This is a genomic window from Tersicoccus sp. Bi-70 (genome assembly GCF_001968825.1).
Taxonomy (GTDB): Bacteria; Actinomycetota; Actinomycetes; order Actinomycetales; family Micrococcaceae; genus Tersicoccus.
The window spans coordinates 1-55,397 of sequence record NZ_MIEU01000013.1 but is presented as its reverse complement, the minus strand read 5'-3'; the positions used below and the strand labels follow the sequence as shown (position 1 = coordinate 55,397).

General features: G+C 68.3%; 59 protein-coding genes (1 of these 59 running past the window's edge). 23 read left to right on the top strand and 36 right to left on the bottom strand.

The features are described 5' to 3' along the window. Positions 1–305, top strand: partial view of a hypothetical protein gene (locus tag BGP79_RS11085; protein WP_076695507.1) — the 3' portion only. The gene continues 139 nt to the left of window position 1, outside the view; the window shows 305 of its 444 coding nt (coding positions 140–444); the start codon falls outside the window, past its left edge; it ends in the stop codon at positions 303–305. 148 nt (positions 306–453) lie between these two features. Then, a complete protein-coding gene (locus tag BGP79_RS11080; RefSeq protein ID WP_076695505.1) occupies positions 454–987 on the top strand; it encodes an AAA family ATPase in 534 nt (177 codons plus the stop codon). Positions 988–1,036: 49 nt separating this feature from the next. Here BGP79_RS11080 and BGP79_RS11075 read toward each other — a convergent pair whose 3' ends face one another. The 7 genes from BGP79_RS11075 to BGP79_RS11050 all read right to left on the bottom strand — a co-directional run bounded on the left by BGP79_RS11075 (position 1,037) and on the right by BGP79_RS11050 (position 6,332). Continuing rightward, a complete protein-coding gene (locus tag BGP79_RS11075; protein WP_076695503.1) occupies positions 1,037–1,522 on the bottom strand; it encodes a hypothetical protein in 486 nt (161 codons plus the stop codon). Further along, positions 1,519–2,058, bottom strand: a complete 540-nt coding sequence (locus BGP79_RS11070) for a thermonuclease family protein (RefSeq protein ID WP_158067180.1) — start codon at positions 2,056–2,058, stop codon at positions 1,519–1,521. Before BGP79_RS11070 ends, BGP79_RS11075 begins: the two co-directional genes overlap by 4 nt. 124 nt (positions 2,059–2,182) lie before the next feature. Next, positions 2,183–2,326, bottom strand: coding sequence for a hypothetical protein (locus BGP79_RS16630; protein ID WP_158067178.1), 144 nt, complete (start codon positions 2,324–2,326; stop codon positions 2,183–2,185). Positions 2,327–2,347: 21 nt separating this feature from the next. Continuing rightward, entirely contained in the window at positions 2,348–2,644 is a 297-nt protein-coding gene (locus tag BGP79_RS11065; protein WP_076695499.1) for a hypothetical protein, read from the bottom strand. A gap of 65 nt (positions 2,645–2,709) precedes the next feature. After that, positions 2,710–3,078 (bottom strand): DUF6573 family protein, encoded by a 369-nt coding sequence (locus BGP79_RS11060; RefSeq protein ID WP_076695497.1) that lies wholly within the window; start codon positions 3,076–3,078, stop codon positions 2,710–2,712. Positions 3,079–3,536: 458 nt separating this feature from the next. Next, positions 3,537–4,559 (bottom strand): DUF4192 family protein, encoded by a 1,023-nt coding sequence (locus tag BGP79_RS11055; RefSeq protein WP_076695495.1) that lies wholly within the window; start codon positions 4,557–4,559, stop codon positions 3,537–3,539. A 450-nt stretch (positions 4,560–5,009) separates the two neighbouring features. Then, entirely contained in the window at positions 5,010–6,332 is a 1,323-nt protein-coding gene (locus BGP79_RS11050) for a ParB/RepB/Spo0J family partition protein (protein WP_076695493.1), read from the bottom strand. A 544-nt stretch (positions 6,333–6,876) separates the two neighbouring features. Between BGP79_RS11050 and BGP79_RS11045 the strand changes: the two genes are divergently transcribed. Beyond that, the gene (locus BGP79_RS11045; protein ID WP_076695491.1) at positions 6,877–7,422 is read left to right on the top strand and encodes a hypothetical protein; all 546 of its coding nucleotides are present in this window, start codon (positions 6,877–6,879) and stop codon (positions 7,420–7,422) included. Between the two features lie 48 nt (positions 7,423–7,470). Here BGP79_RS11045 and BGP79_RS11040 read toward each other — a convergent pair whose 3' ends face one another. Continuing rightward, positions 7,471–8,817 carry a Y-family DNA polymerase gene (locus tag BGP79_RS11040; RefSeq protein ID WP_083701832.1) on the bottom strand — a complete coding sequence of 449 codons (1,347 nt, stop codon included), beginning with the start codon at positions 8,815–8,817 and terminating at the stop codon, positions 7,471–7,473. Next, positions 8,796–9,215, bottom strand: a complete 420-nt coding sequence (locus BGP79_RS11035; protein ID WP_369800195.1) for a LexA family protein — start codon at positions 9,213–9,215, stop codon at positions 8,796–8,798. Before BGP79_RS11035 ends, BGP79_RS11040 begins: the two co-directional genes overlap by 22 nt. Before the next feature lie 108 nt (positions 9,216–9,323). Here BGP79_RS11035 and BGP79_RS11030 point away from each other — a divergent pair, with 108 nt between their 5' ends. Further along, on the top strand, positions 9,324–9,659 hold the full coding sequence (locus BGP79_RS11030) for a hypothetical protein (RefSeq protein ID WP_076695489.1): 336 nt from the start codon (positions 9,324–9,326) through the stop codon (positions 9,657–9,659). A 463-nt stretch (positions 9,660–10,122) separates the two neighbouring features. Here the strand turns inward: BGP79_RS11030 and BGP79_RS11025 are convergent, their stop codons facing one another. The 6 genes from BGP79_RS11025 to BGP79_RS11000 all read right to left on the bottom strand — a co-directional run bounded on the left by BGP79_RS11025 (position 10,123) and on the right by BGP79_RS11000 (position 16,862). Beyond that, positions 10,123–11,514, bottom strand: coding sequence for an MFS transporter (locus BGP79_RS11025; RefSeq protein WP_076695487.1), 1,392 nt, complete (start codon positions 11,512–11,514; stop codon positions 10,123–10,125). A 67-nt stretch (positions 11,515–11,581) separates the two neighbouring features. Next, positions 11,582–11,962 (bottom strand): RidA family protein, encoded by a 381-nt coding sequence (locus tag BGP79_RS11020; RefSeq protein ID WP_076695485.1) that lies wholly within the window; start codon positions 11,960–11,962, stop codon positions 11,582–11,584. Further along, on the bottom strand, positions 11,959–12,678 hold the full coding sequence (locus BGP79_RS11015) for a hypothetical protein (RefSeq protein ID WP_143588397.1): 720 nt from the start codon (positions 12,676–12,678) through the stop codon (positions 11,959–11,961). The genes BGP79_RS11020 and BGP79_RS11015 overlap by 4 nt, the downstream gene beginning before the upstream one ends. Then, on the bottom strand, positions 12,671–13,663 hold the full coding sequence (locus BGP79_RS11010) for a membrane dipeptidase (protein ID WP_076695480.1): 993 nt from the start codon (positions 13,661–13,663) through the stop codon (positions 12,671–12,673). Before BGP79_RS11010 ends, BGP79_RS11015 begins: the two co-directional genes overlap by 8 nt. Next, positions 13,663–15,309 (bottom strand): hypothetical protein, encoded by a 1,647-nt coding sequence (locus BGP79_RS11005; protein WP_083701831.1) that lies wholly within the window; start codon positions 15,307–15,309, stop codon positions 13,663–13,665. The genes BGP79_RS11010 and BGP79_RS11005 overlap by 1 nt, the downstream gene beginning before the upstream one ends. A gap of 92 nt (positions 15,310–15,401) precedes the next feature. Further along, entirely contained in the window at positions 15,402–16,862 is a 1,461-nt protein-coding gene (locus tag BGP79_RS11000; protein WP_076695475.1) for an aldehyde dehydrogenase, read from the bottom strand. 116 nt (positions 16,863–16,978) lie between these two features. Between BGP79_RS11000 and BGP79_RS10995 the strand changes: the two genes are divergently transcribed. Together BGP79_RS10995 and BGP79_RS10990 are read left to right on the top strand one after the other, a co-directional pair. Continuing rightward, a complete protein-coding gene (locus BGP79_RS10995; RefSeq protein ID WP_076695473.1) occupies positions 16,979–17,884 on the top strand; it encodes a LysR family transcriptional regulator in 906 nt (301 codons plus the stop codon). A gap of 17 nt (positions 17,885–17,901) precedes the next feature. Beyond that, positions 17,902–18,126: a DUF2188 domain-containing protein gene (locus tag BGP79_RS10990; protein ID WP_076695471.1), complete on the top strand. Its 225-nt coding sequence runs from the start codon at positions 17,902–17,904 to the stop codon at positions 18,124–18,126. A gap of 16 nt (positions 18,127–18,142) precedes the next feature. On the opposite strand, the gene BGP79_RS10985 is transcribed toward BGP79_RS10990, so the two are convergent. The 4 genes from BGP79_RS10985 to BGP79_RS10970 all read right to left on the bottom strand — a co-directional run bounded on the left by BGP79_RS10985 (position 18,143) and on the right by BGP79_RS10970 (position 21,575). Continuing rightward, a complete protein-coding gene (locus BGP79_RS10985) occupies positions 18,143–18,820 on the bottom strand; it encodes a hypothetical protein (protein WP_076695469.1) in 678 nt (225 codons plus the stop codon). A gap of 3 nt (positions 18,821–18,823) precedes the next feature. Further along, positions 18,824–19,441: a recombinase family protein gene (locus BGP79_RS10980; protein WP_233121435.1), complete on the bottom strand. Its 618-nt coding sequence runs from the start codon at positions 19,439–19,441 to the stop codon at positions 18,824–18,826. Positions 19,442–19,610: 169 nt separating this feature from the next. Then, complete coding sequence (locus tag BGP79_RS10975) at positions 19,611–20,321, bottom strand: metal-dependent transcriptional regulator (RefSeq protein WP_076695467.1); 711 nt, start codon at positions 20,319–20,321, stop codon at positions 19,611–19,613. Positions 20,322–20,327: 6 nt separating this feature from the next. Continuing rightward, the gene (locus BGP79_RS10970) at positions 20,328–21,575 is read right to left on the bottom strand and encodes a sodium:proton exchanger (RefSeq protein WP_076695465.1); all 1,248 of its coding nucleotides are present in this window, start codon (positions 21,573–21,575) and stop codon (positions 20,328–20,330) included. A 358-nt stretch (positions 21,576–21,933) separates the two neighbouring features. Here BGP79_RS10970 and BGP79_RS10965 point away from each other — a divergent pair, with 358 nt between their 5' ends. The 3 genes from BGP79_RS10965 to BGP79_RS10955 all read left to right on the top strand — a co-directional run bounded on the left by BGP79_RS10965 (position 21,934) and on the right by BGP79_RS10955 (position 25,104). Then, entirely contained in the window at positions 21,934–22,305 is a 372-nt protein-coding gene (locus BGP79_RS10965) for a helix-turn-helix transcriptional regulator (RefSeq protein WP_076695463.1), read from the top strand. A 404-nt stretch (positions 22,306–22,709) separates the two neighbouring features. Further along, positions 22,710–24,413 carry a heavy metal translocating P-type ATPase gene (locus BGP79_RS10960; protein WP_369800193.1) on the top strand — a complete coding sequence of 568 codons (1,704 nt, stop codon included), beginning with the start codon at positions 22,710–22,712 and terminating at the stop codon, positions 24,411–24,413. A 31-nt stretch (positions 24,414–24,444) separates the two neighbouring features. After that, positions 24,445–25,104, top strand: coding sequence for a thioredoxin domain-containing protein (locus BGP79_RS10955; RefSeq protein WP_083701829.1), 660 nt, complete (start codon positions 24,445–24,447; stop codon positions 25,102–25,104). 213 nt (positions 25,105–25,317) lie between these two features. Here BGP79_RS10955 and BGP79_RS16470 read toward each other — a convergent pair whose 3' ends face one another. The 3 genes from BGP79_RS16470 to BGP79_RS10945 form a co-directional block, all read right to left on the bottom strand. Beyond that, a complete protein-coding gene (locus BGP79_RS16470; protein WP_143588396.1) occupies positions 25,318–25,557 on the bottom strand; it encodes a hypothetical protein in 240 nt (79 codons plus the stop codon). 557 nt (positions 25,558–26,114) lie between these two features. Next, positions 26,115–27,014 (bottom strand): cytochrome c oxidase assembly protein, encoded by a 900-nt coding sequence (locus BGP79_RS10950; protein ID WP_233121430.1) that lies wholly within the window; start codon positions 27,012–27,014, stop codon positions 26,115–26,117. A 44-nt stretch (positions 27,015–27,058) separates the two neighbouring features. After that, on the bottom strand, positions 27,059–27,394 hold the full coding sequence (locus tag BGP79_RS10945) for a DUF6804 family protein (RefSeq protein ID WP_076695459.1): 336 nt from the start codon (positions 27,392–27,394) through the stop codon (positions 27,059–27,061). 258 nt (positions 27,395–27,652) lie between these two features. On the opposite strand from BGP79_RS10945, the gene BGP79_RS10940 reads away from it, so the two are divergent. The 4 genes from BGP79_RS10940 to BGP79_RS10925 all read left to right on the top strand — a co-directional run bounded on the left by BGP79_RS10940 (position 27,653) and on the right by BGP79_RS10925 (position 31,192). Then, on the top strand, positions 27,653–28,561 hold the full coding sequence (locus BGP79_RS10940) for a cation diffusion facilitator family transporter (RefSeq protein ID WP_076695457.1): 909 nt from the start codon (positions 27,653–27,655) through the stop codon (positions 28,559–28,561). A 15-nt stretch (positions 28,562–28,576) separates the two neighbouring features. Then, the gene (locus BGP79_RS10935) at positions 28,577–28,951 is read left to right on the top strand and encodes a helix-turn-helix transcriptional regulator (RefSeq protein ID WP_076695455.1); all 375 of its coding nucleotides are present in this window, start codon (positions 28,577–28,579) and stop codon (positions 28,949–28,951) included. Positions 28,952–29,164: 213 nt separating this feature from the next. Next, entirely contained in the window at positions 29,165–29,779 is a 615-nt protein-coding gene (locus BGP79_RS10930) for a recombinase family protein (RefSeq protein WP_076695453.1), read from the top strand. Positions 29,780–30,544: 765 nt separating this feature from the next. Beyond that, positions 30,545–31,192, top strand: a complete 648-nt coding sequence (locus BGP79_RS10925) for a hypothetical protein (protein WP_076695451.1) — start codon at positions 30,545–30,547, stop codon at positions 31,190–31,192. Positions 31,193–31,421: 229 nt separating this feature from the next. Here BGP79_RS10925 and BGP79_RS10920 read toward each other — a convergent pair whose 3' ends face one another. The 12 genes from BGP79_RS10920 to BGP79_RS10870 form a co-directional block, all read right to left on the bottom strand. After that, entirely contained in the window at positions 31,422–34,316 is a 2,895-nt protein-coding gene (locus BGP79_RS10920; protein ID WP_233121428.1) for a DNA methyltransferase, read from the bottom strand. 277 nt (positions 34,317–34,593) lie between these two features. Further along, positions 34,594–35,004, bottom strand: coding sequence for a hypothetical protein (locus BGP79_RS10915; protein WP_076695447.1), 411 nt, complete (start codon positions 35,002–35,004; stop codon positions 34,594–34,596). Continuing rightward, complete coding sequence (locus BGP79_RS10910) at positions 35,001–35,801, bottom strand: ParA family protein (protein ID WP_076695445.1); 801 nt, start codon at positions 35,799–35,801, stop codon at positions 35,001–35,003. The genes BGP79_RS10915 and BGP79_RS10910 overlap by 4 nt, the downstream gene beginning before the upstream one ends. A gap of 412 nt (positions 35,802–36,213) precedes the next feature. Then, a complete protein-coding gene (locus BGP79_RS16465; protein ID WP_076695443.1) occupies positions 36,214–36,537 on the bottom strand; it encodes a hypothetical protein in 324 nt (107 codons plus the stop codon). A gap of 35 nt (positions 36,538–36,572) precedes the next feature. Beyond that, positions 36,573–36,698 carry a hypothetical protein gene (locus tag BGP79_RS17045; RefSeq protein ID WP_255363080.1) on the bottom strand — a complete coding sequence of 42 codons (126 nt, stop codon included), beginning with the start codon at positions 36,696–36,698 and terminating at the stop codon, positions 36,573–36,575. Positions 36,699–36,754: 56 nt separating this feature from the next. Further along, positions 36,755–36,988 (bottom strand): glutaredoxin-like protein NrdH, encoded by a 234-nt coding sequence (nrdH, locus tag BGP79_RS10900; protein WP_369800192.1) that lies wholly within the window; start codon positions 36,986–36,988, stop codon positions 36,755–36,757. 239 nt (positions 36,989–37,227) lie between these two features. Next, on the bottom strand, positions 37,228–39,084 hold the full coding sequence (locus BGP79_RS10895; RefSeq protein WP_076695441.1) for a hypothetical protein: 1,857 nt from the start codon (positions 39,082–39,084) through the stop codon (positions 37,228–37,230). A 249-nt stretch (positions 39,085–39,333) separates the two neighbouring features. After that, the gene (locus BGP79_RS10890) at positions 39,334–39,561 is read right to left on the bottom strand and encodes a hypothetical protein (RefSeq protein ID WP_076695515.1); all 228 of its coding nucleotides are present in this window, start codon (positions 39,559–39,561) and stop codon (positions 39,334–39,336) included. A 60-nt stretch (positions 39,562–39,621) separates the two neighbouring features. Then, the gene (locus tag BGP79_RS10885) at positions 39,622–40,353 is read right to left on the bottom strand and encodes a hypothetical protein (protein WP_076695439.1); all 732 of its coding nucleotides are present in this window, start codon (positions 40,351–40,353) and stop codon (positions 39,622–39,624) included. Between the two features lie 9 nt (positions 40,354–40,362). Next, positions 40,363–41,091, bottom strand: coding sequence for a hypothetical protein (locus tag BGP79_RS10880; RefSeq protein WP_076695437.1), 729 nt, complete (start codon positions 41,089–41,091; stop codon positions 40,363–40,365). A 179-nt stretch (positions 41,092–41,270) separates the two neighbouring features. After that, positions 41,271–41,537, bottom strand: coding sequence for a hypothetical protein (locus BGP79_RS10875; RefSeq protein ID WP_076695435.1), 267 nt, complete (start codon positions 41,535–41,537; stop codon positions 41,271–41,273). A gap of 237 nt (positions 41,538–41,774) precedes the next feature. Continuing rightward, a complete protein-coding gene (locus BGP79_RS10870) occupies positions 41,775–42,104 on the bottom strand; it encodes a helix-turn-helix transcriptional regulator (protein WP_143588395.1) in 330 nt (109 codons plus the stop codon). 181 nt (positions 42,105–42,285) lie between these two features. On the opposite strand from BGP79_RS10870, the gene BGP79_RS10865 reads away from it, so the two are divergent. The 10 genes from BGP79_RS10865 to BGP79_RS10820 all read left to right on the top strand — a co-directional run bounded on the left by BGP79_RS10865 (position 42,286) and on the right by BGP79_RS10820 (position 53,612). Continuing rightward, positions 42,286–43,476: a hypothetical protein gene (locus BGP79_RS10865; protein WP_143588394.1), complete on the top strand. Its 1,191-nt coding sequence runs from the start codon at positions 42,286–42,288 to the stop codon at positions 43,474–43,476. Between the two features lies 1 nt (position 43,477). Next, complete coding sequence (locus BGP79_RS10860; protein WP_233121426.1) at positions 43,478–43,852, top strand: hypothetical protein; 375 nt, start codon at positions 43,478–43,480, stop codon at positions 43,850–43,852. 56 nt (positions 43,853–43,908) lie between these two features. After that, complete coding sequence (locus tag BGP79_RS10855) at positions 43,909–44,553, top strand: hypothetical protein (RefSeq protein WP_143588393.1); 645 nt, start codon at positions 43,909–43,911, stop codon at positions 44,551–44,553. Beyond that, the gene (locus tag BGP79_RS10850) at positions 44,553–46,253 is read left to right on the top strand and encodes a hypothetical protein (RefSeq protein ID WP_076695427.1); all 1,701 of its coding nucleotides are present in this window, start codon (positions 44,553–44,555) and stop codon (positions 46,251–46,253) included. The genes BGP79_RS10855 and BGP79_RS10850 overlap by 1 nt, the downstream gene beginning before the upstream one ends. 10 nt (positions 46,254–46,263) lie before the next feature. After that, entirely contained in the window at positions 46,264–47,889 is a 1,626-nt protein-coding gene (locus BGP79_RS10845) for a hypothetical protein (protein ID WP_076695425.1), read from the top strand. Then, complete coding sequence (locus BGP79_RS10840; RefSeq protein ID WP_083701827.1) at positions 47,886–49,505, top strand: hypothetical protein; 1,620 nt, start codon at positions 47,886–47,888, stop codon at positions 49,503–49,505. The genes BGP79_RS10845 and BGP79_RS10840 overlap by 4 nt, the downstream gene beginning before the upstream one ends. A 64-nt stretch (positions 49,506–49,569) precedes the next feature. Beyond that, the gene (locus BGP79_RS10835) at positions 49,570–51,360 is read left to right on the top strand and encodes a type IV secretory system conjugative DNA transfer family protein (RefSeq protein ID WP_076695423.1); all 1,791 of its coding nucleotides are present in this window, start codon (positions 49,570–49,572) and stop codon (positions 51,358–51,360) included. Further along, complete coding sequence (locus BGP79_RS10830; protein WP_076695421.1) at positions 51,357–51,935, top strand: hypothetical protein; 579 nt, start codon at positions 51,357–51,359, stop codon at positions 51,933–51,935. The genes BGP79_RS10835 and BGP79_RS10830 overlap by 4 nt, the downstream gene beginning before the upstream one ends. Next, positions 51,925–53,004: a transglycosylase SLT domain-containing protein gene (locus BGP79_RS10825; protein ID WP_083701826.1), complete on the top strand. Its 1,080-nt coding sequence runs from the start codon at positions 51,925–51,927 to the stop codon at positions 53,002–53,004. Before BGP79_RS10830 ends, BGP79_RS10825 begins: the two co-directional genes overlap by 11 nt. Next, positions 53,004–53,612, top strand: a complete 609-nt coding sequence (locus BGP79_RS10820; RefSeq protein WP_076695417.1) for a hypothetical protein — start codon at positions 53,004–53,006, stop codon at positions 53,610–53,612. The genes BGP79_RS10825 and BGP79_RS10820 overlap by 1 nt, the downstream gene beginning before the upstream one ends. 85 nt (positions 53,613–53,697) lie before the next feature. On the opposite strand, the gene BGP79_RS10815 is transcribed toward BGP79_RS10820, so the two are convergent. Both BGP79_RS10815 and BGP79_RS16625 read right to left on the bottom strand, forming a co-directional pair. Further along, positions 53,698–54,840 (bottom strand): hypothetical protein, encoded by a 1,143-nt coding sequence (locus BGP79_RS10815; protein ID WP_076695415.1) that lies wholly within the window; start codon positions 54,838–54,840, stop codon positions 53,698–53,700. Between the two features lie 34 nt (positions 54,841–54,874). Next, on the bottom strand, positions 54,875–55,397 hold a 523-nt coding region (locus tag BGP79_RS16625; protein ID WP_158067176.1), incomplete at its 5' end, for a hypothetical protein.

The following is a 55,397-nucleotide window of genomic DNA, read 5'->3' as shown; positions in this document are numbered from 1 at the left end:
ACGCGCGCGCCAGGGCCGAGATTGCAGCGCAACGCGAGATCGATAAGGGCGAGAAGCAGGCGGCCGGCTCGCTCGCGAAAGCCGACGACGTCGCACGCGACATGCTCGCCACCGGTGAGCCGGTCGCCGGGGTTGCTGAACTGCTCGGGTTGAGCGCTGCGGCGGTGCGCCGCCTCGGTAAGGCGGGCGAACGGCCCGTCGACGACCAGCGGGATGAGCGCGGGGGCGAGGCAGGCAAGCCCGCGGATGCTGGCGATGGTGAGGCGGCCGCCGGCGACGCCAACGATGCGGTTCCGGCCGCGTAACACCGACACAACGAAGGAGGGTCCCGGTCCACGCTGCGGGGCCGGGCCCTCCTTCGGTTCGCGTGGTGACCGACTAGGGCGTGTCTCCTATATTCACAGTGAGGCTCGCCCTAGAAGGGTGCACGCTGACGATCGATACCGTGGGGTAATGCCCAACGCGAAGTTCGACACCGTGCTGATCAACGGGAGCGTCGGCACAGGCAAGACGACAACCGCTGAGGTGCTCGGCGACGAGGTTATGCAGCGCGGCATCCCCGGAGCGGTGATCGACGTCGACTGGCTACGCCGATCGTGGCCCTCGCCACCCAGCGACCCGTTCCGGACCGCGCTGGCGCTGGAGAACATGCAGGCGATTGCCGCGAACTTTCGCCGCGCCGGCGCTCGGCTGCTCGTCGTCGCTACGGTCGTCGAAACCATTGACGAACTTGAACGAACTGCTGCCGCGCTGGCCGTGAGAAGGATGCTGCACGTTCGCCTGACAGCGTCGCCAGACGCGGTCCTCTCGCGGCTGACGAGACGGCACAACGACGACGAGGCGGCGCTGCGCTGGCACGCACAACGTCACCCCGAGCTGGCGGACATCCTCGATCGAGCGGGCTTCACCAACGATCTACGGGTCGACACGACCGACAAGTCGGTCGCAAACGTTGCACTCGAGATCCTCGCCGCCAGCGTCGAATGAGACTCACCACCAGATCCGAATGACCCATCCGCCCAATGGGAGACACTCCCTAGAACAGTGTCGGTTCGTCGAGGTTGTAGCCGGCGGCGATGGCGGCGATCGCTGCGGCGTCGTAGCCACGGTCGCGCAGCACGTCACGGATCGCGCGGGAGGTCTGCGCGATCCGTGACCGTCCCAGGCCGGCGATGCCCCACGGGGCGGCGTTGGTGTCGCGCAGAGCGCGCGCCCGGTCGGCCATGTTCAGCGCGTGCGTGCCGGTGACCAGGTGTGTCTGGGCGTCGGTGGTGGCGCGCACGCACAGCGGCCGGTCGCACAGATGACGCATGAACAGTGACTCGTCGACCTCCGCCCCCGTGGCCAGGTGCCAGGCGAGGCGGTGCGGCCGCAACACCCGTTGACCGTGCTCGGTCCACATCCAGAACCGGCCGTAGCCGTCGTCGCCGATCGCACCGGACCAGAGCCAGCAGTCATCCGCGGCCGGGCCCTTCACGATGCGCTCCCAGAAGCGGGTGACGTCCGCTGCGGTGAGGTTCATCGGTCGAAGTCCCCCGCGCATGTCGACGCCGACCAGACCCCGCGCCCATGGGTGCGCGCGTCGTCTTGGGCACGCTGGTAGGCGTCGCGCCGGTTGAACGGATGGGCCCGGTCGTAGGTGTAGACGACGGCGGCACCCTCATGGATCAGCTCGGCGCCGACGTCGCGACCGTCGAGCTGGAGGTAGGCGAGCCTGCGCCCGTACGCGTCCATCTCGGGTTGGCCGGGGTCGGCCTCGACGGTGACGACGTGCCCGGCAAGCTGGGCGCGAGCGTGGGCCGCGGACGCGTCGCCGTGGCAGTCGGCACGATGGCCGTCGTGGGAGATCTCCGGTGCGTTGAGGCCGACGAGACGGACGCGCTCAGCGCGGCCGCTGATCGAGACGTCGACGGTGTCGCCGTCTATCACGCGGGTCACGGTCCCCGTCTGTCCGTTCTGCTGCGGGCCGGTGCTATTAGTGGCCACCTGGCATCCGGCCATCAGGTACATGAGCACGGCGGACCCGGCCACAACGGCGATGCGACGAGCGGTCATCATCCGGCGCTCCATTTCGTTCGTCCCGTTGTCGCCACCGCCCCGGTAATGCGAGAGGGCCGGCACAGCTTCAGCTGCGCCGGCCCTCTCTGTTTTCCTCGCCAAAGGAAATCCAGGGGTGGTGCTCTCAGTCGAGGTTCGCCGGGGGGTAGACCAGGTCGACGATCGAGTCGATGACCGGGCCGGGCTCGTGGTGATCGACAGCGGCCTCGAGCGGGGTGTGTTCGATGATGGCGACCGGGGTCGTGGGGTGGATCAGGTCGGCGCTCATGCGCCCACTGTAGCGCCCGGGTCAGACAGCCGCCTGGGCTCGAGCGGGGTGGTGGATGAGGCCGGCCTGGTCGTCGTCTTCGATGTGCACGATGATCGCGTGCCCGGTCGCGCGGATCCGCGCCGCGGTGGTCTCGATCAGGAACACGGGAGCACCGCCGGGCGCGCTGGTGCCGGCGGACCAGGTCGTGGGGGCGGTGTGAGACCAGCCGGCGGCGGTGAGGACGTCGACGACGTCCTGGTCGGTGACGTCGTCCCCGGTGATGGTCGTTCCCGTGCCGGGGGTGTGTTCGATGGTGAGCTGGTGCGCGCACATCATGAACCTTCTTCGTCGCGGGTCCGCCGGTGGGGCTGGGCCGCCCTCTCGGGCGGCCCAGCGGTGGTCTAGTCGTCGAGGGGATCCATCAGGGTGATGACCGGGGCGGGGGTGTCGCCGGGTCCGCAGCGCATCACGATGAGGAACGTCTCCCCGGTGGCGGGCTTGGTGTAGGTGAAGGCGCGGCGGTCACCACGCGGGCCGGTGCGGGCCTGCTCGACGGCTTCGTTGAGCAGCATCCGGATGTTCAGCTCCTGGGCGGCGCCGCTGGTCTCACGGATCACCCCGATCCACACCGCGCGGGTGACGGCCACGGGGTAGGCGAAACCGAACCGCTGGGCGTACTCGGTGATGTCGATCAGGACACCGTCGGCGAGGGCCTGGGCCCGGGTGTAGGAGTGGATGATCTCGGCGTTCTCGAATGGGTTGTCGGTCATGGTCTTCTCTCCTTGGCGAGGTGGGGAACGGTCCGGTACCAGCCGCCCGGCCCTTGCTCTTCCCCATCGTTTTTCCGGCTGGCGAGCTTGCGAGCTGCGGCCGACGGAAAGCCGGTCAACCCGCAAGGGCGGCGGGGGAACGATCCGGTGCGGCGATGGGAGCGACGCAGGAGCGCGTCGTGCCGGATCGTGGCGGAGCCGGCCCCGGAGGGGCTTGACCGGCTTGGAGCGGCCGCGATAATCCGCCAGGACAGCCGGACAAAACGGGGTTCCCGCCGACGGGTGGAGCGCTAGCGGAGGCCGGCGGCGGGGACGGGACAGTCCGAGCGCAGCGAGGCCCGCTACCCGGTCCGAGCGAGCGAGGACCGGCGCCCTGGCCCCGGCGTGGGTTCGGCCGGGGCCAGCCGCCTGCGGTGGTGGGCCCGGCCTTTCGACCGGACCCACCACCTGCGGCTCGGTCAGCTGCGCCGATAGGCGGTACGCCGGTTCGTGGCCAGCGGGTGAACTCCGGCACGGATGCCCTGGCGGATCAGTCCGGCGAGCACGTGGCCGGGGTCGGCCTGCTCGGCGAGGTCCGCCCACGTGTCGGCGTCCGTGCCCATGCCCTTGGTCCACGCGAACATGGCCAGAACCGCGAACAAGTCGGCCCGGTGGCTGGGCGGGGTCATCGTCAGCACGGTCCAGATGACGCCCTCGACCGCGTCGACCCGCTTCCAGTCCGGCACGACCCTGCCGGAGGCCAGCAGCGGCCACCCGGCGGTCAGGTCGTCGCCCAACCCGTAGGCGTCGAACATGATCCAGTCCCGCAGGGGCCGGTGTCCGACCATCGCCGCGACGGTTGCCGCGTCGTCGGGCTCGATCGTCTCCGCCTCCATCAGCGCGGTGATCAGCCGTCGGGCGGCGAGCGTGTCGCGGTGGCGCCGACCGTCGGTCGCGGTGACCGTGTAGGCCCGGGCTGCCCGGTCGATCTTCGCTCCCTGCAGGGCGCTGCCGGTGTAGGCGGGGGCGGTGACGGCGGGCCGTTCGGCCATGCCGTGCTCGGCGCGGGCGGCGATCCCGGCGGCGCTGTGGGTGACCTCGGACCACATCGCCCACACGTCCAGCTCGGGGACGACGGTCCGCCACGCGGCGGGGGCGCAGTGGAACAGGCGGAACAGGTCGATCCCTTCGGCGTTGGCGGCCTCGGTGACCGCGTCGGTCAGGACGCCATACCGGTCCACGTCCCCGCTGTAGAGGGCGACCATCAGCCGGTCCAGCGGGCCGCCGGTGGTGATCGTGTCCACCACGAACAGGGCGAACGCTCGGACGGTGTTCTCGTCCTCGACGTGCTGAGGCAGATCCAGCCGCAGACTCGGACCCAGCTCGGTCCCGTGCCCGGTCATCCCCTGGACCAGCAGCGAGTCGGTCGGGCGACGCCCGGAGGCCAGCTCCATCAGGGCGAGCAGGTCGGCGTGAGTGCGGACGGTGATGCGCTTGGTCATGTCGTGCTCCTTTGGCGAGTCGGGGCTGGGACGGAACCAGCCGCGTCCCTCTCCCCCATTTGTTTTTCCGGCTGGCGAGCATGCGAGCTGCGGCCGACGGAAAGCGGGTCAACCCGCAGGGCGGCGGAGGAGAGAATCTGCCGGCGAGATAAGCGACGCAGGAGCGCGTCGACAGAATCTCGGAGGAGCCGGCCCCGACGAAGGAGGGGCTTGAACCGCTTGGAGCGGCCGCGATAATCCGAAGGACAGCCGGAAAAACAAGGGGGCACCGACGACGTGCCGGAGCTTGCGGAGGCCGGCGGCGGTGACTCATCCGCCCGAGCGCAGCGAGGACCGCTTCCCGGTTCGAGCCCGCGAGGACCGGGCCCCGGCCCCGGCACGCTTCACGCCGGGGCAGGCACGCCCTGGTGGTGGACCCGGCCGCTCGACCGGACCCACCACCCGCTGCGGCTACTTGGTGTCGGCCATGAGTCGTTCGACATCGGCGGGCGTGTATCCCCAGCCGATCAGGGCCGTCAGGTACTCCCCCGCCCCGGAGGGCCGGTTCCGCCACGAGCCGCGATCCATGTCGGCCTCGATGCACCCGATCACCGCGGCGAGGGCCACCATCGTCGGGTCAGTGGTTCGCTTCGCGGCCCACGCGGGGCCGTCCTCGCCCTTGGCCATCCGGATCGACTCGACGATGTTGTGGCCGACCTGGTAGGCGTGCCCGGTGATGCGGGCGGCGATGAACCGGGCCGCGTCCTTGGGCGGGGTCTTGCGGGAGAGCAAGGTGGCCACGAACTCGCGGCGGACCACCTGGGCCGCTTCCATCGCCCGGTTGTTCTCCACCACGGCCCGGCGTTCGGCCTTCTGCTCCTCGGTCATCCCGCCCCCGGCAGCCCCGTAGTCGCCGCTGGTGCGGCGGCGGCTGTACCCGCAGGACTTCCAGTCCAGCACCGCGTAGGAGTGCACGACCTCCCCGGACCAGTCGGTGCCGACGTAGACGGCGTTCGCGTCCTCCTCCGTCAGGGCGACCGGCCCGGTCGGGGACGGCTTCGCCAGCTCGGCCACCGCAACCGCGTCCCCGTCGTAGCCCCACGCGGCGGGGTTGCGGTCCAGAATCGTCAGACCCCGCTCCGTCGCCGTGGCCTGCGCGGTCGCCACGAGCGCGGCACGCTCACGGGACGCCTTCAACCGGGACGCCTCGTGCGCCAGCGACTCCGGGGACCGGAGGGCAACAGCGGTCAACTGCTCCTGCGCCTCGTCGTCGCCGTCGAACTGCGCGAGGACGAGGGCCTGATCGATGGTCAGTCCCGTGGCCAGCGCCTCCGTGGCGGTCGCGTTGGCCTTCACAGCCAGCGTCGTCTCGACGGTGGTCTTGGCGACGCCGACGCGCTTGGCGATCCGGGTCGGGGACACCCCGAGCAGGCTCAGCTGGTGGATCGCCTCCGCACGATCCGTCTCGGTCAGCCCGGTCCGCTGGTCGTTCTCCACAACCTGCCTGGCCAGCCGATCCGCCTCTTCCGGGGTGGCGACCAGATGCACCGGGATGGTGGCCTGTCCGGCCTCGACGGCGGCGAGGGTGCGCCGCTGGCCCATCAGCACCTTCACCGTCCCGTCCTCGCCCCGGTGGGCGACCACGGGCACGAGCACGCCGTGCTCCCTGACGGAGGCGACGAACGCGGGCGTCAGCCCCGCGTCGGCGCGGACGTTGGTGTCCACAGTCAGCGTGGACGGGTCCAGCTCGACGAGCGCGGGCGTCGTGGTGCTCTGGGTGGGGTTCTCGGACATGTCGTGCTCCTTGGCGAGTGGGGGCTGGGACTGGACCAGCGGCGTCCCTCTCCCCCGTCGTTGTGTGCCTGCTGGCGAGCTTGCCGAGCGGCGGCCGACGGAGCCCCGGTCCACCCGAAGGGCGGCGGGAGGAGAGAATCTACCGGCGATGTGAGCGACGAAGGAGCGCGTCGGCAGAATCTCGGCAGGAGCCGGCCCCGGAGCGCCAGCGGAGGGGCTTGACCGGGGTGGAGCGGCCGCGAAAATCCGAAGGACAGCAGGCACACAACAAGAAGAGCCAGGCGGCCGGGGCGGAGCTTGCGGAGACCCGGACGACTGGCTCCCAGTCCGAGCGCAGCGAGGTCAGTCTCCGGGTCGAGCTCGCGAGACCTGGTCCCCCTGCGCCGAAACGCTTTATGCCGGCACGAAGGGGACCCAGCACAATGGGTATACCCCGATGAACTGGTGGGATACTGCCGTACGCGAAGCACGCGGGGAGTGGCTGCGGCCACCCCTCACTGCTAGACACGTGGGGCGCGGTCCACACATGAAACCGGGGGGCAGCATGGCTAGAACATCGAATTTCGCTGCACTGAGCAGCGCGGTGATCAATGCATCAATCGGTGATCGATGGGCAACCGCCCATCGCGAATGGGACCTCGCCTCGGTCGATGAGGACCCCACCGCCAACGCTGAGTGTGTGTGCGGCCAGACGAACCTGCGTTGGCTGTACACGATCGCGAATCTCCAGACCGGCAGTGAGCTGTTCCCCATCGGGAGCTCCTGCATTCAGCTCTTCGAGCGGCCTGACCTCAATCAGAAGGTTACTGTCCTTGAGCGGCTGGTGAAGATCAAGAGGGCAGCGCAATCCCGAGAGAAGATCACTCTGACCAGGGAGTACTTCACCCGCGCCGTCCTCAAGGATCTCCATGTCCGCGGCGCATTCACGCCCGACAAGTTCAACCACTATGACCCCCGAGAGGATTACGACTTCCTGCTGGCCATGTTCAACAAGCGAACCACGATGACCGCTAGCCAACAGAGGAAGACTTCCGTACTGCTCAACCGGAAAGTGGTGCGATTCGTGTCGATTGACGAGCGACTGAAGTAGCTGAAGTCGGCGCGCCCGCGGGCTTGATCGAGTGACCCGTGGCGGCGATCAGCGGGCGTGCACGGTGGCGAGTTCGTCCCAGTCGGTGGTGTACCGGGGGGACATCCGCTGTCGCTTCATGGTCCATTCCGGGACTCGGATGAGGCCGGCGCGGCCGAGCCCGATGGCGTGGGTGCCGAACCTGGTGGTGACGTCGCCGATGAGGGCGCCGATGTTGCGGTGTTCGTGGACGCTGAGGAATTCGTCGAAGACGGGGGCGGCGCCGGCCGGTTCCAGGCCGGTGAGCATCACGCCGGCCTTCGCGTAGGGCGCACCGTCGACGACGCGGGCCCGGATCGTCTCGATCGCGGCCTTGGACATCAGGACGGGGTCGGCGGTCGGGTTCGGCATCCGGACCGTCGCGGAGACGATGGAGGAGACGACGTCGTCCCGGAACCTGCTGGTGGAGGCGAAGACGGTCATGATCTTCGCGACCTGGTGCTCCTTCGCCAGCCGGGCGGCGGCCTGCTGCGCGTAGAGGCCCATCACCTGGGCCATCCGCTCCGCTCCGACCACCGGGGTGGAGAACGAGCGGGAGAAGATCATCTGCTGCTTGTCGGGTCGAACGGGCTCGAGCTCGATGCACGGGATCCCCCGCAGTTCGAGCACGGTCCGCATCACAACGACGTTGAACCGGTCCCGGATGAGGACGGGGTCCGCGTCGCGCAGCTGCGCGACCGTCTCGATGCCCATCAGGTTCAATCGCTTCCCCAGCCGGGAGGCGATGCCCCACAGCCCGGTGACGGGGACGCGGGTCATGATCGCGTCGACGTGTTCGGCCGGCATCGCGTCCAGGTCGCACACCCCGCCCAGGTGCGGGTTCTGCTTGGCGATCCGGTTCGCGAACTTTGCCAGCGTCTTGGTGCGGGCGACACCGACGCAGACCGGGAGGCCGGTGTGCCGGGCGACCGCGGCGCGGATCACCCGACCCTGCTCGACGTAGGCGCCGCGGCGGGCGTCGAGCCCGAGGAAGGACTCGTCGATGGAGTAGACCTCCTGCCAGGCCGCGTGCCGGCCCAGCAGCTCCATCACCCTCGAGGACAGGTCCCCGTACAGCTCGTAGTTGGAGGACTTGGCGACCATCCCCCAGCCCTTGGCCCGGGCGGCGAGCTGGAACCAGGGGGTGCCGTTGTCGACGCCGAGGCGCTTGACCTCATCGGAGCGGGCGACGACACACCCGTCGTTGTTGGACAGGACCACGACGGGGATCCCGGCCAGTTTCGGGTCGAAGGCCCGCTCGCAGGAGACGTAGAAGCTGTTGACGTCGACCAGGGCGGTGCGGTGCTCCGGCCCGATCGGCGGGTGGCCTGCCGGCGCCGCCGGCGGGTGGTCGGTCAGAGGTGGTGCAGGCAGCATGTGGCGACACCCCAGATCGACAGGTCCGCCAGCTCGGGGACCCGCACATCGGGGTAGGCCGGGTTCTCCGCGGCCAGGACGACACCGGCCCGGGTGAGACGGAGCCGTTTGACGGTCAGTTCACCGTCCAGGATCGCCACGACCACGGACCCGTCGGTGGGCCGGCGGGCCCGGTCGACGACGAGCTCGTCACCGTCGCTGATACCGGCCCCGGTCATCGAGTCCCCCGACACCCGGACCACGAATGTGGACGTCCGGTCCTGGATCAGGTGTTCGTTCAGGTCGACGGACCCGTCGTAGTAGTCCTGCGCCGGCGAGGGGAACCCTGCCGGGACCGCGATCGGGGCGACCTGGATACCGGCCCCGAAGTGCTCGTCGGTGAGGGCGCCGACCTCCACCACCACCGCCACGCTCACGACCCACGCTCCCGCTTCGAAAGTATGTTCGACTAACGAGGCATCAGGCTAACACCGAGGCCCGACAGAAGCGCGAGGAAGGATCGGTCGATGGCAACGCACGAGGACCTGGTCATGGCGGCCCTGATGGGCGTGATCGCCCGGCACGCCAACCGCCAGGGCGAAGACCGGGCGGCAGCGATCGAGACGATCCGGGCGGCCGCCGTCGGCCGCGTCGACCTCCTCGGATCGGCCGCCGGCACCTACAAGGCCGCGATGGCCGACCCGACGTCGGGGTGCTGGTGGGCTGTCGCGGCGATGCGGTTGTGCGTCGACGCCGGCGCTGACCTCGACGTCGCCCGCGCCACGGTCCCCATCGTCTCTGCTCGACTGGCGAGGGCCGACGGCGGCCCAGCATCGGTCTCGCGGCACACCGGCAGTGGGTAGGCGGCTCACCGTCACCCGGTGGCGGAACTCTCCGAGAGAATGTCACCCATGACCCTCCGCCCAGATCAGACGACCGACTCGCAGGTGACCCACTGCGTAGGCCACCTGATTCCGGATGACGCCGTTGTCGACGTAGTCGTCCGGGCCACTTGATCCCAGTGGAAGTGATACTCGCCGCCGACGCCTCGACCTGAGCCCGAACCGTTCTCGTCCGCGTCCTCGCCAGCGGATCGTTCTTGCACTACTCCCTCGGCGACCGGCTCCCGTCGCCGAGGGGCACCATGGATCGACGACGATGCTGATCGGATCCATAGGCCGCGTCGGGACTGCAACGAAGGCGGAGTCCCGGGTCTCGCGGGCGCTCGAAGCCGGCGCCCTCACGCTCAGCCACCCTCGGCTAGACGAACCCGGCCGGGGCGGAAGGTACAGGTCCTCCCACCCCGACCAGCCTGCGGCGACCATGCTATGACAGGGTGATCGTGGCCGCTCCCGCGCCCCGGGTCCGGAGGGCCGCCGCCTGCTCGAGGCCCTGGCCCTTGGTCTCGGGGGCCATGAAGAAGCTGACCACGGCGCCGACGATGGCGATGCCGGCGGCGATCCACATGGTGCCGGACAGCCCGAGATGGGTGAGCGCCAGGGGTGTGGCGAAGGTCCCGATGGCGGCACCGATCCTGCTGGTGCCCGTACACAGTCCCACCGCGGTGGCCCGGACTTTCGTGGGGAAGAGCTCGTTGGGGTAGATCCACTCGAGGATCGACGGACCCCCGTTGAAGATGGCGTAGAAGGCGAAGGCCAGGGCGATCAGGCCTAGGGGTGCGTGCGGGTAGATCGCGAGGAACAGCAGGCCGACACCGGAGAGCAGGAACCCCCAGATGAGCACGGGCCGGCGTCCGAGCCTGTCCACGCACAGCAGGGCGACGACGTTGCCGACGAGGAAGAATAGGTTGATCAGGCCGTAACCGAGGTTCGCCGCGTCGCCAGATTCGAGGTTGAACAGGGCCAGGATTTGCGGGCCGAAGGCGTAGATCGAGAAGAGGGTCACGACCGTGCAGGTCCAGAACACCGAGATAAAGATGACCCGGTGAAGGTAGCCGCCGGTCAGCACCAGTTTGAAGGCCTTCGCAGTGCTCAGCTCCGCGGCGGGATCGTGGGCGGTGATCCCCTCCAGGGTCGTGCCCTCGCCGATCGTCTTCTTCAGCACCTCCAGCGCTTCCTCGTGCCGGCCCTTCCCGACCAGCCAGTGGGGTGATTCCGGGATCGTCGCGCGGGCGATGAGGATGACGACGGCGGGCACCGCCGAGGAGAGCAGCATCCAGCGCCAGCCATCGGGCACCGCGAGCAGCCAGTAGCCGATGAAGGCGGCGACCGTGGCGCCGACAAACCACATGGCGTTCAGCCCGCCGAGGAGCCGGGCCCGCCAGTTCCTGGGTACGAACTCGGCGACCAGCGCGGTGGCGATGGGATAGTCTGCGCCCACGGCGATGCCGATCAACAGGCGCAGGGTGAACAGCTGCCACGGCTCGGTGACGAAGAACTGGGCGATCGAGAACACGATGATGGCCATCAGGTCGATCGTGTACATCAGCTTCCGGCCGATCTTGTCGGTCAGGTTGCCGAAGATCAGGCCACCGAGGAACACCCCGATGAGGGCAGAGGCGCCGATCAGGCCGTTCCACCAGTCGTTCATCTGCCAGGCGGGAATGATCTGGACCAGAGCGATGCCGATGATCGCCAGGATGTACCCGTCAAGGAACGGTCCACCGGAACTGAAGACGGTGAGTCGCTTGTGGAAGGAGTTCAGCGGCGCATCATCGATGGTCAACGCGGCGGCAGGCGCGGGCGCGGGAGTGGGCATGGGAGTATCCGATCTGCGGAGAGAACGAGTTTGAAGGAGGACCGGTGGGGGCCGGGTGACGGACCGATCAGGTGGTGGAGGCGGCGACGGCATCGATCTCGATGCGTTTATCACCGCGGAAGCCTGCGACCTGGACGGTGGTGCGGGGTGGCAGGGGATGACCCTCGAGCCTGGCGAGATAGGCAGCGTTGTAGGCGTCGAACTCGTCCAGATCTGCGAGATAGACCGTGAGCTTGAGCAGGTGCGACAACGTGGACCCGGCCTCCGCGAGGACGGCTTCGAGGTTGTCGAACGCCTGCCGGACCTGGCCGGCGATGTCGGCGGGTGTGGTGCCGTCGGCACGTGTCGGTACTTGGCCGCAGAGAAAGATGGTGCCGCCGGCCGCTGCGGAGGCCGAGTACGGCCGGGTCCTGCCGTCGGCGAACTGGGTGCGGACGACGTCGCTCACGCGTCCACCACCAAATACGTCTTGGCCACCTGATGCATGGCCCGCCAGTGGTTCTCGTCCACGTCCAGCGGCCGGGGGGCGAGGTCGGTCGTCCCGGCCGCGGCGCCCGCCGGACCAGACACCGCGATAACGCTGACGCCGTCCGGCGCAATCGACGGTGGCGGCAGCGTACCCGGGTCTCCGGGCATCGTTCCCGTCACCTCCAGCGCGCCGTGCCGCACGACCAGGAACTCTGCAGCGTCGGTGCCGGTGGTGGCCACGACGATCCGGCGCTGCAGGCGGGCCGTGTGTCGGAGGACCAGGTCGTTCAGGAGCGTCCGGGGCACGCGCGTGAGCGGAGCCCGGGCGACACCGACCTCGCCGGCGGGGACAGCGACGGCCAGGTCGAAAAGCTGGAGCGCGGTGCGCAGGGCAGGTTGTCCGACGGGCTCGAGCTCGCGGACGGTGACTCCGGTACGGGAGGTGTCCGTGATGAGACCGGGCCGGCCCGGACTGATCCAGTCGGCATCCAGCAGCTGCTCCAGGAGCCGGAAGCCGCCGTGGTCATCGTGCTCCGCCCGCAGTACGGCGAGGGCACCCTCCTGCGCCTCGATCGGGTCGGCCCCCGCGGCGTAGAGGGCGCGGAACGCCGCTTCGGTGATCTCCCGGGGCTGGACGGCGATGGTCCGGGTATGGACCCGGTCGTCCGTGTCGGGGCGGGTCATAGCCTCACACATGTGCGGGCTCCTTCGTCTCGTCCATGATTTCGGCGAACAGGCGCCCCCAGTTGCCCCCCATCACCGCTGCAACGGTCTGGTCGTTCAGCCCGGCGACGGACAGACCCTCGGCGAGGCGGGGGAAGTCCGTTGGGCCGGTGAACCAGTCGGGCCACGCGGGCCAGGTCGGCGCGTCCTGTGGGTCGACCGGATTCCACCGCCCGTTGCGGAGCCAGCCGACGAACTCCTGGGTCCAGCCGCGTGTGCAGTCACTGCCGATGCCCACGCTCGTGGGCCCGTACTGGTCGGTCATGCGCGCGACCATGGAGCAGAAGCGGTCCATCGTAAGGCTCTGGCCCCCGCTGACCGTGGGGTAGAGGCAGCAGCCGATGACACCGCCGCGATCCACCAGGGGTGCGATGACGTCGTGCGGCTTGTTCCGGGGCGTGTCGTAGAACCAGAGCGGGTTCGAGTGGGTGATCGAGACCGGGACGGAGGACGCCTCGATGGCGTCCCGGCTCGTCCGGTAGCCGACGTGGGAAAGATCGATGAGCATGCCGACCCGGTTCATCTCCTGCACGATGACCCGGCCGTAGCGGGTCAACCCAGCATCGTTCGCCTCGAAGCACCCGCTGCCGAGCAGGTTCTGGTTGTTGTAGGTCAGCTGGGCGATCCGGACACCGAGGCGGTGGAACAGTTCGACGTAGCGGTAGTCGTCCTCGAACGGGCTCGCGTTCTGAAAGCCCAGGAACACCGCGATGCGCCCCTGTTCCTTTGCCGTCTCGATGTCCGCTCCCGAGCTGGCGAGGAAGACCAGGTCGGGGTTGCGGTTGACGAGGTCGAGCCAGGTGCCGATCGATCGGAGCGTGTCCGCGGCGTTCTCCCACACGGCGCAGGTTGCGTTCACCGCGCTGACCCCTCCGACCCGGAGCTCCTCGAGCACCGGCCGACTCCAGTTGCTGATCTGCAGGCCGTCCACGACGGTCAGGTGCTCGCGCCGGTCCATCACTTCACCTCTCGCGGGGCCAGGGGGAACAGCCAGTCATCCTCGTCGACGCCGTCATGAACATCCGCTGCGAGCGGTGCGCCGCTGAACAGCGTGACGCGGAGCCAGTCGGTGGACTTGGGGCTGAAGTTGTTCATGCCGTACGTGGCGAGCTGGAAGCGTTGCGTGCTCAGGGGCAGGAACCGGCCGTCGACCAGGTTGTCCTGAAGCTCGCCGTAGCGGTAATCGCGCGTCTGCTGCACGCGGACGGCGGCGAAACGGTGCTCGGGATGGGCCAGAAGGAACTCTGCGACGGTCCGCTCGCCGGCGACGCGTTCCAGATCGACCGCGAGTGCGTTCACGCGACGGGCGACGTCCGTGCAATGCTCGGCATCTCCCTGCAGCCGGGTCTCCCGGTGGGCGCGCCTGGGCTCTTCGTTGGCCGCGGACGAAAACCAGAAGTAGCGGGTCCGGTCGGGGTCGGTGAAGTCCAGGCTGCCGGTCCAGCCGTAGCGGGCCTTCACTGCGCGCAGCAGGTCGGAGCAGGGCATGGCCGGGTCGAACGGCGTACCGGCCTCGACGCGGAGCAAGTGCTCGGCCTCCTCGTCGAAATCGGTACGCAACTCGATGACGATCGACGCGAAGATTCCGCGCGCCTCCGGGCTCAGGCCGGCCGCCCGATCGTGCAGCACGGCCAGGACCGGTGTCGGCACCGACGCCGAGTCCCGGTATGCATGCAGCTCATCTGCCAGCTGCCGCAGCTGGGGCCGGATCTGCTCGGGTGGAAGGAACGGCGCGGTCTGCAACCCCTGCTTCTCCTCCAGGTAATGGTCCGCCCGTTCGAGGAGCGCAGCGACGTGCCCCAGATCGGGGTCATCTGGTGCGTAGTCGCGGCCCAGTCCGGTGGCGAGCGGGATCTCTCGGAGCCGACACCAGGCGTCCAGGTAGGCGGGGTGGTTGACGACGAACGGCACCATGCCGAGGCCGGTGGCGTTGCCCAGCCCGAGGTATCGGCTCCACCGGGGGTCCAGCGGCACCGCCGTCGTCCCGGTCCTCGTCGCCGTCGCGCGGGCGACGTGCTCGACCATGTCGATGCTCAGTTCGCGCAGCAACCAGGCCGTGAGCATCTGGGACCGGTATGGCACCGCCAGGGGGTGGTCGGCGGCCAGGCCGGCGAACTCCTTCAGACCGAACTTGCCGTTGCCGTAGAAGGCGGTGCTGCGGATCAAGTACGGGCTGGGGCCGAGCCGCTCAGCCTCCGGCTGGGCGCCGGACGCCAGGCACTGGCTGACGTAATCGAAGAAGCGTTCGCTGCGATTGGCCCGGGTCAGGACGAGCGTGTCCGCGTCGACGCGGCCGCGTTCCTGGAGGGGAACGTTGCGCCGCAGGTTCTCCTCGCGTTCGGGGGTCAGCTGCCCCTCGATCAGGGCGGCGGTCACGTCCCACGCCTCGGCGATCACGCGATCCGTTCGCTCGCTCTCCGCCAGGGTCTGGCAGAAGGCGATGAAAGTCAGCCGTCGACCCTCGGCGTGGACGGTGTAGATCGCGGTGCCCCGGGCGCCCGTGTCGAGGTCCAGGCGGACCCGGTCGACGCTCCACCTCTTGGCAGCGGCCCGGCGAAGGAAGCTGCGCGCGAAGCTGTGCCGGGTGGCCCAGGCACCGTTCATGTCCTCGCTGGAAAGGACGGTCTCTGGAGACCGGAGCGGGGCGGTCGTTCCTTCGGTTTGCGGTGTGGTCCGCTCGTCCTGCAGGATCATGGTCACGCCTCCTCGGGGGCGAGCCGAAGGTAGGCCGTCTTCTCGTGGGTGAAGAAGGCCGCGGCGGCGGCACTGTTCTGTTCGCGTGGTCCCGAGAAGGTGGAGTTCTTCATGCCGCCGAAGGGGGCATGAAGCTCGGACCCGGTGGACGGCGCGTTGACCTTGACGATGCCCGCGTCGAGGTCGGTCACGCAGCGCCGGGCGGTGCGCTCGTCGCTGGTGAACACGGCGGCGGTCAGCCCGAACTCGGTGGCGTTGGCCAGTTCGATGGCCTCGTCGACGGTGTCGGCGTGCAGGACCGTGGCCACAGGCCCGAAGACCTCCTCCCGGCAGATCGTCATGGATGTCGGCCCGGTCAGCAGGGTGGGGGCGACGAAGTACCCGTCGGAGGCCGGGAGCGTGGCCTGGGCCAGGACCTGTCCGCCCTCGTGGACGGCCTGATCGATGGCCGCGTCGACCTCGTCTCGCGCCGACGCGGAGATAATGGGCCCGATCTGCGTGGCCGGGTCGGTACCCGGCCCGAGGGTGAGAGCGGCGACCCGGTCGCGCAGCTGGTCCAGGAAGGCGTCGTGCCCGTCACCGACCAGGATGACCCGGCGAGTCGCCGTGCACTTCTGGCCCGTGGAGCCCATTGCTGCGTTGACGATGCTGGAGGCGGCGAGGTCGACGTCGGCGTCGGGCAGGACGATCGAGGCGTTGTGGCCGCCGAGCTCCATCTGCAGCTTGGCTCCTCTGCCGCACACGATGCCGCGGATGTGGTGACCCACAGGGACGGACCCGGTGAAGGTCACGCCGGCCACGGCCGGGTGGGAGACCAGTTCGGAACCGAGCGAACCGGGCCCGAGCAGGAGGTTGGCGACGCCGGCGGGCACGCCGGCGGTGGCGAGGACGTCCATTAGCAGGGTCGAGACCCCGGGCGTGTGGCTGGCGGACTTCCAGACCACCGTGTTGCCCTGAAGCAGCGCCGGTGCGATCTTCCAGGCCGGTATCTGCAGCGGGAAGTTCCAGGGCGTGATCACCCCCACGATGCCGAGGGGGCGCCTCACGGTGAGGATCCGCTCCTCCGGGTGGCTCGACGGGTACTCGGTGCCCACCGGGTTGCGGGCCGATCCCGCGTGGTAGTCGAACGTGTCGGCCGACGCATCGACCTCCAGGCGGGACTCGGCCAGCGGCTTGCCGTGCTCCGCCGTCATGACCCTGGCGATCTCGTCGGCACGGTCGCGGATCAGCGCGGCCGCAGTGGAGAGGATCCGCCCGCGAGCGACGACGCCGAGCCGGTCCCAGGCGCGGGAGGCCGCGGACGCCGCGTTGATCGCCTGGTTCAACTCCTGCGGGCCGGCCTGGCGGTAGGTGGTGACCACCTCGTCCGGCGCGGCCGGGTTGACCCGGCTGGTCGTCTCTCCGGTTCCCTCGACCCAGCTGCCGTCGATGAAGCTGCTGGCGGGGGTGGTGATGACAGGCATCGTGGGACCTCGTGACTTGTTGGGTGTGATGGCTCTCACGGTCCACGGTAGGGTCCAGGTTTTCACCTAGGAAGTATCCATTTGGCTTTAATTGATATCCATCTAGTCTTGTTCGAGTGAACCTTCGCCGTCTCGAACTGTTCGTCGCCGTCGCCGAGGAGTTGCATTTCAGCCGCGCCGCTGACCGGCTGCACATGGCGCAGCCACCCCTGAGCCAGCAGATCCGCAAGCTCGAGGGCGAGTGTCGGACCACGCTGTTCGTCCGCGATTCCCGCAATGTTCAGCTCACCGGCGACGGTGAGCTCCTCCTGCTCCACGCCAGGAAGGTACTGGCCCAGCACGCCGCCATGGTCGAGGCACTACGGCAGGCGAGGGACGGCGACATCGGTCAGCTCCGGCTCGGTTTCGTCTCCTCCGCAGCGATCTCGGTCCTGCCGCTCGTCGTGCGGCAGTTGCGTTCTCGCTGGCCGGGAATCGATCTGGAGCTGCGGGAGGAGACGACGGACGCGCAAATCGAGCTGATCGAGTCCGGACGGCTGGACGTCGGCATCGTCCGGGAGGTCAAGTCCGTCCCGGGCCTGACCGCCGATAAGTTGCTGGACGAACGTCTCATCGTGGCCGTGGCGACCGATCATCGCCTGTCCGCGCACGCGTCGGTTTCGTTGAACGAGCTGCAGGGGGAACGGTTCATTGCTTTCCCCCGAACGCGGATCTCGCGGCTGTTCGACCACATCGCCGGCCTCCTACACGCATCCGGCGTGGAATTTGTGCTCGCGCAGCAGGCCATCCAGTTCCCCACCATCCTGGGCCTGGTGGCCGCCCATCTGGGCATCGCGATCGTGCCGGCGTCCCTGCGTGCTTTCGTCATCCCCGGTCTGGTCTACCTGGACATCCGCGACCCGAATGCCGTCTCCCGCCTGAGCATGATCGCATCCGACGAGGCCGCCGGCTCACCCCTCGTGGCCCGCGTCAAGGCCGTCTGCCGACAGACGACCTTGGCTGAATCCGTCGACCATCATTGAGATCGAGCGAGTGCGTGATGGCGGGTAAGCCGATCGAGACGTACCACGAAGACGGTCAGTGGAAGAGCCGCCGCGAAGGCAGCGAACGTGCATTCCAGGTCGGTGGCACGAAGGCCGAGCAGACCGCTCAGGGTCGCGCCGCAGCTCAGCGGGATGGAGTCGAACACATCATCAATAAGATGGACGGCACCACCGGCGAGAAGAACAGCTACGGGAACGACCCCAACCCGCCCCGCGGCTGACAACCGTCATGCCTCGCTAGGGGCGGCTGGATCCGCGCCACCCCGGGTGCACCGTCGTCAGTGCCGCCTCCCGCTCGGGAGTCAACCAGATCGCCCGGTCCCCGGCCCGCAGGCCCTGGAGCCAGACCGCCAAGGCCCGCTCGTCCTCTGACGCACCCGGGCGCCGGGTCGGCAGTCGTCCAGCAGCCGCCACGTAGCGCCGGAACTGCTCGAGCCGAGTGTCGAAGTGATCGGCCTTGAGGTGCCCGAGAGCCGGCCGCCGCCACCGGCCGATCGCGTCGAGCGCGGCGGCGTTTGCGAGCTCGAGGGTGGCGTCGCGGTCAGCGGCCCGCTGGCGGGACAACCACCCGTACAGCGCACGTTCGTGCCGGTTTTCACCGTGCTCGCGCGGTTCGCGGCCATGCCGCTGCAGCCAGTCGCGGTACTCGGCCAGCTTCTGCTTGAACTCCTGCCGCTGGGCCAGCGTTGCCGGCGCTGGCTGCAGGTGCCGTTTGAGGCGCCGGCCCGGCATCGTCGGATCCCGGCGCACACGGACAGCGATCGCCTGATCCACCCGCCACGAATTCACACCGCACAGCCGCGCGATCTCACGCGGCTCGAGGCCGCGCATCCACATCAGAGCCCACTCGTCCAGACTCACGTGCGGATGCGTGCACCCGTATTCGACGCAGTCCGGATCGACCGCGGCCACCACCGGTCAGATCTCCACGTCGCCGTCGACATCGAGGGCCCGGATGATAGTGGACCGACTGACCTTCCGGTCCGCGGCGATCGCATTCAGCGTCCACCCCTCGGCGCGCCGCCGGCGTACCAGGTCGACGTCGTGCGGCTCGAGGGCTCGCGGCCGTCCGGCCTTGCCGGCCGCGGCCGCGAGCCCGGCCTTCGTTCTCTCCCGGATCAGCTCGCGCTCCATTTCGGCGACGGACGCGATGACGTGGAACATGAGCCGGCCCGTGGGCGTCGCCGTGTCGATGCCTTCGGTCAGTGACCGGAACCCGACGCCGCGGTCGGCGAGTTCGTCGAGCAGCGCCGCGAGGCCCTTGACGGTTCGGCCGAGCCTGTCCAGCTTCCACACCACCAGCGTGTTGCCCGGCTGCAAAGCGCGTAGGCACATGTCGAGTTGCGGCCGCGCCATCGTCTTACCGGACACGCCTTGGTCGGCGTAGACGTCGAAGCAGCCGGCAGCCTCCAGGGCGCGGCGTTGCAGCTCTATCGACTGATCCTTCGTCGACGTTCGGGCGTAGCCGAGGCTGACGCCATTGGGCGTGATCCTCGGCTCCTCAACCTCGACCTCGCGGCCGGCCCCGTCGACCACCGTCAACCGTGGCGGCATCCCACTCCCCCAAACGTCTCAGAATCCAACTCTCCGAACTTCTGAACCAGTATCGCATTGGACATGCATTTTGACCTACCGATTATGGGTCTTTGAGGGCTGTGGTGGTCGAGTGTCAGAACCGGTCGATTTCGGCCTATACCTGCTGCGTCTACGACGACCGGTCTTCGGTCGTCGTAGGCACAGCAGTGGGCACCGTGAAGACGGCGCCCGCTATCTGCGCACTGCACTGGAAGGAGCGCCCACCTTCGACCCGAGCAGTCAGGAGCCCGGTGTCATCCAACGCCTCGTCGATGGTCAACTCGGTGCCGATAGTGATACCGGCGTCGGCCAAGTACCGCAGGATGCCCGGATTGAGGTCGGAGACCCTGACGACAACGACGAGTTGCCCGACCTCGACCGTGCTCAACGGACTGCCGGGCGGTCGTTCATCTTCTGCCCTACCGGGGATCGGGTGGCCGTGTGGGTCGACTGCCGGGTAGCCGAGAGCGGCGTCCATCCGTTCGAGCACGAACGGCGAGATGGCATGTTCGAGTTCGTCCGCCTCAGCGTGGACTTGGTCCCAGGTCAGGCCGAGGAAGCGCATCAGGTAGGTCTCGATGATGCGGTGTCGGCGGACGACCTGCACGGCGATCTCTTGTCCCGCTTCCGTCAGCAGGATCTCCCCGTACGGCTCGTACTCGATCAGCCCCTGCCGAGCGAGCTTCTTCAGATTCGCCGTCACCGACGGTGGGGTGACGCTGAGGGACGCGGCCAGGTCGGAGGTGGTGGGCAGTCGCCCGTCCGTGGGCCATTCCCGGGCCTTCCAGATCAGCGTCAGGTAGTCCTCGACCACCTTGGTGACACCATCGACGGCAACCATAGCCCGTTACTTCGCCTCCAGCATGGCCGGCTCAGCGTCCGCTGACCTCTGTGGGCGCCGGAATGGGACTCGCAGGGTGGGCCCGATCTCCCGGCGATGGACAATCAGCCACACTACTGCGATCGCTGCCTGCAGCGCGCTCAGGACGTAGCGGCCGGTGGTGTCCGTCACCGCGAACTGCACGGCGAAGATCGCCGCCAGGCCGATCGCGGACTGCCAGTGGAAACGGAGCGCAAGAATGATCGCGAGTCCCATCAGCGTCTGCGTCGCCGTCAAGACGAATTCCTCGGTCTGCCGGGCGTCCAGGGCCAGGTCCCAACCGCCGCCGCCGGCCAGGTGCGCGATGGGGAGGGAACCGACCAGCAGGCTCCACTGGTTGACTTTCGCGGCGATTAGGGTCCCGATGGCGGCTGCGCCCATGCCCCGCAGGGCGAACATCACCGCGATGATGAACTCGGGCGCCTCCGAAGCCAGGGGCGCGAGCCACTGGACCAGGAAGAAGCTGTCGATGCCGAGCGATGACCCGGACTCGACGAGCGCGTCCGCGAACGGTTCGGCCGATGCCAGGATCAGGGATGCGGAGACGACGAAGAGCCCGATGACTGTCGCCCGGCGCGTCTTGCGCGGAAGATCACCGATCAGCTTGGCCGGCCCCACGAGTTCTTCCTCGGTCTCGCTCTCGACCTGACCCGAACGCCAGAGATACCAGACGAACACCAGCACCAACAGGACGCCGAACGAGAAGGGAATCTGCCCGAGCACGGGGATCACGAAGGCCAGCAGGCCCAGGAGGGCCAGGAACCCGATCTCCAGGCGGCTGCCGCGCGGCAATGGCAGGTACCCTAGGCTGGGGCGGCCCTCCGCCTTGGCGGTCTTCCTGGCCACCAGCAGGGCCACGATCACCACGAGCGGCCAACCGAAGCCCAACAGCAGCCGGTTCGATCCGGTCATGTTCGCCGCCGCATACTGCTCGTACGCCGGGTCCGTGCCGGACCGGAAGGCGTAGTAGAGGTCGACGGCGTATTCGGGCAGCACGGTGATCACCGCCAGGATCGCGATGGCCAGGGCCCCGGCGATGTCCTTCTGCGCCGCTTCCGCGGCCCACGCCAGCAGGAAGGCGGAGGCGACGATCGCCGCACCGAAGACCAGCATGCCCGCAAGCGGTGGGATCTCGAGGCCGGAGAATCGGACGATGATGGCCGGGGCCGCGATGGCCAGGCACAAACCGACACGGCGCAACAGTGCAGCGGGCATGAGTTCACTCCAATGATCAGCACGACGCCAGAGCGCGACACACTCCGGCCCTTGGGCCGAAGGTCTCGCTCGCCTCATCACCTGAGGTGACGTACCGGGCGGATCGTCCTGATCGCCACTATGTCGACACGCCGCGTCCGGTGCTGCACCAGGACGGAACTACTCCCCTTCGCCATCGATGATCACAAGCGACATTCGTGTGTGTCTACGTGAAGGCAAGCCATCAGATCGGGTGAATACGGAAGTTGCCGTTGCGTCATCGCTCTCGACGCCATGAACTCGCCGCGTTCCCGGCCTCACGCCGCAGAATCAGCGCCCGGACCCCGAACAAGTCAGTGTCCGCTGTATAGTTAGGGCCATGCTGACCATGGCGTCTCGCCTCGGTGTCATGAACCGTCTCGGCCGGGCGATGGCCGATCCCACCCGTTCCCGGATTCTTCTGGAACTGCTGTCCGGCCCGGGCTACCCGGCACGGTTGTCCGAGGCACTGCATCTGACGCGCACGAATGTCTCGAACCATCTGTCGTGTCTGCGGGGATGCGGAATCGTGGTGGCGACACCGGAAGGCAGGCAGACCCGGTACGAGATCGCCGACCCCCATCTGACCCGGGCGATCTCCCTCCTCCTGGACACGGTGCTGGCCTACGACGACGGCGGTCCTTGCCCCGATGAACACTGCGACATTCCGCTGTGCTGCGGCACCGGGGCCGAGCCGGGCGGAACGCTGTGAGCGACGAGTGCTGCGATCCCGACGAACAGCGCGCGACTACGTCCATCCCCCGTCCGACTCTGCTCGGACGTCCGGCAGGCGGTGCTGCCTGCTGCACGTCCGGTGACCCCGAGTCGGCACCCGGATCCGCGGCGTCCGTGCGGCATCGTGACGAAGGCGACGCCTGCTGCGGCGCCGACCCGGCTCGATCGGCGACCAAGTCCGAGCGCAGCGAGGACCGCCCCTCGTGGTGGTGCGATCGTGCGTTGGTCCGCTCGCTGGCTTCCGGTGTCTTCCTGCTCTCCGGGTACGGCATCACGTGGGCAGGGCTCCCAGTTCCTGCCGTGGTGCTGCAGGGGGTGGCACTGGTGGCCGGCGCTTCCACCTTCGTACCGGGGGCGATTCGCCGCCTGCGGCGGGGGCGCTTGGGCGTCGGCCTGCTGATGACGATTGCCGCGATCGGCGCGGTGCTGCTTGGCCATGTCGGTGAGGCCGCGGCCCTGGCGTTCTTGTTCTCGCTCGCCGAGGAGCTCGAGGACCGGGCGATGGATCGGGCGAAGGAAGGGTTACGGGCCCTGCTCGCCCTGATCCCCGGCACGGTGCGCGTGTCCCGTCCCGACGGCGACGCCACGATCCCCGCCCCTGATGTGCGCGAACGGGACGTTCTCGTGGTCGGCGCCGGGGAACGGGTCGCCACGGACGGCCTGGTCATCGGTGGCCGGACGAACCTGGACACGTCCGCGATAACCGGCGAGTCGATCCCGGTCCACGTCGGCCCCGGGGACCACGTCGCCGCAGGATCCGTGAACGGATCGGCGACGGTGCGGATCGAGGCGACCGCGGACGGTCGCGACAACTCGCTGACGCAGATCGTCGCCCTGGTCGAGCAGGCCCACGCCCAGAAGGGTGAGCGGGCGCGCCTGGCCGACCGCATCGCCCGACCCCTCGTCCCGGCCGTGCTCGTCGCCGCGGCGCTGGTGGCCCTGTTTGGCGTCCTGGTCGGCGATCCGTGGACCTGGGCGGAACGCGCCCTCGTCGTCCTCGTCGCCGCGTCCCCCTGTGCGATGGCGATCGCGGTGCCGGTGACGGTGATCAGCGCGATCGGCTCGGCATCGAAGTTCGGGGTGGTGATCAAGTCCGGAGAGGCGTTCGAGCGACTCGGCACCATCCGTACCGTCGCCCTGGACAAGACCGGCACCCTGACCCGCAACGAACCAGCCGTGGTCGACGTGAAGACCGTCCCCGGGGTCTCCCGCGACGAACTGCTCAGCTGGGCCGGCGCCGTGGAGGCCACTAGCACCCATCCGATGGCCGCTGCTCTGATTGCGGCCGCGCCGGGGGCCGAGCCCGCAACCGAGGTGGTCGAGGAGGCGGGCCTCGGCATCACCGGCCGGGTGGGTGAGCACCAGATCCGTATCGGCAACACCCGGTGGCTCGCGCCCGGGCACCTGCGACCCGCCGCGGAGGAGATGGCGGCCCAGGGCATGACCGTGGTCGTCGTCGAGTCCGACGGTCAGCTCGTGGGTCTGATCGGCGTCCGCGATGAACTACGCCCCGAGTCAGCAGAAGCGGTGCACCTGCTTCACGCCCAGGGAATCGACACGACGATGCTGACCGGTGACAACACCCGCACTGCCCAGGCTCTCGCTCGGGACGCGGGTATCACTGACGTGCGGGCGGAGCATCTTCCGGCGGACAAAGCCCGCGCCGTCGCCTCGCTCGTCGAGGGAGGGCCCACCGCGATGGTCGGCGACGGCATCAACGACGCACCAGCCCTCGCCACCGCGACGGTCGGAATCGCCATGGGATTGAAGGGCTCCGCCGCCGCGATCGAGTCCGCCGACGTCACCTTCACCGGCCACGACCTCCGCCTCCTGCCCGGCACCCTCGCCCACGCGCGACGCGGGCGGCGCATCATGACGACGAACATCGGCCTCGCCCTGGCGATCGTGATCGTCTTGTTCCCCCTCGCCCTGTTCGGCGTGCTCGGACTCGCCGGCGTGGTCCTCGTGCACGAAGTCGCCGAAGTCGTCGTCATCCTCAACGGCCTCCGCGCCGCCCGCCGCCCAACCGCTCTGCGCCACCTGGCCGCGACGCCGGCACCCCAGCCGCAACTCACACCCGTCTGACCGACCCCTCGCCCGACCAGGAGCCCGCCCCGTGAAGACCTTTGCCCGCGCGACCTACATCACCGGTGCCGTCGTCATCGTGCTGGTGATAGCAGCCCTCACCGTCGCCTTTCGACCGGATCGGCCCACCGCACCTGATCCCAGTCAGACCGTCGGCGCCCTGCCCGCCGCGCGCTCCAACTCTCATGTCCTCGATGACGCCGGTCCTGACGCTCCGACTCTGGTCGAGTTCCTAGACTTCGAGTGCGAGGCCTGTGGCGCGTTCTACCCGCTCGTCGAACAGCTGCGCGGCAAATACGCCGGCAAGGTCAACTACGTCGTCCGCTATTTCCCGCTACCCGGACACGTCAACGCGATGAACGCTGCCCTCGCCGCCGAGGCCGCCGCCCAACAGGGACAGTTCGAGTCCATGTACCGCCAGCTCTTCAAGACCCAGAAGCAGTGGGGAGAACAACAGGTCCCGGACCCCGGCCAGTTCCGCGCCTTCGCCGAGGATCTGGGCCTGAACATGGAGGATTACGACCGGGCGGTCGCCGCCCCGGCTACCTGGGAACGCGTCGAGCAGGACGTCAACGACGGCAAGTACCTCGGCGCAACCGGAACCCCGACGTTCTTCCTGGACGGCAAGAAGCTGGAGCTGACCGGGCCCGCCGACCTGACGGCCGCCCTGGACGCCGTCCTCGCCCGCTAACCGCCAGTCAAACCCTCACTAGCGAAGGTCGGGCAGTGCGCCCCTACCGGCCGCCGGGGCCGTCGCCGTCCCCGACGACCGACCGGCGCGGACTCATATCGACTCGGCGCAGTCGGTCACCATCACGTAGGTGCCCCGTTCCTCGACCGTCTCGCCGGCCTCATGGTCAGAAGCCGGCGTTTTCAACCACCCCTTCACCTTTCGAAGGGGAAGTCAAGAGCAGTATTTCTGACCCCAGTCCTCAACTTTGATTTTCGCATCGATGTATGCGGACTCATTGTACTTGCTCGGATCTTTGATGGCAGCGTCCATAACCTGATCCAGCCCTTTCAGGCGGGGCTTGAGGTCGTTAGGTGCCTTGGCCTGCAATGCATGGAAGGCCGTGTCTAGAGATTTCGCACCGGTTGTGTCCGTGGGAGAAAGCAGGGAAGGGAAAAAGTTCAGGTATTCCAACTGCTCAGCTAAGGGGGCGCAGACGGCGTTGGTGCTGCGGGTCGGTGATGACGAGGGGCCAGCACCGGTGGCGGCGGCGGTCCTTGTGTCCGGCGCAGCTTGGTCCTGAGTCGGGGTACATGCGGTAAGGACCAGGACGAGCGCCGTCGCCCCTAGCAAGGAACTTCCGATTCTACGATCGGCGGTTCGAGTGGCGTTCATAACGACTGGTGCCTTTCGGAAGAAGCTGTTGGCCCGATCAGGGGTTGAGGCCCCGTCATGGTGAGGTTATCGTCTTGCATGACGACGGTCATGCCACCTTATTGGTTCGACTATGGCGTTCTCTCCGCGGCGCGCATTATCGATTGACGCTCGCAATGTCTCGTTAAACGAACGTTTAGCGGACCCTTCCACGGTCCTCGACGTGCCGGCAGCGGCCGCAACGACCTGAGGCGTCCGCTGCCAGACCACGTCAAGGTTATGCATGCCGCCTCGGCCACCCGTGTGACGCGTCGGGCAGGATGTCGACCACGGCAAGTACCTCGGCACGGCCGGGACCGCTATCGACCGCGCTGGCCCTACTCGTCGCCGGCAGACGACGAGCCTCGTCTCTCGAGGGAGGCGAGGTAGGCGTTGTACTCCTCCAGGTCGGCTTCGTGCCGTGGTTGGTGGCGGGCGGCGAGTTTCGCGTCCCGCCTGCCCCACCGGGCGAGGGTCACGATCAGGATGACGAACAAGGGCAGTTCGGCGTAGGTCCACGCCAGGGTGCCTGCGACTGCCTGGTCGAAGAGGGGGTCGACCGACCATGATGGGGGCGGGCTGGAGAACGCTGAGAAAAGTAGTGAGGGCGTGCGTAGCAGGACCAGGCCGAAGATGGCGTGGATCTGGAGTTCGACGCCTACGTCGGCCAGCCGGGCCGCGTAGGACGGGGCCCTCGGTAGCGGGTCGGAGGACCAGAGCGGCACGGCGGCGACGATTCCGCCGACGAGGAAGGTCATCAGCAGCAGCTCGTGCCCCGCCGGCAGGGCGATCGCCACGCTAACGAGGTCGGTGAGATAGAGCCCGAGGTAGAGCGCGGCCGCGACCATGATGGCGACGGCCGGGTGCAGGACCGCGCTGGCCACGCGGGAGCGCAGCCCACCGTGTGCGACGCGCAACGCCACACGACCGATCCCCCGGTGCGGTGTCGCCCGGAGGATGAGCCGGCCCGGCGAACCGACGATGAGTAAGGGCGGCACGACGGTCATCAGGGTGATCTGCTGGAACACGAGCGCTCCGACGAGCCACTCTGCGTACTGGTTCAGCCCCAGACTTCCGGTGAGAAACAGGATCCCGCAGCCGAGCAGGAACGAGATCGTGCGCAATGCCGACCAGCGACGTCCCCGCCGCCAGAGCGCCACCGCACCGAGCAGGTACAACACGGCGAGCACCACGGCGATCGGCGCGACCACGGACACACCGACGGGCCAGAACGCCACCAAATTTTCTGGTGTCGGCGGCGGAAGGATCGTCGCATTGCCGGTCACGATCGCCGCACCCTGATCGTCACACCGGCAACGAGGAAGACGACCGCCGCGGCGGGCTGAGCGGCACCCCAGACCGGACCGGCGAAGGAAAGCGGGAGGACCGGGTTCCACACCACGGCGATCAGCGTGAACACCGGCACCCACCACCAATGCTTGGCCTGCACCGCGAACCAGCCGACAATCACCGCCAGGATCGCGGTCAGGAACAACACGACCGGACCCCAGCCCGCTCCGGTCAGAACTGGGGCGAGGAAGAGTGCCGCAGCTGCGACGGCCCCGGGAGCGAAGGCGTTCCGCTGGTACGGCGAGGGTACCCGTCCGCGCCTGCTCACCGCCGGCCCACCATCGAATCGTTGCACCGGCGGAAGGATCGGGAGGTCTTGTCGGTCATGATTCCGTTCCGTCGAAGTGGTCAACAAGCACACGGGCGGCCTCCACGCCGGCAGGGCCGCTCTGCTTCCTGCATCGACGCGGGACGCGAGCGTCGACCAGTCACGGCCCACTTCGCCGCCCTCAAGGACGGTGTGTTCCCGGTGTTGCACTTAGGCTAACATCTGAATACCTGTTCATATGAATAAGCGAGGTGGGAGATGGGCGCGGGGCATCAGCACGGACCGAGCACGGGTGGAAGTGCGAGCGGACGCCATCTGCGGGCTCTGATCGCGGCCCTGTGCCTCACCGGCGGGTTCATGGTCGTGGAGTTTGTGGTTGGTTTCACGACCAACTCTCTGGCCCTGATCTCCGACGCCGGACACATGGGAACCGACGTCCTCGGCCTGGGCATGGCGACTGCCGCCATCCTGCTGGCTCGCCGCCCCGCAACCGCCCAGCGCACCTACGGCTTGTATCGGCTGGAGGTGCTGGCAGCCCTGGCCAACGGGATCCTGTTGTTCGGAGTGGCCGGCTACGTGATCGTCGAGGCCGTGCGCCGGATCAGCGACCCTCCGTCGGTACCCGGGCCGCCGCTGCTCATCACCGCGGTCATCGGCCTGGCCGTCAATGTGGTCAGCTTCCTGCTGCTGCGATCTGGAGCCCGCAACAGTCTGAACCTACGCGGGGCGATGCTCGAGGTGATGGGCGACATGCTCGGATCGGTCGGTGTGATCGTCGCCGCGATCATTCTGTGGACCACCGGGTGGCCCTACGCCGATCCCATCATCGGCGTCGGCATCGGCCTGTTCATCCTCCCCCGCACCTTCATCCTCACCCGCCAGGCCCTGCGGATCCTGCTCGAGGTGGCTCCCGCCCACGTGAACGTGCCGAAGCTGACCTCCCAGATCGAAGCCCTACCGGGCGTGGACAGCGTGCATGATCTGCACGTCTGGACACTCACCTCGGGCATCGAGAACGCGACCGGCCACGTCCGCATCGCCGCCGGCGCCGACTTCGCCACGGTCCTCCAGGCAACCCATGCCGTGCTCGACGAACACGGCATCCACCACGCCACCATCCAGTGCGAACCGGTCACCTTCACCGACGAGCGTCAGCTGCCGGTCTAGCTAGAGTGACACTCCATGGGAGCCCCACAGGAACCTGACGGAGACGACGGGCAGCACATCAGGGTAGAGATACCGGCCGAGGAGAGCGTCCTGCAGGTCGCTGACGTGTTCTCGCTGCTCGGCGACCCCGCGCGGGTCCGAATCCTCACCGCACTGCTGAACGAGCGGATGCGGGTCCGCGACCTGGCCGCTACCGTCGGATCCAGCGAATCTGCCGTGTCCCACGCCCTCCGGCTTCTACGGGCGCACCACGTCGTGAGGGTGCACCGCGTGGGTCGCGAGGCCCACTACGAACTCCACGACGCCCACGTCCGCGCCCTACTCCAACTCGCCCTCGACCACGTCACCCACGCCAACCCGATCCACGTACTTGGAGAATCGGACCACTAACCGCACGCGGGCTGCGGGACCCGAGGCCGAGGAACCGCCGCTTTCCCTGAGCCCCGCCTGGAATGCCGACCGCGCTGGTGTCCGATAGACGAACGTCTAACGGACACTCCCCCACTCCTCATCCTCGCCGCGTAGCTGCTGGGATCGGAGGTGCACGATAGACCCGCCCGATGATATGCCCGATGAGGGGGCCTTTTCTGCAACACTGACTCCGTGAAGATCGGATACGCCCGCGTCTCGACCGCCGGCCAGGACCTCACCGCCCAACGCGAGCAGCTCACCGCCCTCGGGGTCGACGCCGAGCGCATCCACGTCGACCACGGCCTCACCGGCACCAACCGGGCGCGTCCCGGCCTCGAGACCGCCCTCGCCGCCGTCCGCAGCGGCGACGTCCTGGTCGTGACGAAGCTCGACCGGCTCGCCCGGTCCGTGCCCGACGCCCGCGCGATCGCCGACCAGCTCGTCGAGCGCGGCGCGGCACTCAGCCTCGGCGGCAGCGTCTACGACCCACACGATCCCGTCGGCCGGCTGCTGTTCAACGTCCTCGGTATGGTCGCCGAGTTCGAAGCCGACCTCATCCGCATGCGCACCCGCGAAGGCATGGCGATCGCCAAGTCCCGCGGCCGGCTCAAGGGCCGGGCACCGTCCCTCTCCCCCAGCCGTCGCCGGCACCTGCTGAACCTGCTCGACGCCGGCGGCCACACCCACACCGAACTCGCCGAGCTCTTCCAGGTCTCCCGGGCCACCGTGTACCGGGAAATCCGAAGGAGGGAGGAGGGGCAGGTAGCAGGCGATCATCCTCTTGCTACAGCCGCTGATCGTTCGTGACCGTGGCCACGCGCCCAGCCCCCGACGGATCGTCAGATGAACCTCGCGCCTCAAGGTACTCCCGTCGGCGAAGGCGGCAATCCGCCGCTCTCGCTAGTCTCAGCGTCTTCCTCCCGGTTGCGGGCATTGTCGTCGTCGCTGTGACGAAGGTGCACCTCGTGTTCCAAGTGGCGCTCTTTGCTGGTACAACATCGCTGATTTTCGCCTTCGTTCTGTGGCATTTCTCGGACCCCGCCTACGATCCGTCTGGGTACTACCCGGAGGAGCAGAAGGAGGAGGAGGAGCCGGAAGAAGGAGAGGGGTAAGTTGCCGTTAGCGGCGGCACATCCGTCCGGCGGCATGCTCCCGCCAGGGCCGCGTCGATTCGCGTCGCCGACGAACGCTCCTACGACCTGACCGACTCCCCTGCAGGGCGCACCCTCACGACGACGACAGGGTCAAAATCGGTCGTTTTCGGACCGTCGTATGCGGGGCGTCGGAAAGTAGCCCACTCTCGCAAGGAGGGTCGAAGCATGCCCCTGACGACGACACGGAGTCATGAGGCTGGAACAGAGTTTTCCGGCTCTCGGTGAGCTCATTGCAAGTCTTAGTGCGGCATGGGGACGAACATCGTGGTTCCGGGCGGCGACCCCCCAGTCCTCACCGACGCGCTCTGGTCTCGCCGTCCTGAAGGAATCTCGCACCCCAGCCGGCGCGCGGCTCCCGGTAGAGCGGTGGTGCAATTCAAGAAGGTGCCGGACCATCGGTAGGCGCTACTGTCCCCCTATGTTCAATGAGTCCTGGCCGTGGAAGAGGGATCTGGGGCGGACCGCGGAGCGGTTGGAGGGGGCTCGACTGGGGCTGGGCCGTCGACTCGACCAGCTCGGTGACAGCGACGAGTCCTACGAGGAAGTAACCGAGGCGCTGTACGAGGTGGAGCGCGACGTGATGTCCGGTTCATTCGCTGCGCGCCGTCTCTTGGGGATGCCGTCGAAGGTGACCAAGGGCGCGCGGGCAACGACCGCCGTCGTGGGCCGATTTTCCTTGCGTCAGGGGGCGAAACCCCCTGACCTCTGGGACGCGCTTGGTGACCTGGAAATGTACGACATGGGCCGGCCAAGGACGGCGACGATCTCGGCGAACGAGCTATGCAATCTCTTCGTCCACAGCGTGATCTTCCGAACGGCTTGGACACTTGAAGGCCTCGCGTGGGAAGAATATTGGGCGCTTCCCGAAGACGACCCCCGAGTCGAGGCCGAACCGACGGAGTTCGTCGGGTTGCTCGTGGCCACCGACAAGTCGTGTCGTGATCACGTAACCCTCGTGAGCCGTGAGGAGCTCGTTCGAGTCTTTCGGGTGCTCGCGGAAGACGAGGTCACCCAACTGAAGAGCCGGCGCGATCGCAAGGGCCGAGTGCATGTCACTGCCACGTAGGTTCGAGCCCTACACCATCCACAGCCCGGCTTTGATGCCCGGGACAAGGCTTCAGCTCTCCCGGACTCCAGATGACAAACCACTCTCGCCTGTCCTCGCCCGTGCCGACGCCGCCGTTCCCGGCTTCTTCCCCACCTGGCATGCACTCTCTATCGAATCGATCCGGGCGCCGCGGAACTGGCACGCGCTTGACCTTTGGCGAGTGTGAAGCTCAGGTAAGGGCCAAGACTCAGTGGTCACGCCTTGTGTCTGTGCAGTCCGCACTTGCTTCATCTTCGTTGGGTTCTTCTTGCCTAGTGAGGTCGGCATAACGCGCGAAGAGTAGTTCCTGTCGGTCGAGTTCCGTCCGGCATCGTCGTGGCGCGCCCATGATCTTGTCCGTCACTGCGTCCAGTCCGTCGTGGGCCTTGACCAGGGCTGGGTCCATGCCCAGGGGTGCGTAGTGCTGGGCAAGGGAACGCCCGGGGTGAAGGGCGCGGGCCTCGAGGATCTTGTGGCCGGCCTTGGCTAGGGCGGCACGGTCTTTCTCGGTCAGGGCTGGGAGGGGGAAGCCGTTCCAGGTGATCGTGCTGGAGAACGAGAGGTCGGACTTCATTCGCCCCCCGACGGTCTTCATCCAGGTGATGAACATGGAGGACGAGGCGACGGCGAACACCAGGCCGTCGGGGTCCACGGCTCCGTAGACCTTGTTAGAGATGATGACGTCGGGTTCGAAGTGGGCCACGGGCAAGTAGGCGCGCCCCTCGCTGCTGACTTCGGGAATCCCGACGAACGGCACTTCTGAGACGAGGCCACGCTGGCGGAACAGATGGGGGAAGCGTGCCCAGTCCTGGGTGCTGGCCGCCTTGGACTTGGCTCGCTCGTCGGCGACGCCCTCGAGTCGGCGTTTGAGCTCGGGGGAGCGGGAAGGTGCGTCGGGGTCCATGTCGGCTAGCCAGAGGCACCAGCGTTTCTTGCCGCGGATCAGTTCGACCGCCCCGACGTAGGGACGCACGTACGCGGCCATTCCGGGATCGGCCATGACGGCCTCGTACTGCTCGGCGGTGACGACGAGGTTGCCGGCGTCCGTGGGCTTGGACCCGTAGATGACTTCCGGCAGGTCGGGGGCCAGCGGGGTCCTGCGCTTGTCCACGAGGACGTTGGGGCCGTCCACGAGGTAGCCGTTGATCGTCTTCACCCCGGCCACCTCGTGGACTTCTGCGCGAACGTGGGCGTACTCGAAGAGGCGGGGCTTAGCGGCGAGGTCGCGGGTGAAGCCGATGATGACGCAGTGCACGGCGGCCTTGCCGGGGGCTTCGGAGTCCCACTGGAAGGTCCGGTGGGCGAACTTGATGCGCCAGCCGGCTTCGAAGATCGGGGCGAACAGGCGGGCAGGCTGGTCGCCCTGGACGATGGAGTTCGTGGTCACGAACGCCCACTCCCCGTCCCGCTCCGCCAGTAGGCGCAGGGTGAGGGCGTGCCAGGCGGTCACGAAGTCCAGGCGGGAGAGCTGCTTGTCCCCGCCCCAGGCGGCCTGCATCAGGGCCAGTTGGGCTTTAGTGCGGGTGTGGTCGCCCAGGAAGGGTGGGTTGCCGAACACGAATGTGCGCCCGGTCGGCTTGGGTAGAGCCTCAGCCCAGTTGAGGGTGAGCGCGTCGTGATGGTGGATCGTGGCGGTGATCGTGATGGGCAGGCGCACGGGGGCCTGGCCCAAGGCAGCGGCGAGCTGCCGGTTGGCCTGGTGATCCACGAGGAACATGGCAGTCTCGGCGATTTTCGCCGGCCACCAGTTGATCTCAATTCCGTAGAACCGGTCGATGTGGATCCGCTGGTCGAGGGTGATGTCCATGGAGAGATCGATGGACCCGGACCGGCGGCGCTGTTCGGCCAGCAGGTCCGTCTCGATCTCGCGCAGCTTGGCGTAGGCCAGGTTCAGGAAGTTGCCGGCCCCGCAGGCCGGGTCGACGTAGATATTGGAAGCCATCTCTTCGATAAGGGCGATGATTTCCCGGCCGATGGTGGTCTTGTTGCGGATCAGCCGGTCAGCCCGGGCCCGGTAGTCGTCGAGGAAGAGCGGGCCGATGGTCTTGAGGATGTTCTCCTCGGAGGTGTAGTGCTCCCCGTCGCCGCGGCGGGCTTGCTTGGACTTCACGAGCTGGAACATGGACCCGAACACGGCTGGGGAGATCTGCGTCCACCGGAACCGGCAAGCGGCTACGAGGGCGGCGCGGAAGCCCTCGGTGAGGAACCCGGCGGTGGCCATCCCATCGAAGATGCCGCCGTTGACGTACGGGAACCGGGCCAGGGCCTCGGGCACCCCGCGGCGGCGGTTCTCCGGGGTGTTGAGCACACGGGAAAGTGCGTCCAGCTGAGGGCCGAGGTTGTCGGCGGTGGTGTCCCATTCGACCCAGCGCTGGAACAGGTCAGCCTCCCAGAGGCCGGCGTCGTCGCCGTAGAGAAGGAACAGCAGCCGGGTGAGCAGGATCGAGGCCTGCTGGGTCAGGTAGTCCTCTTCTTCGGCGTCCTCGGGGGCTTCCTCCCCGACGGGGACATCGACCTCGTCTCCGAGCAGGGCGGTGAACATCGAGGCCATCAGCTGCGCGGCGGCGATGGAAGCTTCTTGCTCCTCGGCCTTCGTGACGGTGTCCCGGCCTGCGAGGAACATCAGCTGGTCCACATGGTCCGCGGACTTCTGCACGGCGAACTCGCAAACCCATCCGGCATCGCCCAGGCGCTGAACGCGGATGCGGGCGAAGTCGGTGACGAGCACGTACTTGGGCCATTCATGCTGACCGATGGAGCCGCCGGCAAGGTAGTCCAGGGCCTGGTCGTGAGCGGCGTCGAGGTCGGCGCCGAGGGACTTGGCTTCTCCTAGGGCGACGCCGGACCAGAAGAAGTCGATGTACCCGGCCCCGCCGGTGGAGGCCCGCGCTGCGCTGCGTTCGAACAGGTCGATGCGTTCAGGGATGACGCCGAAGGTGCGCAGCAGGTCGGACCAGAACTGTTGGGCGAAGGACTTCTCGGTGTGGGCCTGTCCGTCGGCGCGCCAGCCGTCGATGCGCTGGCCCCAGGCGTGACCGAACTCTTCCAGGGCTGTGCGGATCGTGCCGCGGTCTACCAGTTGTTCCACAGGCACAACGTACACGCGGCCCTGACGCTCTAAAGCTGGAGGTCAGAGTAGAAAAGCTCAGCTGGGTGACGGGTGGTTTCTCTCCCTGGGTGTCGACGAGGAAGCCGGCGATGGCGAACGGGGCTGCTGCACCGATAGGGCACCATGCCCGCCGCCGGCGCGTCGTGGCAGATGGCGCCGATCGCCTCGTAGGCCGCGTCGGCGTGCTCGACGATCAGGGGCGTCTCACTCATCGGGCTCTCCAGAATACTATTAGTACTGATGCCAGCGTTAGGGTGATTTCTGGCTCGGCTCAGGATCCGAGCGGCCGGCCCTGCGGGAGCTCGCGGGCGGCGACGGACTCGAAGGGTTCCCCGTTGTTGTAGCGGGCCTCGAGGCGCTCGACCTCGGCCATCACGGCCCGGTCGATGAAGTCCGAGAGGCTCCGGGACCCTTCGGCGACCTGGGTGTGCTTGAGTGCGCCGCGCATCCGCGCGGTGTCTTCGGGGTCCTGGTAGAAGCTGACCTTCGGCTTGGGCTTCTTCCGCCCCTCCCCCACCGGCTGCGCCGGGGCGGTGGTCGACGCGGCTGAGGTCGCGGCCGTGAGCCGCGGCGCCGCGACCAGGGCCGGCGGGGCCTGTTCCGTTGTTGGAGGGACGCTGGGGGCGACGGGGTTGGATCCCTGCAGGCTGGACTTGCGGTGGACGGGTCGGGCGGTGCTCATGCGTTCGCTCCTTCGAGGGTCGCGGTGAGGTAGGCGTCGTAGACGTCGGCGAGCTCGCGGGCGTCGCTGCTCCCCCACTCGTCCAGGCCGCGGGCGGCTTCGCTGGCGTCGGCGATGACGACGCGGTTGTTCATGATCGGCTCGAACAGGCTCAGTCCCCGGCCTTGGGCAGCGGTGGTGAGCTCGTCGAGCCACCCGCGGGCGCTGATGGTGCGCGGGTTGTAGAGGTTGACGATGATGCCGGCGACGCGCAGGTCGGCGTTGTAGTAGCTGCGGACGCTGCTGATGGTGGTCAGCAGGGCGTCGAGTCCGTTGAGGCTGTACAGCTTGGCCTGGCTGATGATCAGGACGGCGTCGGCGGCGGTGAGCGCGTTGACGGTCAGCTGGTCGAGGCTGGGTGCGCAGTCGATCAACACCAGGTCGTAGTCAGCCAGGAGCGGTGCGAGGGCCTCCCGGAGCCGCATCTCTCGGCCGGCGCCGGCGGTGATCAGTTCATCCCGCACGGCGGCCAGTTCGATGCCGGTGGTGGGCACGACGCTCAACCCGTCCCAGATGCCGGGGACGATGACGTCGCTCAACGTCTCGGGTGCTCGGGAGCTGAGCACGTCGGCCAGACCGATGTCGTCTGCAGCGACGTCGTCGCCGGCGGCGCTGGCCGTCAGGTTGCCCTGCGGGTCGGCGTCGATGACCAGGACGCGCAGTCCCCGGCGGACGGCCGCGCGGGCCAGGTGGTAGGTGGTGACGGTCTTACCGACTCCACCCTTCTGATTACACAGAGCGATCACGCGAGCGGACATTCTTACCTCCATTCATGGCCTTAGGGCCATTGTAGGCATTCCCCCTATTAGTACTGTTAGGGGGAATGCCTACGGCGTGTCGGGGTCGGGGTCGGGGTCGGTCGAGTTCGATGAGCTGACCGTCGACCTGAGGGGTAGAGGACCCACTCGGTCGGGATGTCCGAGTCGGGGCTGCGAAGCCGGACGCCTTCGAGGGTGACGGGGCTCGAGGGGTGCCAGGGGCGCGATGACTTCGCGGGGTTCGCAGTAGTGCTGCTCCCCCACGCGGATCAGTCGATCGCCCGGCGGGCAGGTCGGCCAGGCTGGTGGTGACGATGATGCTCATAAGGGCTCCTTTAGTGGTGTTGACGGTAATGGTGGTTTTGCTTCTATTGGGCCTAGCAGTGGCGTTAGGCCCAATAGAAGCATTGGGTTAGTACTCGCTGTCCCACTCGGGGTGGCCGGTCCAGCTGATGAGGGTGCAGCCGGCGTTGGGTGCGCCGTAGTCGCGCAGCGGGCCGACACGGAAGTCTTCGGTGCCTTCCTGGTCGGGAGCGTAGATCGCGCGGCCGCTGTAGTAAGGGATTGCGTCGTCGTCGTAGAGGGTGAAGTGGTGGCCGGCACCGGCTCTCAGTGCGTCAAGGAGGTTGTCGGGGGCGGTGCTCGGTCCGGTGGTGCCGGTTGCGTCGCCGGTCATGGGGTCGATGCCCTCGGCGGCGAGGTGGTCGGTGTCGATGGTCCAGGCGTAGGTGCTCATGTCTCTAACCCTTCTAACGGTTCTAATAGTGGTATTTAGTGGTGGCTGTTGCGTCGGGCGTCGGCGGCGGCGCGTGCGACGAGCGGCTCGCGTTCGGGGCTGTTCTTGGTGCCGTCGCGCAGCGGGTGGCCCCAGCATTCAGCGGTGCATTGGTGGGTCATGCCGGCCTCACATGTAGTAGTGTTACTTCTAATAGTACTATTAAGGTCACCGCAGGTCAAGCGTTGGCGGTGATGCGGGCGATGTGGTCGGGCTGGAATCCGGACCAGTGGTCGTCGTCGTTGATGACGACGATGGGGGCTTGGGAGTAGCCGAGGTCTTCGGTGACCCAGGTGAGGGCGTCGGGGTTCTGGGTGAGGTCGATGACTTCGTAGGTGAGGCCGGCGCGGTCGAGGGCTCGTTGGGTCATGGTGCATTGCATGCAGGCGGGCTTGCTGTAGACGGTGATCATGATGTCCTCCCTCATCGTTCGGTTGGTGGCCTCGTTCCTGATAGTCGGAGACAGCGGCCGGGAGTGAGCGCAGTGCAACCCGTAGGGCGGTGGGGGAGGGAGTTTCCGTGCGATGTGAGGGAGCGTAGCGACCGCGTGCGGGAAGTCCTGGGGGAGACGGCCCCGGAGCGTCAGCGGAGGGGCTTGCGCGGAGCGAGGGACGGCTGATGATGGAGCGTTCAGGAACGAGGTCCTTCCGGTCAGGCGCTCAGCGGCGCGGAGCGCCGTCGATTGGGGTTGGGTTGGGCTCGTTCGTTGAGTAGTTGGCGAGCGGCGTGGTGGTCGGCCCGTCCGTCGCTGCGGCGTGGGTAGGCGCCGTAGGCGTTGGTCCCAGGGTCGGGGAGCAGGGTGAGTTGTCCGGGTCCTGGCCGACGGTGGGGTGCGAGCCGTCGTGGAGCGGTCATCCAGGCGTGTTCGGCTTGCCACCAGGCCCACTGGGCGCGTTCGGAGGTGTAGCGGCGTGTGCGGGCGGCGAGGCGGCCGGTGATGCCGGCACGGGTGGCGGCGGCGCGTCGGGTGTCGCTGGCGGGCCTGCGGTAGCCGGCGTCGCTGGCGAGCAGCACTCCGGCGGCCTGTAGGGCGTCGACAGCGCGTGAGACCTGGGGCGGTGTTGCTCCGGTCAAGTCTGCGAGCTCCAGCAGGGGGAGGGGCGATTGGCTGGTGTGGGCGTAGAGGTTGCCGGCCAGGTGGCCGAGTCCGGGGCTGGGGGTGAACAGGTCGTGGGCGGCCGCGGTGAGGCGCGTGGTGAGCGTTGTGAGCAGGAGGGATCGTTCAGCGGACCCCGCCCCTGCGGGGCGCGGGTCCGCTTGTGACCGGGCTTGAATTGGAAACTTGTGGATGTCCTGGGTGGGGTCGATGGTCCAGATAGCCCCGTGGGGTCCTTCGGCGGGTTTGGCCTGGGCGATCCACCCGTCCTGGGAGAGGCGCAGCAGTGCCGTCCTGGCCGTTTCGCGGCCGATACCGGCCATCAGGGCCAGGCGGCGGGTGTCGGCCTCCACGGCGGCGCTGAGGGCCTGCAGGGTGAGGACGGAGAGTGCGTCGAGGATCCGCCGATCAGCGGGGCCGCCGCCGGTGGTCCAGCGGCCCCCGGCGGCGGCCGCGCGGGCCTGCAGGGACCGGACGGTGGTGGCGATCGCGTCGGCCCGGGGATCGAAGGTCGGGTCCTCGCCGGTGCGCCCGGCTCGGGTGGCGACGTGGCGGACGGCCTTGTCCCACTGGCGGCGGAGCAGGCCGGCGGCCTCGTAGCGGCCGCGTGGGTGGCGGTTACCGCGGTCGCGGGTGGAGCGGACGTGCTCGAGGCCGGGGGAGGTGTCGGCCAGGGCGGCGATGTCGGCGTGCCGCCAGCGGGCGGCTGCGGCGCCGATGAGGATCCGCCAGAGGACGGCGGAGGCGTCGCCGGCGGCGGCGTCCTCCTCGAGGGCGGTCTGGGCGAAGGCGGGCAGCGGTCGGCGCGGCCCGGGCAGGTACAGGCGGGCGTGCTCGTCGACGGGCAGGGGAGCGTGAGGCGTCAGCTCGGCCCGGGCCGGTTCGGCGTCGTCGACGAGCTGGGCGACGTTCTCAACGAGGCGGATGACCTGGGCGCGGGTGCCCGTGGGAGCCGTGAGCGTGGTGACGTTGCCGGTGAGGACGACCGAGTGGCCGCCGGCGCGGTGCGGGGCTCCTGGGGGCCGCGCACACCCGGTGGCCGGGTTGGTCAGGGGGGCGAGGTCGAGAGTGGGGCACAGGTGCCGGGCGAGGCGGGCGAGCGTGGCGGTGGTGTCGGCGTCGACGCTCTCGGCCAGGGCCGCCCAGACGTGGCGGCCGCCGGAGGGACCGGATTCGCACACGACCGCGGGTAGGCCGGCGTCGTGCAGCAGGCCGGCGAGGACGTCGGCGTCACGCGCAGCTGCGTGTCGGGCGTCGGGCGTCTTGGCGTCCAGGTCGAAGCAGAGCAGCCGGTAGCGGCTGTCGGGGCCAGCGAGGTAGACGGCCCAGGGCCGATCCGGCTCGTCGCCGGCGGTGCGCCGGTGTCCGGTGTAGGCGTTGAGGATCTGGCCGTCGGCGTCGACGGCGGCCATACGGACGCTGGCCCGGGGGCTGATCGTGGCGGTGAGTGGCCAGGGGGAGTGGGGGGAAACCGAAGACGACACGCCGGGTGGTTGGCGCGAGTGTGGTGCGTCGGTGGGGTCGGCGGCTACGATGAGACCACAGCTCCTCCTTTGAGGGTGTGAGTTATCAAGCCAGCTACCCGGTGTCCGGCCAAGAACTTGGGGTGTTGGCTTAGATCTTGTGGAAGGCCCGCCTCGTGCGGGCCTTCTTCATTTGTTCTACGAGGCTCTGTTGAGGGGGAGGGTCTCCTGGTGGTCGATCATGCCGAGGTCGATGGTGTCGAGGTGCCTGCAGAGCAGGTCCGCGACGTAGTCGCTGACGGTGGTGCCGTGGTGAGCGGCGACGTCGGCGAGCTTGTCAGCTTGGGGGATGGGCAAGCGTGACCCGACCAGCCTCCGCGGCCCCTTCGAGCGGCGGCCGCCTCCGTTGTTTCCTCGTGCTGCCATGCGGTCCATTAGACGGGTAACAGTTTCATGTGGGGAGTATTGGCGTCGGCGTGTCGGCCGTTACGGTTCGTCGGTGCGGAGGAGGGACGTGCGCAGAGGTGCGCTGCCCTGGACGCGGAGTGCCGCCCACGCTGCGGCGAGTCCGGCGATCACGCAGAGGGCGGAGAGTGCGCTGACGATCTGACCGGCCTCGTACCAACCGGGTAGCAGGGCGAGCAGCATGAGGAAGGCGCGGAGCACGGCGAGGCCGAAGCCTGCTGCGAGCAGACCGGACGCGGTGCGCCTCCACCGGTTCCGGGTGGTGTTGAGGTCGTGCGTGAGCCCGGGTAGCAGCACGGCGGCGAGGTACGCGAGGTAGGCCACGGCGATCAGGTTGTAGATGAACGCGGCCGGCTCGTGGAGGTAGAGCTCGAGCCCTGGGGATGCCGTCGGGGTGTCCGTGAACGCGAAGCTGATGAGCGCGGCGGCCAGGGCGACGGCGAAGACCAGCCGTCCGCCTAGGCCTGAGACCAGGACGAGTGCCCGGTGGTCGTTGAGCACCCTGGCCACCTGGTCGCAGAGCACGTTGGTGGCCACGAAGATGGCGAGTTTGGCCAGCAGGTCGGTGAAGTTGGTGCGGATGAAGATCCCGTCGACCGCGTGGTACACCGGCGGAAGCATCAGGGCGAAGGCGATCGCCAAGCTGGTCCCAGAGACGGCGATCGCGGCGTTCATCCGGTGGGTGATCGAGGACACGCGGGTCAGCGTGAGCGCGACCGCGACGATGAGGACGATCCAGAATGCGACTTGCATGGTTCTCCTTCAGCCGAGAACGTCCCAGTACCGGCGGTCGTCCGCCTGGGTGTTCAGGTGGCGGGCGGTGCGGCGCTGGAGGTCGGTGAGACGAGTTGAGCTCAGGTCAAGGAGTTCGATGTCGTCGAGTTCACTGAGCGCCCGCTGTCGCGCGTGTGGCTCCCATCCGGCCTCCTCCATGGTGATCAGCCCGGTCGCCACGAGACCGGTGGCGGGATCTGTGTCACTGAGCTCGGCGATTAGGGTGGCGACGTCAACAGTGAGCTTGCCACTGGTGATGGCTGCAGACAGCGTCGAGGTGTCGATACCGATGCGTTCAGAGGCGTTGCTGCGGATGTTTCCAGGGTCGATGGCGTTGATCCATTGGCGCACGCCGTCGGGGACAGGTGTCTTCGACAGGGCGACCACGGTGAGGGCGTCGGCGTAGGACTGTCTCGTGCGGCGTAGGAGCTCGGCGAAGACGTCGTCGGGGGTTGTCTGGCTGAGCACCTCGACGTGCCGAACCGGACGTCGGGCAGCCATGGCGGGGAGCCCGGCGACAGCGGCAAGGCTGTCGTAGACCGGCAACGGTTGAGCTCTGGCGATGGCCACGACGACGGCGGGGTCGACGCGTCCCCGGGCGCGCTGACTGGCGATGGTGCGGCGAGGTATGCCGGTCATCCGTGCCAGGTCCGTAGAGCTGAGAGGGAGGCCCTTCGTGGCTAGCCAGGACTCGAAGCGATCAACAAGAATCGGCATGAGTCATCCACGATCGGTTCAATGTGACGGCGCAAACGTCCAACTCATGGGTTGAACTGTACAGTTGAGCCATGGTTCCGATGGACCCGTTCCGTCGTAAGACTGCCTCGACGCACCGCGGTGGGTCGGCGGCCTGCTTGCGGCCGAGCTTTCGGCGGACCGCGCCCGCCCTCGTGCAATCACCCACGGTCGTCATCGATGGCGAGGTCTCGTTGGAAGGTGACCATCACGATGACGGATGCGACAAACAGGGTCTCACCGCGGTCACTAACAGGAGTCACCGTGTGCGAGGCCGTTTCTGCCGCCCACAGTTGCCCGCCTTGGCGATCGAACTCCGTGCCGAGCAGGCGCAGATCATGGTCGATGCCGCGTGCCGCCTCAGCAAGAGCCGCAGCGACGGTCGTGCATGGATTACTCGTTCGATAGACCGTCTCGATGCGACTCATCCCCTCACCACTCCTCGACGCCGACGCCGCACCGTCGTGGAGAACCGCAGTGCGACGAGAAGACACACCGCTGCGCACACGAGACACAGCGACCCCTGGGTAACGGAAGCGGTGGCACTCGTTAGCGCCACCGAGAGCGTGACCACACCCGCTGCGGCAAAGACGATCGTTGCGGCCGCACTGATAATCAGCCCGACGTATCCGGTCAATCGGCGGATCATTCTGCGTTCCTGCCAGTCAGTCGAGGCGATCCTCGAAACCCAATGCCCGCCCGAGCGAGCGATAGCGCCGCCACATCTCAGCCCGATTTGCCGTATATCGGACGCGGATCCCTGCCCGCTCCTCGTTCGCTGGGGGATCTGCGATGACCAGATTCTGAGCAACCAGGGCGTACAGGTGCTTCTTGATCGTGACGGGTTTGACGTTCAGCGCGGACGCCAGATTGCCCGCCGTGATCGGTCCTGTCTTGGACACCTCGCTCAGGACCGCGACGCGCAAGGCGTTCCCGTACGCCTGCATGACGTCCTCCAAGGACTCGTATCCGGCGGCGCAGACGGGACTGGGCATGCTGCCTATCTTGCCGGAACTGGCGACAACTGCGTCTGCACGGTGGTCAACTTGCACTGTAGTGCATACCTTAAGTATTCGCTACAGTGGGGTTCTCAGACTCCGTAGCGGCGATGACGGTCGATTCAAGATTCGTGGGGGAAGGGTTTTCCCACGTGCTGAGCGGTAAGGGGAGAACGGTATGGCGGGCGATCAGCGGTTCCCGGGCGCAGGCCGATCGGGGTTGTATGACGAGTCCGAGCAAGTGACGCCGGCACCCGCGGCCGCCGCCGGCCGATCAGCCCAGCTGCCGGACGTCGATGCGGGTGACGATGTCGCGGCAGGCCAGACGTCGGACAGCGCCCTGGACGGCGCGGGCGTCAGGGCGGAAGGTGCGGCGACGTCGACGAAAGCGGAGCGCCCGCGCTCGTTCAATTTGACAGAGCAACCGGACGAAGAGCATGGGACGACTGACCGAGCACGCCAGGGATGGCGGGGTTGGCTGAATCGGTCTTTCGGAGGAACGTTCCGACTTAGCGCGGGGCCGTCAGAGCGGGCTGCGTTGGAGAGCTCGGTCGCCTTGGATCGTGACGAGTCGGTGATCCGCCAGTCGAGCTGGACTCGCGGCGTCGGGATCCTGGTGGCGAACAAGAAGGGCACGGCCGGTAAGACCCCGACGGCGATCTGCCTGGGCGGCGTTCTGGCGTCGATCCGCGGTGGCTCGGTCGCGATCGTGGAAGCCTCGGACGACCGCGGGCAGCTGGCGTACCGGTCTGAGGGAGACCCTGCTCTGGGGATCGGTGAGTTGGTGTCGGCCCTGTCGGGCGTGGCCACCCAGTCTCAGCTGCGCGGCTACAGCGTCACTCAGCGCAGTTTCGCCTCGGTCATCGGTTCGACGGCACACTGGCGAGCACCCCTGGACGGTGACGGCGTTCGCGGCGTCGCGAAGATCATCGACGAGCACTTCACGCTGCGGGTCTGGGACACCGGCAATCAGTATTCGTCGGGGGCGTTCGTCGCCGCCGTGGAGACGGCCGACGTCCTGGTGATCCCCACCATGAATTCGGCGGACTCCATTCTCGACGGGCTGGAGCTGCTCGATTTCCTTCGGGCGCGCGGCGCGCACGGGCGGATGCTCGCGGAGTCGGCGATTGTGGTCCGTCTCAGTGACGGTCGCCCTGAATCGGTCAAGGACTCGCGTGTGCTGGGCAGCTTCAACCAGGCCGGCGTCCCGACGGAGCACATCTACTCGGTGCCGTTCGATGCGCACATCGCGGAGCGTGGTCCGATCACGCTCGAGAATCTCGCCCCCGCGACGCGGGCGGCGTTCACGGCGGTGGCCGCAGCGGCTATTCGTCAGGCGAACCGGAACGTCCACCAGAAGGAGAACTGACATGCCCATCCTCGACACCGCGGCCGCTCACGTGAGCGTGCTCTCCCACGTTGTGACCACGCGCGCCGCCGATAACGCAGCAGGCCTGACGACCCTCGGGATCGCCAACCCGTTCCCGGGCGTGCCGGACTTCACGAGCCTCGGCGGCCGGTTCACCGAGTGGTGGCAGCGGCTCTTCGCCGTCGTGTGGGGCCTGGCGATCATCGTCGCGGCGGTATACCTGATCATGGGGCTGGTGGCCATGGCGCGTTCCGACGCGAACAACCCGCACGCTCACGCCGAAGGCCGCAAGAAGGCGACCGGTGCCGGGATCGGCCTGGCCGCTCTCGCCGGTTTCGGCGTGCTCGTCGGAGCGATCCTGGCGGTCGCCGGCTGATGGCCTCCACGGGGAACGAACCACAGCGCCGGCGGCGACGCTGGCCGATTGTGGTCGTGGTCTTGGTGGCGATCGCGGCGCTCGTTACAGGCGTGTCGGTGTGGTTCCAGAAGTTCCCGCCGTCGTCCGCGACCGGTGACCCATCCACGGACGACGCGACCGCCATGCCCGCTTCACCGCCGCCGCCTGGGGCCTTGGCGCAGACGCCCGGCGGGTGCATCGCCGGCACCGGCAGCGTAGGTGCCAAGTCGTTCCTCGAGGCGGCGGCGAAGGCACCCCACACCACCACCGGGGCGGTGGAGGTGGCCGGAGCGTATCAGAGGTGGGGTGCGCGGTCGCCGTGGCCGACGGTGGCCGAGAGCGAGCAGGTAGTGAAGGCGCTGGCGGCGCCGGAAGCGGATGCCAGCATCACCGGCCTGCCGAAGCGGATGGCGACACTCAATGCGGAAGGCTCGATCGGGGATGCGCGCCTGACGCTCAGCGACGGTCGCTACATCGTCGAGAGCGCGGCTCGCGACGATGTCGTGGTCTCCACTGCAGGGACCGTGATTCAGAACGGGCAACCGGTCCCTGACCGTGCTCAAACAAACACCTTCACGCTCACGTGGAAATCCGGCAGGTGGATGCTGGTCTCGGCGCACCCGACCCGGTCGACTGAGGACCTCTTTACCAACGGCGCGCGGTTCGCAGGAGGCTGCTGATGATTTCCGCGGTGCTCGGACGGTTGCCGATGGAGGATGACGGTAACCCGCTGAACAAGCTCGGCCAGGGCGTCGGCGACGCGATCGGCGGGGTGAAGGATCTGTGGAACGGCGCCACCGGGGCAGTCGGCAATGCCGTGACGTTCGCTGCGGACCCGTTGGGCTCGATCTTCAAGGCGACCCGGGACGGGGCGGTCGGCTTGGCGAAGAACGTGCTGCCTGCGTTGGCGCACGCGACGCAGCCGGATCTGAGCGTGGACTGGTTCTTGAAGGCCTACGCGATCAGTTTCGCCGTCGGCATCCTGATCTGGGGGGTGCTGCTGCTGGGCCAGTTCATCGCCGTCGCGCGTGGACAGATGTCCGGCGAGGCGTTCCTGGAGGCCCTGGTCGGGAGGACGTTCCTGTTCTTCGGCGGGGCCCTGTTCGGTCCGATGATCGGTACCGCCCTGGTGTCGATGCTCGGCGCTCTGACCGACAGTCTGATCTCGTGGGGAGTCTCCTCGTCGTCGGACAAGATGCTGGCCTCGTTGCAGACGATGCTCGGGAAAGACCCGGGTGCGATCCCCGGCGGCGTGATCGTGGGCATCTTGCTGATGGTCGTCATGATCGTCGGCCTGTTCCTGGTACTGGTCACGTTGGCCATCATGCTGGTGACGCTGTACCTGTCGGGGGCGGTGATGCCGATCGGGCTGGTATGGATCGCCTCGCATCGGCACTCGGACTTCGGCAAGAAGATTCCGGTGCTGTGGCTGGGGATCCTCGCGGCGCACCCTCTGCTGTTCTTCATGCTGGGGATCAGCTGGAACATCATCGCCGCGTCGTCGAACTGGATGCTCTGGTCCGACGGTTTGAAGACGTTGATGAACCTGATGACGGCGGTGATAGCGATGGCGATCGCCTCGCTGGCGCCCCTGTTGCTGCTGAAATTCGCGCCGATCATGCCCAGCGGTGCGGCAGGTCAGCAGGGCCCGTCGATCAACGCACCGCAGAAGTCGTATGGCGAATCCAGCCTGTCGGAGGTCCGCCAGGCGCGAAGCTCCTCCAGCGAAGCGGGGGACGCGGCCACGGACGGCGGCGCCGGCGAAACGGGCGACGGGTCCGGAAGTGAGGGCGGCGGCGGATCGGATGGGACGTTGATGCGGCGGTTGCGCCAGTTGGGGTCCTCGGGTGATGCCTCGAGCGCCGACGCGGCGGCCGAGTCGGCCGGTACCGCTGCCGGCTCGGGCGGCTCGGGCGGCTCGGGCGGCTCGGCCGGTTCCGGCGGCGGATCGGGCAGGACTAAGCCCGCCGGCGCAGCGGCCGGTGCTGACCACGGCAGCCAGCCCGCCAGTGGTGAGTCGGCCGGAGGCGAGGCGAGCCAGCCGGCCGGTGCTAAGTCGGCGGGAGGGTCGGCTCCTTCGGCCGGGCGCGGGAAGGCGCCGGCCGGTGCTGTCGGCTCGCCGGCGGGCGGTGCTGGGGGTGCCGGGGCAGGTGCGGCCGGGACGGCCGAAGCGGGCGCGGGCGCGGAGAGTGTTGCCGCGGCTGGCGCGGCCGAGACCGGGACGGGTGTCGGGGCTGTGATCGGCATCCCGACGTTGGCGGCCGCGGCCGGAGCGAAGGCTGCGGAGATGGGCACTGACGCGGCTAAGGCTGCGACGAGGGCGAGTGAGGCCGCCGGGCAGACGGCGGTCGACAACATGCAGGACGAGACGGAACGGTAGGAGGAGTCCGGTGGCGACACGCTACATCGGCGGGGAGACCGGGCACCGGGGCTTCTTCGGCGGCACCCGGTCGAAAACGCAGGTCGCAGGGCTGATCATCAGCGTGCTCATCGCCTTCTTCGGCGTCATGTTCACGGGTTGGCCCGGTCTGGTCGTCGGCGTGGTGCTGGCCACCGTGGTCTGGTTGGCGACGGCGACGACGCATCGCGGGTCCTACTGGGAGCGCCGAGGTCGCCGGTCGCGGTGGAAAGCGCGACGAGCGCTGGGAACGGACCGGTATGTGCCGTATTCGGACGCGGCGTGGGCACAGGCTCAGCAGGACGCGCAGACCGCGAAGGGCAGCAAGGCGCGGGCGCGGGCGGTCGCTGTGGTCCGGTCCCGCCCCGATGGCGCGGACGGGATGGGGTGGCTCGACGCCCGCCGGCAGAACCCCGGCATCGCCTGGCACGCCCCCAATGGCGAAGAGCCGTACCTGTCCGTGGCGTTCGAGGTCCGTGGTCAGCTCAGTGGAGCCGAGTCGATCGCCCGGGAGGCGGCCGCTCAGGACGGTTTCGGGTCCCTGTTGGCCGATCACGCCCCGCACGACTCGTTGGTGCGCGGAATCCAGTCACTGACGCGCGTCCTCCCGCCGGACCTTGCCTTGAACGAACTGTGGGTCGCTGAGCATCTGGCCGCGGATGCGCATCCCGACGCGGTTCGGTCCTACCAGGAGGTGCTCGAGCGCACGGGCACCGGCTCCTACGTCCAACGTCACCTGGTTGTGGCGCGGTGGCCACTCACCGCGGACTTCTACGCGGCCGCGGCCACCTACGGCCCGGGTCGGGACGGGTGGCGGGCCCTCATGAAAGACGAGATCGAGGCGATGGTGCGTGCGCTGGACGCTGCGGGAATGGGCTCCCCGCGGCCCCTGACCGCGCGCGCCACGGTTGCCATGATGCTGCATCAGCAGAATCCGTCGCGACCCCATCTGATGGTCAAGGACGTCGATCCCCGGCAGCTGGGACTGGCGTCGCACGACACGTGGTCCGCGACGTGGGTCGACGGGGTAAACCCGATCACCGAACAGGCCGTCCGCTGGGGACACCGGACGGCGATGATCAGCGCCGACCAGGTCGAGACAGGTGCCCGGTCACCGTACTGGTTGCTGTCCCTGCTGCACGCAGGAGCAGGCATCCGCACCCTGAGTTTCCACCAGGAGCTCGTGCCGGCCGACGTCGCCCGGGCGGCGACGTCGAAGGACATCGTCCGCGATCAGGCGGCGCTGATCGCCCGGCAGAAGAAGGGCGAGATCGCCGACCCCCAGACCGACGCCAACCTGCGGGGAGCGACGGCCCGCGGAGCGGATCTGCAACCGGGCACCGGTCACCACGGGTCCAACTGGGTCGGCTTCATCACCATCTCCGAACAGGACGAGACAGCGCTGTTGAAGGCCGCTCGCCGCCTGGAGCAGTCAGCCCGCACGTTGGCCGGCATTCAGAAGCTCGAATGGCTCAACTCGTACCAGGCCGCGGCGATGGGCACGACGTGGCCGATCGCGCGCGGGTTGAAGCCGGCACGCACCACGTTCGGGGCACGGATGATGGACACCCTCGCCGGGCGCGGCGAGAAGGAAGAGGAAGCGAAGGTCCCGGCATGAGAACCACCCAGGACATCGACGAGAACCCGGACGTGAGTATCGACATGCTGCTGGCCGGGGACCGGCCGGCAGTACAAGAACCCGCCGAGGATCCGGCGGGAGCGACGGCCGCCCGGCCGAAGCCGCGATTGATCCAGCGCATCCCGGTCCTGCGGGTGTTCGCCGCCCCCGACCTGGCGGAGACCGAAGCGTTGGGCGAGGCTGGCGGGGAGGTCGAGGAGTGGGCGCCGTTCGCGGAGCAGGGCGCACGGCTGCGGTTGAACAACCGGAAGGCGCGCAGCGGGCTCTACGCGCCGGCGGTAACGGGCGCCCCGTCCACGACCCGGCAGGCCGAGATCCTCAACACCGCCCTGATCGCGGCGCCGACGGGAGTCGAGGGCGTGGCCGCCGGCCGCGACGTCCTGTCGCAGACGGCGATCAGCAAAGACCCGATCACCGACTACAACGCCACACCCCGCCGCGTGACGTCGACGAACGTCGTCGCGCTCGGGGACGTCGGCTCGAGCAAGTCCGGCTACACCAAGACCGTCTACGTGCTCCGCCCCCTGATCCTGCGGAAACGACGGGCTGTGGTCTTCGACAAGAAGGACCGTGGCGGCGAGGGCGAGTACGCGGAGATCGTCCGTGCCCTGACCGACCCGGCCGACGCGAGGCTCGGCCGGGAGAACCGCCCGATCCGGTTCGCCCTGAACGGCTCCGGGGTGCGTCTGAACATCCTCGATCCGATGATCTCGGCGGTCAACGACGACGGGCTGAACAACCAGCTGGTGTATCTGGAGACCATCCCGGACCTGCTGCGGACGGGCCAGGGGACAAGCGTGCGCGAACGCAAGGCCCTGCGTCTGGCCTACCGGGCGATGATGCGGGACTTCGAGGGCCGACGGACCCCGACGATCGCCGATCTGCACGACCGGCTCGGGACCGTCGACGCGACCGAACCGTCCCTGGAGGGTGCGAGCTCATTCGAGCTGGAGCGGTTGCACGAGGCGGGGATGGAGATGCGGTTCGTCTTCGACGAGCTGCTGACCACCTACGGGGAGATGTTCGACGGGGATACCTCCGAGCAGGTGTCACTGAACCAGAAGCTCACCTCCTTCGACATCTCCCAGCTGCCTGACGCGGGCCCGGCCATCCCGATGGTGATGGGCCTGGCGAACCTGTGGCTGCTGGGCCGGGTGAAGCGCGACCGGGGCTGGCGCACAAATGTGCTCATCGAGGAGGCCGGGCACATCCTCGGCGGCCCGCTTGCGGTGCAGCAGAGGTCGAACATCAAGCTCTCCCGCGGCCTGGGGATCTCGAACATCTACAACATCCACAAGGGAGAGACCGACGTGCCGGCCGGCACCCCGGGGATGGCCGTGATCGAGGAGGCCCAGACAGTGCACATCTTTCGGCACACCCGCCCGGAGGCGGCCCAGTGGTGCGTGCGCACGTTCGGGTTGAACCCGGACACGGCCGACGCCATCACGCGGCTGCCCAATGGGCATCACTTCCTCAAGTCCGGGACCGGGGAGCCGGAGATCGAGATTGAACACGTGCGCTCGACCTACGAGGTGGCGTTGACCGACACCGACGAGGCGCTGCGTGAAGACGACGAACTGATGGAAGCCAGCTGACCAGGAGGTCTCACGGAGCAACCAGGCCGTGCGGCAGAGAGTCGGACACGAAGGGAAGAGCGGGATGAGCCCGAACGTCAGTGTGAACGCCCCGCACCGGGCCGGGTCGACGATGACCCGCACGAAGGTCGAGCTGACCGTCCTGGCGGTGCTGGTCGGTCTGCTGTGGCATCTGGCGCTGGTGATCACGACGGCGCTGCCGGTGACCGATCTGGTCGCGACCGTGCGCGCCCTGCTGCACTGGGCGATCGGCGTCGTGCTGCCCACGCAATCGGCGTCCGCCGTGGCCGTCGGCGGGAACCCCGCCGGCAACTGGGGTCCGCCCGTGGCCGTGTGGGCGACCCTGACCGTGTTGGTCATCGCCGCCTGGATCGCCTCCCTGTTCGCGCTGAAACGACGGCGGACCCGCCGCCAGGGCGGGTCCGGTCAGTACGGGCTGAGCAGCCATCGTCAGCTGACGCAGCTGATCCGGGGCCCGCAGAAGGCGCGCACGGTGCCGGCGACGTTCTGGCTCGAAGGCAAACCGGTCGCAGAGCGGGCCGAGGACACCGGCGTCGTCTACGGCCCGCCGCGCGGGGGCAAGTCGACGATGATCGTCGCCGCGAAGGTGGCGTTGGCCGAGGGCGCGGTGATCACCACGAGTACACGGCCCGACGTGCTGCGCCTGACCGCTGGCATCCGGAGGCAGACCGGCACCGTGTACGTTGCCGACTTCGACTCACTGAGCGCGTGGCCGGACAAGGTGCGGTGGGACATGGTCCGCGGGTGCGAGGACGCGACCGTGGCCGCCGAGCGGGCCGCGGCCATGGTCAACGCGATCCCGCGCAGCTCCGAGCGGTCCTCGGCCGATGACTACTTCGACCACGGCTGCATCGTGATCCTCCAGGCGTTGCTGCACGCCGCAGCCTTGGTAGAGGGCACGATGCGAGACGTGCTGCGCTGGTCTGAATCCTTCAAGGACCAGGAGCCGGCGAACATCCTGCGGGAACGTTCCCCGGAGGTGAAGTCGTGGGCGGGCAGCCTGGATGAGTGGTGCCGGGAGAACAACCCGGACACGATCGGCAACACCAAGACCACGCTGAGCAAGGTGACCGGTCCGATGAAGAACGAACGGATCATGTCGTTGCTGTGCCCGACGGAGGAAGAGTCGGGCATCGACATCACCACGTTCGCCCAGTCCTCCAACACCCTCTACGCCCTGTGCCAGCCCTCCACCAGCGCGTCGACGGCCCCGATCGTGACCGCGCTGGTCGACTCGATCGTCCAATCCGCGATCCGGGCGGCCGGGCGCACGGCGTCGGGCCGGCTCGACACGTACCTGTCACTGATCCTGGACGAGGCCCCGAACACGTGCGCGCTGCCGTCGATCCCTTCCTTGATGACGGCCGGCGGCGGCAGCGGCGTGCACACCTGGCTCCTCGCCCAGGCGCCCTCCCAGCTGGTGACCCGCTGGGGCAAGGACGGCGCCGAGACAATCTTCAACGGCGCCGCCGCGAAGGTGATCCTCGGTGGGATGGCCGATCAAGAGTTCCTCGAGCGGGTCTCTACCCTGATCGGCCGCGAATGGGTCGAACACCTCAGTTCCTCGGTGGGGACCGGCCGGCACGACGAGCCGACCGTGAACACCAGCCGGTCGATGCAGTTGGACCAGAAGATGCCGCTGGAGAAGATCCGGAAACTGCCCTCCGGGAAGGCGCTGCTGCTTTACCGGGAGCTGGAAGCGGTCGTCGACCTGGTGCCGTGGTGGGACCTGCCGCAGGCAGATAAGTTCCGTGCCTCCCAGCAGTGGGCGCTCGAGATGGAGGGCATCGGTCGTGCCGGTGTCGGCACCGTCGACTCCGCGGAGTCGGCGTGAGTGAGCCGGGCGCGGTCGAGCGCGCGGCGGGCGTCGAGGCGATCGCCGAGCTGTTCGAGCGGCTGTCCGGTGTGGAGGAGCTCGCGCTTCACCTGGACGAGGAACTCACCAACTACCCCGCCGGCGGGCCGTGGCACTGGACCGGGCTGGACGCCGACCAGCGCCGGGCGTTGTGGGTGGAGCTCGACACGTTCGTCACCTGGCTGCAGAACCGCATACTCAATCACTTGCAGGAACGCACGATGTGGATCGCGCCGTGCTGGTACCAACACGAAGAAGCGGTCGAGCTGTTGACCGCGCTGATGGTCGCCCACAAGGCTGCCTATCACCCCAAGTCGAAGAAGGCCTCCTTCCAGCCGGTCGAATGGTTCACCCGCGCCCTGTGGCCGACGATCGAAGTTTTCAAGCGCGAGTCCACGTTCATCGGCTGCCTGGACGCGAGAGAGCACTCTCAGACCCACACCATGGGCGTTCAGCTGACCGCCGGCGGCGACGCGTTCGCCCAGTTCGTCGATGCCGACGCCGCGGCCGCCGCGGGCGTGACTGCGGACGGCGAGGTCCTCGATGAGGGCTAAACGGGCAGGGATCGCCCTCGCCGCCACTCCGGTGTTGATCTTCATCGGCCTGCTGGTGCTGAGCCTGTTCGTCCTGCCCGGGGCCCAGTCGGCGCTGGCCTGCGAGGCGACCAGCGGGTCCAGCCCCGTCAAGGCCGGCACGGTCCCGAACGGGTGGGGGCCGCTGGTCGACCGCGCAGCGAAGGACTCGGGCGTCCCCGCCTCGGTGATCGCCGCGCAGCTGGACACCGAGTCGGGATGGAACCCGAAAGCGGTGTCCCCAGCAGGCGCCGATGGCCTGTCCCAGTTCATCCCGTCCACCTGGCGGCTGTACGGCAAGGGCGATCCGTTCGACCCGGCCAACGCGATCGCGGCGCAGGGCGCCTACATGAAGAAGCTCATGCAGGTGGTCCGGCCGGTCGCGCAGCGGACCGGCAAACCACAGGTATCCCTCGCCCTGGCCGGCTACAACGCCGGCGAGGGAGCGGTGCTCCAGTACGGGGGCATCCCACCGTTCGACGAAACCAAGCAGTACGTGCCGAAGATCCTCGCGCTGGCCGAGAAGTACGCCCAAGGTGGTGACGGCAAAGCCGCCACCACCGAGCCCGCCACCTCGTGCAGCGGCACGTCCGTCTCGAACGCCACGGTCGGCGGCGCCGGGGACGACTATCCGTTCCCCAACGCCGAATACAACGCCGGCAACCCGTTGACCGGGTTCGCCTACCGCAACTGCACCGACTTCGCCTGGTTCCGGGTCATGCAGCAGAAGGGCATCACCGACCGGTCCAAGTGGAGCGCACTGCGGCTCGCTCCTGGCAACGCGGCCACCTGGGAAGCGGCCTGGCAGCGGCAAGGCTGGACCGTGTCCAAGACCCCGAAGGTCGGCGCGGTGATCTGGTACGCCGCCTTCGCCGGCGGCACACAGCAGTTCGGCCACGTCGCCGTCGTCAAGAAGATCCTGGCGGGCGGGAAGGTCCTCGAGGAGGGCTACAACTACGGCAACCCGCCGGACGGGCACTACTACACGCGGGAGATCAGCGCGAACTTCCCGTCCGCCTACCTCTACGTCCCCGAAGGAAGGATCCCCTGATGAGCGCACCTGTCCGATCGCTCACCGCGGCCGCCGCCGTCCTCGCCGTCGCACTGGCGGCGACCGGGTGTGGCAACGAGTCCACCAACGCCGCCCCCGCCGCCACACCCGCCAGCTCAGCTCCGGCCACGTCGATGTCGAGGCCGTCACCGTCCTCGTCGACGTCCTCGCCGTCGTCGGCGATGAAGCCGGCTCCGACCGGCACCGCCTGCCAGGTCTCCTGCGACAGCGCACCGCAATACGTGGGGCCCACCCCCGAGGCACCGCCCACCTGGGGGCCAGGTGACCAGAAGGCGGCCGAGAGCGCGGCCCTGGGAGCGATGAAGGCCTACGCGCAGCCCGGGATGGCGCACTCCCCGTGGCTCGCACAGATGCGACCGCGGGTCACCGCCGGCTTCGCGGCCGAGCTGACCTCGTTCGACCCGAGCTACCTGACCGTCTCGAAGGTCACCGGAGCGCCGCGGACCACGATTCAGAAGACGAACACGTACCAGGCGGTCGTGACCGTGCCCACCAACGAGGGCGCCTACACCGTCACGATGCTGCGCTCGTCGCAGCATTCCCCGTGGTTAGCCACCAGCATCGTTCCGCCCCTGGGCCAGCACTAGGGGACGCGACGTCGCTGGTGGCAGAGCCTCCGGGGAAGCGACGGTAACCTCCTGACCCGTCGACCGTTCCCGGGGACGGGGACCCTTACCGGGTCCGGCCGTGGCCCCGGTCCCTGTCCGGATCGGGGCCACGGTCATGCTCGGGTGCGGCGTCGCCCTCGATGGCGCGGCGCTTCCGTTCGTTCAGCGCGCGCAACAGCTCCTCGGCGCCAGATTCGGGCATGACCTGGCGGGCGCCGTCGACGAGCCGCTGGTCCGTGCTCATGTCGCCCGACCTGGGCGATTGACGCAATCGTGCGACTGCGGCACGAACGAGCCGCGCTTGATCCTCGGTGCCCACGGCCAACAGGGCCTCCCGCTCGACCGTCATCGGCTCGGCCCGCGCGGCCTGCTCGATCCGGGTCAAGGCGTTGCCCCGCTGTCCACCGAACACTAGACTGGGAGACGAAGCAACAGTCGTCCCGCCGACGTCCCAGCGACGTTCGCCAGGTGACTGGACCCCCGGACTTGGCTGCGGCAGATGGGGGTTGCTTCTTTTTTGTGTCACGTCGGCGCCGTTGACGTGGACGACGGTGGCGATCGGTTCCAGTGGTTTGAACCACCGGTCGTCGTCGAGAGCCACGTGCCGGCGGAATGCCCAGGCGCTCAGGTCCGGCGCCCACAGTAGGGGTTCCCGGCCCGGTGACGTGTGGTGGACGGTGGTTTGCCGGTCGATCATGCCGGCGCTGCGCAGCCGGCCGATCGTCTCCTTGTCGTCGCGGTCGCCACTGGGGTAGGCACGCTTGTTCCTGCTCTCCATGACCAGCAGGCGCGCGGCCGAGGGGCCGGTCCCTCGGGTGACCTCCGCCGTCAGTGCCGTCAGCGTCTCGGCTCGGGCGATCGCCATGTCACGGTCGTCACGGCGGATGCTGGTCTGGACGGTGACGATGTTCCAGTCGGCGGCGGTGGCCAGGTACTCGACGAGCTCGTGGATCGCGTTCTGTCCGGCCGCCGACCGGTACGACTCCGTGGTGTGCCAGTATCGGCCGCCGGCGATGTCCATCAGCGCGTCCCTGACGACGGAGCCCTGATCCCGGTCCACGATCACCCCGCTCATCGCGTAGAACGGGTGCTCGTCGTTGCGCAACGGCTCCCGGAACGACTCGTCGATGAACACCACGGGACCCGTGCTGCGGGCGTACAGCTGCGCGAGCGCCGGATCGCCCAGACCGAATCCCGACATGCCCATACGTGCGTCCCCCTCACCGTGATGCCCTCACAGGCTAGCGCCGGTGTCCCCGGTCGTTCTCCCGCGTCGGCGCGTTCCCCTCAGGCTCCGGCCGCTGTTCCTGCTCTTCCCGTCGACGACGTCGGATCTCGCTGAGGGCTCTCGCGACGGAAGTCGCGTCATCACCCTGTTCACCTTCGGGTCCCGTGGAGCCTCCAGCGTCTCGCACCGCACGCAGCCGCTCAGCGATGCGTTCCCTCGCGGTCGCACTTGTGCCCGGTCCCCGCTCGGCGGCGAGCCGGTCGATGACCTGCTCCGCCTCGGACGGAGTCTCACGGGACTCGATGAGTCCGACCTGCCGCACGTATGCCCCCTGCACTTCCTCGCCGGTCAGTGGGTCCTTCGTCGTCTGGGCGCTGTACTTGTGGGCGGCTGTGACCCGGGCGGCCAGATCGGCGGCGACCGGGTGGTCGCGGTGATCTACCGGGATCGCGGCCGGTTCGGTGGCCGGCACGTGGTAGGTCGCCCGGTACAGGTCGACCTCGGCGGCGAGCTCCGTCCACTCGGCCCGACGGGTG

Excerpts from the sequence above, each read along its gene's own strand:
- BGP79_RS11060 (WP_076695497.1), bottom strand. The coding sequence starts at position 3,078 with ATGACCGACAACCCATTCGAGAACGCCGAGATCATCCACTCCTACACC.
- BGP79_RS11070 (WP_158067180.1), bottom strand. The coding sequence starts at position 2,058 with ATGATGACCGCTCGTCGCATCGCCGTTGTGGCCGGGTCCGCCGTGCTC.
- nrdH (WP_369800192.1), bottom strand. The coding sequence starts at position 36,988 with ATGATCACCGTCTACAGCAAGCCCGCCTGCATGCAATGCACCATGACC.
- BGP79_RS10875 (WP_076695435.1), bottom strand. The coding sequence starts at position 41,537 with ATGAGTCGCATCGAGACGGTCTATCGAACGAGTAATCCATGCACGACC.
- BGP79_RS10880 (WP_076695437.1), bottom strand. The coding sequence starts at position 41,091 with ATGCCGATTCTTGTTGATCGCTTCGAGTCCTGGCTAGCCACGAAGGGC.
- BGP79_RS11075 (WP_076695503.1), bottom strand. The coding sequence starts at position 1,522 with ATGAACCTCACCGCAGCGGACGTCACCCGCTTCTGGGAGCGCATCGTG.
- BGP79_RS10815 (WP_076695415.1), bottom strand. The coding sequence starts at position 54,840 with ATGGGCATGTCGGGATTCGGTCTGGGCGATCCGGCGCTCGCGCAGCTG.
- BGP79_RS10870 (WP_143588395.1), bottom strand. The coding sequence starts at position 42,104 with ATGCCCAGTCCCGTCTGCGCCGCCGGATACGAGTCCTTGGAGGACGTC.
- BGP79_RS10850 (WP_076695427.1), top strand. The coding sequence starts at position 44,553 with ATGATTTCCGCGGTGCTCGGACGGTTGCCGATGGAGGATGACGGTAAC.
- BGP79_RS10860 (WP_233121426.1), top strand. The coding sequence starts at position 43,478 with ATGCCCATCCTCGACACCGCGGCCGCTCACGTGAGCGTGCTCTCCCAC.
- BGP79_RS11065 (WP_076695499.1), bottom strand. The coding sequence starts at position 2,644 with ATGATGTGCGCGCACCAGCTCACCATCGAACACACCCCCGGCACGGGA.
- BGP79_RS10835 (WP_076695423.1), top strand. The coding sequence starts at position 49,570 with ATGAGCCCGAACGTCAGTGTGAACGCCCCGCACCGGGCCGGGTCGACG.
- BGP79_RS11010 (WP_076695480.1), bottom strand. The coding sequence starts at position 13,663 with ATGGACCGGCGCGAGCACCTGACCGTCGTGGACGGCCTGCAGATCAGC.
- BGP79_RS10890 (WP_076695515.1), bottom strand. The coding sequence starts at position 39,561 with ATGGCAGCACGAGGAAACAACGGAGGCGGCCGCCGCTCGAAGGGGCCG.
- BGP79_RS10910 (WP_076695445.1), bottom strand. The coding sequence starts at position 35,801 with ATGTCCGCTCGCGTGATCGCTCTGTGTAATCAGAAGGGTGGAGTCGGT.
- BGP79_RS16465 (WP_076695443.1), bottom strand. The coding sequence starts at position 36,537 with ATGAGCACCTACGCCTGGACCATCGACACCGACCACCTCGCCGCCGAG.
- BGP79_RS11015 (WP_143588397.1), bottom strand. The coding sequence starts at position 12,678 with ATGTGTGAGGCTATGACCCGCCCCGACACGGACGACCGGGTCCATACC.
- BGP79_RS10865 (WP_143588394.1), top strand. The coding sequence starts at position 42,286 with ATGGCGGGCGATCAGCGGTTCCCGGGCGCAGGCCGATCGGGGTTGTAT.
- BGP79_RS16630 (WP_158067178.1), bottom strand. The coding sequence starts at position 2,326 with ATGAGCGCCGACCTGATCCACCCCACGACCCCGGTCGCCATCATCGAA.
- BGP79_RS11000 (WP_076695475.1), bottom strand. The coding sequence starts at position 16,862 with ATGCCTGTCATCACCACCCCCGCCAGCAGCTTCATCGACGGCAGCTGG.
- BGP79_RS10975 (WP_076695467.1), bottom strand. The coding sequence starts at position 20,321 with ATGGTTGCCGTCGATGGTGTCACCAAGGTGGTCGAGGACTACCTGACG.
- BGP79_RS10825 (WP_083701826.1), top strand. The coding sequence starts at position 51,925 with ATGAGGGCTAAACGGGCAGGGATCGCCCTCGCCGCCACTCCGGTGTTG.
- BGP79_RS11030 (WP_076695489.1), top strand. The coding sequence starts at position 9,324 with ATGGCAACGCACGAGGACCTGGTCATGGCGGCCCTGATGGGCGTGATC.
- BGP79_RS10970 (WP_076695465.1), bottom strand. The coding sequence starts at position 21,575 with ATGCCCGCTGCACTGTTGCGCCGTGTCGGTTTGTGCCTGGCCATCGCG.
- BGP79_RS10840 (WP_083701827.1), top strand. The coding sequence starts at position 47,886 with ATGAGAACCACCCAGGACATCGACGAGAACCCGGACGTGAGTATCGAC.
- BGP79_RS10990 (WP_076695471.1), top strand. The coding sequence starts at position 17,902 with ATGGCGGGTAAGCCGATCGAGACGTACCACGAAGACGGTCAGTGGAAG.
- BGP79_RS10965 (WP_076695463.1), top strand. The coding sequence starts at position 21,934 with ATGCTGACCATGGCGTCTCGCCTCGGTGTCATGAACCGTCTCGGCCGG.
- BGP79_RS10940 (WP_076695457.1), top strand. The coding sequence starts at position 27,653 with ATGGGCGCGGGGCATCAGCACGGACCGAGCACGGGTGGAAGTGCGAGC.
- BGP79_RS10820 (WP_076695417.1), top strand. The coding sequence starts at position 53,004 with ATGAGCGCACCTGTCCGATCGCTCACCGCGGCCGCCGCCGTCCTCGCC.
- BGP79_RS11055 (WP_076695495.1), bottom strand. The coding sequence starts at position 4,559 with ATGACCAAGCGCATCACCGTCCGCACTCACGCCGACCTGCTCGCCCTG.
- BGP79_RS17045 (WP_255363080.1), bottom strand. The coding sequence starts at position 36,698 with ATGACCCACCAATGCACCGCTGAATGCTGGGGCCACCCGCTGCGCGAC.
- BGP79_RS11025 (WP_076695487.1), bottom strand. The coding sequence starts at position 11,514 with ATGCCCACTCCCGCGCCCGCGCCTGCCGCCGCGTTGACCATCGATGAT.
- BGP79_RS11005 (WP_083701831.1), bottom strand. The coding sequence starts at position 15,309 with ATGAACGGTGCCTGGGCCACCCGGCACAGCTTCGCGCGCAGCTTCCTT.
- BGP79_RS10885 (WP_076695439.1), bottom strand. The coding sequence starts at position 40,353 with ATGCAAGTCGCATTCTGGATCGTCCTCATCGTCGCGGTCGCGCTCACG.
- BGP79_RS10895 (WP_076695441.1), bottom strand. The coding sequence starts at position 39,084 with ATGGCCGCCGTCGACGCCGACGGCCAGATCCTCAACGCCTACACCGGA.
- BGP79_RS10935 (WP_076695455.1), top strand. The coding sequence starts at position 28,577 with ATGGGAGCCCCACAGGAACCTGACGGAGACGACGGGCAGCACATCAGG.
- BGP79_RS10915 (WP_076695447.1), bottom strand. The coding sequence starts at position 35,004 with ATGAGCACCGCCCGACCCGTCCACCGCAAGTCCAGCCTGCAGGGATCC.
- BGP79_RS11040 (WP_083701832.1), bottom strand. The coding sequence starts at position 8,817 with ATGCTGCCTGCACCACCTCTGACCGACCACCCGCCGGCGGCGCCGGCA.
- BGP79_RS10925 (WP_076695451.1), top strand. The coding sequence starts at position 30,545 with ATGTTCAATGAGTCCTGGCCGTGGAAGAGGGATCTGGGGCGGACCGCG.
- BGP79_RS11080 (WP_076695505.1), top strand. The coding sequence starts at position 454 with ATGCCCAACGCGAAGTTCGACACCGTGCTGATCAACGGGAGCGTCGGC.
- BGP79_RS11045 (WP_076695491.1), top strand. The coding sequence starts at position 6,877 with ATGGCTAGAACATCGAATTTCGCTGCACTGAGCAGCGCGGTGATCAAT.
- BGP79_RS11050 (WP_076695493.1), bottom strand. The coding sequence starts at position 6,332 with ATGTCCGAGAACCCCACCCAGAGCACCACGACGCCCGCGCTCGTCGAG.